Below are 57,671 nucleotides of genomic sequence, written 5' to 3'. Positions count from 1 at the left end.
TGTCGAAGGTCTCGCTCAGCAGGCGGCGCGAGCGCAGCAGCCAGGCCAGTGCGTCACGCACGCTGGCGTCGTCGTCGACGATGTAGACGGTGGCATTGTGAATCGGTTCCATGGCTGTCCTTCAGGCTTGCGGTGATTCGCCGTCCCCGGCCGGGGCCGCGGGCAGGGTGAAACTGAAAATCGTACCCTGCGGTTCGGCCGCTTCAAATCCGAGGAAACCGCCGTGCTGTTCTATCACGGTGCGGCACAGGCTGAGCCCCAGGCCCATGCCTTCCTCCTTGGTGGTGAAAAAAGGCGTGAAGAGGCGCTCCGCGACATCCCCGGCAATGCCCTCACCGCGGTCGATCACCGCGAACTCGACCCAGCGGCTGTGCGCATTGGAAGCGGCGGGGCGTATGCGCAGGGTCAGCACCTTTTCGACCAGCGCCCCGCCGCCRCCGGGCAGCGCGCCCTCCGGCTGCCCCTGCATGGCCTGCATGCCGTTGCGCGAGAGGTTGAGCAGCACCTGCTCGACCATGGTGCGGTCGCACAGCACGGGCTCGCAGGCCGGGTCGACCTCGATCACGACGCGCACGCCGAGCTTGCGGGCCTGCAGGCTCACCAGCGGCATGATGGCGTCGAGCAGCGCGCGCGGCTGCACCGCCTCGCGCACCTGGTCGCGCCGGCGCACGAAGTCGTGCACGCTCTTGATGACCTTGCCGGCGCGCTCGGCCTGCTCGGCGATGCGGCGCATCGCCAGCTGCAGGTCTTCGGACAAAGGCGCCGGCGTCGGGGCGGCCGCGCGCGCTCGCTCGGCGCCGGTTTCCTTCTGCAGCAGGTTGAGCGAGCCGGTCGCGTAGCTGGAAATCGCCGCCAGCGGCTGGTTGAGCTCGTGGCTCAGCAGCGAGGCCATTTCACCCACCATGGCCAGCCTGGCTGTGGCCTGCAGGCGGTCCTGGCTGGCGCGCGAGAGTTCCTCGACGCGGCGCTGCTCGCTCACGTCGAGGATGGCGCTCATCCAGCCGGTGTGCTTGCCCACCGCGTTGATCAGCGGCGCTTCCATGATCAGCACCGGAAAGCGCGTGCCGTCGCGCCGCATGAACACCGATTCATGGCCTTCGCGCGGCAGGTTGCTGCCTGCCAGCCGGATTTCCTGGCGCTGCTGGTAGACGCCGGCGAGCTCCGGCGGCCAGTAGGGCGAAGGAAAGCTCTGGTTCAGCAAATCCTTGGCTTCCACGCCCACCATCTTGCAAAAAGCCGGGTTCACATAGGTGATGCGACCCTGCAGGTCGCGCGCGCGCAGGCCCGTGAGCACCGAGTCTTCCATGGCCTTGCGAAAGGCCAGCGCCTCGCCCAGGTCGTGCTCGACCTTGAGGCGGCGCCGCATGTCCCTGGCCAGCAGGAAGAGCACCGCCATCAGCGCCAGCGACATGGCGGTTACCAGCGCCGTCAGCACGTTGGGGAACAGGGCCGGCGTGCCCAGCCGGCTTTCCATCCGGACCACCAGCGTGTTGCCCGGCAAATCGAGCAGTTGCTGCGCAATGTAGATGCGGTTGCCGCGCGAGGGCACACCATGCAGCGCCAGCCGCGTGCCGTCGGCCTCGGTGAAAGACAGGCCGACGCCGCGCGCCAGCTGCCGGCCCACCAGTTCACCCAGGATGTCCTGCAGCGAATAGGTGGCAACCATGTAGCCCGTGAGGCGGCCGGCCACCACGATAGGCAGGCACATGTCCAGCACCTCCAGGCCCAGGCCGTCGCGCTGCGGCATGAAATAGCTGGTGGAGTAGGCCGCGCCGCTCAGGCGCCGGGCGGTGGTGCAGGTCAAGCCCACGTCGGCCTGCATGCCGGCCCTGCCGAGCCGTTCAAACACAGAGGTACGGTAGGGCGTTTCGACAAAGGCCAGCACATCCAGCGACTCGCCGCGCCACTCGAGCCGCATGATCTCGCGGTGCTCGCGCAGCACTTCGGCGGCCGGCGCATGCCATGCGCCGGGCGAGCGTTCACCGGACTGCAGCGCCTGGAAGGTCTGGATGTTGCGCGTCAGGCCCGAACGGATGTCGGTGACGGTTTCGGCGGCGTCGTGCTCAAGCCGGCTTTGCACCATGCTGGACTCGTAACGCCCCGCCAGCCAGACCAGGATGCCCAGCAAGGCCGCGACCAGCACCAGCAACAGGGCCCACAGCGACCAGCGCCGGCTGGCCCGGCTCACGTTGACGCGCGGGAACTTCACGCCCTGCGGCTCCTCACAGCACGCGGTGGCGCAAGGCCGGCAGGCGGTCGCGCACGCCCTGCAGGTTGGCGGCCTGGACTTCGGCCATCACCACCCCCGCACCCTCCTCGCGCGCGGCCAGGATCTGGCCCCAGGGATCGACGGCCATGGTGTGGCCCCAGGTGTGGCGCCCGTTTTCGTGGATGCCGCCCTGGGCCGCCGCCAGCACATAGGCCTGGTTCTCGATGGCGCGCGCGCGCAGCAGCACTTCCCAATGCGCCTGGCCGGTGGTGTAGGTGAAGGCGCTGGGCACCAGCAGCACGTCGGCCTTCAAGGTGCGGTAAAGCTCGGGAAAGCGCAGGTCGTAGCAGACGCTCATGCCTATGGTGTAGGTATGGCCGTCGCGCGATGCCAGCTCGAAACGTATGGGCTGCGCACCGGGCTCCAGCACGCGCCTTTCGTCGTAGTCTTCCTGGCCCTGGGCGAAGCGAAACAGGTGGATTTTGTCGTAGCGGGCCGCGCATTCGCCCGACGGCGCATAGGCCAGCGAGCAGTTGCGGGCGCGGCCGGGGTCGGCCGTGGCCATGGGCAAGGTGCCGCCGACAATCCAGAGCCCGAGTTCGCGCGCCGACCGGCTCAGAAAATCCTGGAGAGGGCCCTGGCCGGGCGTCTCCTGGAACTGCAGCTTGTCGGTGTCCTTGCGGCCCATGATGCAGAAATACTCGGGCAGCACGGCCAGTTCGGCACCTTGCGCCGCGGCCTGCCCGAGCAGCTGGTGCGCCACTTCGAGGTTGTCCTCGATGCCGGTGCCCGACACCATTTGGATAGCGGCTACTTTCATGGTCAGCGTGTCTCCGTGGAAGCCTGGCTGGGCTTGTTGTCGGCCTGGGCCTTGCGGTCCAGCTTGGTGACCCGGGGGTCGGACCAGGTGCCGTCGATGTGGAACTCCTGGGTGGCCGCCTGCATCAGGGGCCGGCGCAAAAACATCTGCGCCAGGAAGCTGCCCAGGCCGATGGCGGGGTTGATGGCGGTGGCGATCAGCGAGGCCGTGCCGGCGTTGATTTCCGGCACCACCACGACCTTGATGTCCTGCGTCTCCTTGGCGATGTCAGCGGAGCCTTCCATGAGCACGGCGGCGTTGACGCCGCGCATCTGCAGGTTGTTGGTGTAGGCCACGCCCTGGTTGATGTTGACGTCGCCGCGGACGAAGTCGAAGGCGAAGCCCTCGGAAAAAACATCACGGAAATCCAGCGCCAGCCGCCGGGGCAGGGACTGCAGGCTCAGCACACCCAGCAGCTTGGCGATGCCCGGGTCGGCCTTGACGAACTGCCCCGACTCGACGTTGACGTTGAACTGCCCGCTCATGGACGGGTAGTCAAAGCTCAGGGGCGATCCCACCCAGGCCACCTGGCCTTCGAGCTTGCCCTTGCCGCGGCGGATCACCTCGCCCATGCCGAAGCGCTTGAGCAGCGCCCCCGAGTCGGAGATCTCCAGCTTGAAGTTCATCACCGTGCGGCGGCGTTCGGCGGCCGTACGCGCTGCGGCGCGGTTGGCGCCCGCCGCGGCGGCGGCCTGCGCATTCAGCGCCACCCAGTTGCCGTTGGCCGTCAGCACGGCTTCGGGAAGGATCACGTTGAGCTTGTTCAGCCGCCATTCGCGCACGCCCTCGCGCGCCGCGGCCGACGCGCCGCGGTTGACGGCCTCGATCTCGACCCGGCCCAGCTTCTTGCCGCGCAGCTCCAGGTCTTCCACCACGATGTCCAGGGCCGGGATGCTGGCGGGCTGCTCGTTCAGGATGGCCTCCACGTCGCTGGCGTTGCCGGGCTCGAGGCTCAGGCGCGAGAGCCGCGCGTAGACGCGCCCGGCGCCGATGCCGCCGGGCTGGCGGAATTCCACATAGCCGTTGAGTTCGGTCGCGTCGATGTTGGCGCGCCAGGTCAGACCTTCGCGCGAGCCGCCCACCACCACGTTGTTGAGTTTGCGGCCTTCCACCACCAGCTCTTTGGCGCGTATGGCCATGGTGGTCGGCAGGTAACTCATGGCGGCAGTCGCGGCGGCGCGGTTGAGCGCGGCGGACGCCGCCGACGGAGCCGCCTGCAGCGTGCCGCCGACCGTCGAGTCGCCCAGCAGCTTCTGCCAGGCGTCGAGGTCCACATGGGCCAGGTTGATGTTGGCCGCCACGCCGGCCTCCTGCAGCGGCACGGTCTCGCCCGGCTCCAGCCCCACGGCGATGCCGCCACGCAGCACGCGCGGTTCGGCGCCGCTGAGGTCGCGCACATAGACGATGGAGGCCGTGCGCCCTATCGAGACCGACATCTGGTCTTCCAGTTTTTGCCCGGGGGCCATGGAGGCCTGCAGCAGGAGGTTTTCAAAGCGCAGCGGCAAGGCCGCATCGGCGGTTTTGCTCAGGGGCGCGGGTAGGCTCAGCGCCATGCCCTGCAGGTTGCTGGCGACGGCCAGCTCCGGCATGCCGCGGCGAAACCCGAGCGTCGCCGTGTAGGCCGTGCTGCCGCTGGCGTTTTGCGCCATGCGCGCGAGCGGGCCCAGTTCCTTGGCCTGGCGCAAGCCTTCCGCGGTGACGCTGCCTTGCGCCTTGAAGGTCGTGACGGTTTCGGTCTCGCCGCCGCCCGTGGCGCGCGGCTGCGAGCGCAGGCCGCCGTCAAAACGCACATCGCCGCCCAGCAGTTTTGCCTGGCCGCCGGCGATGGAAAAGCCCTTTTCGCTCACATTGACCACGCCTTTGAGTTTCGACAACATGGGCGCGGCCGCCGAGAACTGCACGTCGTTGCCGGGCAGCGTGACAGTCCCTTCGACGCGGGACTTGTCGATCGAATGGATGGGCAATTCCAGGCGGAAGCGGTAGTCGCCCGTGCCGGTGGCGGTAGCCGCAGCCAGCGCGTGGCTGGTCATGCCGCCCACCGGCGACTGGTTGACGAAACCCACGGCATCGACCAGCGCGCCCTTGAGGTCGACGTTCACATTGACCGTCGAGTTGTGGGTCAGGTCCGGAATGCGTGCCTCGCCCTTGACCAGTTGCAGGCCCGGCAGGCCGGCGACCTTGCCGCTGGCGCCGTTCACTTCAAGCGCCGCGCGGTTGAAGACCAGTTCGCCGCCGAGCTCGGTCAGGGCCGGCCATGGCGCCGCGCCGGCCGGCTGAATCGTCTTGGGCACATAGGCGAAGTGGCCGTTGCGGATTTTCGCGGACACCCGGAAATCCCCTTGCGCCGGGTTGGTGAAAGGCAGGTGCTCGAGCGGGCCCTTGACCTTGAACTTCACGTCGCTGACCTGGCCCTGCACCACCGCATCGCGCACGTAGTGGCGTACGGGGTCGGGCAGCACCAGCGGCAGGTAGCGGTGCACGCGCGTGCCGTCGCCCCGGCTCAGGCTGCCTTGCAGATCGAGCACGCCGGGGAAGCGGTGGTCGGGCGTGCCCGCGGCGGGCGCCGGGCCGGCGGCGTCCTGGGTGCGCCAGCTGACCTGCGCCTCGCCCTGGGCGTCCGCATTGGCGAATTGCAGGTTGCGCAGCTGGGCCTCGATTTTCCGGCCCGAGAATTTCCATTGGGCATCGACGGCCAGCTGGTCAAAGGGCACCAGCGAGTCCTCAAAAACGCCGGGAAGGTCGAGCGCGCCATTGGCGATCCTGACCTTGGCCTGCCCGCCGTCCTGCGTGAGGTCGAAGTCGATCGCGGCGCCGCTGATGCCCGGCCGGCCGGGCTTCGGATGCGCCGGGGCACCTCCCGCGGGCGCCGAGGCCGTGGCCGCCGGCGCCGGCAGCGCGGCAACGCTCAGGCCCGCGACCCGGCCTTTCGCGGCATAACTGCTSGGCGCGGCCATGGGCCCCTGCCAGCGCGCCTCGACGGCCTCTACCAGCCCCTTGGGCGCGAAGGACGTGATGAAGCCGTGCGTGGCGGCATCCAGTGGCAGGCGGTTGGCGATCTGCGCGAGCGCGGCCAGGTCCAGTTTGTCGGCCTTGAGTTCCGTGTGCTGCGGCGCGCCGGCTTCGTCGCCGGTGTGCACCAGGGCCACATTGCCGCCCGGCCACTGCAGGCCGTCACGGGTGCGAAAACGCAGGCCCTCGGTGTTGAAGTCAAAACCGTTGGCGCGCTGGCTGCCGCCTATGCGCCCCGCAACGGATTCGAAAGCCAGCGGCTGGAGCTTGGCGCCGAAACGGGCATCCACGTCCTGCAGCGCCACGTCGGCCGTCCCGCCGGTGATCCGGCCCTTGCTCACGTCTGCCCAGGCGCGCAGCGCGCCGTTGCCGCGCGCCAGTTCCACGCCCAGCGTGTCCATGCTGACGTACTGCCGCACGCGGGAGGCGTCGACACGGCCGAACTCGGCGAACAGCTGCCCGGTCCAGGTGTCGAAGTCGCCGGCACCGCCCGACAGCAGGGATTGGCGGAACATGCCCCTGACGCTGAAGCGGTCACCCCATTCAGCCGGCGGCGTGGCGTCCAAACGCAGCAGGTGCCGGCGGTGCGCGTTGCGCATGACCCAATCGACCTGCGTGAGCGCCAGTGGCGGCGCGCCTTGCAATTCGTCGGTCCAGCGCACGGTGCCGCCGCGCATGACAAATTCGGTTTGCGAGAAAAACCAGTCGGCCGCGGCGCTCTCGCCGCCCGCCCGGTCCTGCGAGACGTCCAGGCCGCCCACATAGATTTTTCCGTTCGCGGCGCGGCGGATGTCCAGCTCGGGCTTGTCGATGGAGATCTGCTCGAAACCCAGCCCCCAGATGGAAGAAGGCGACAGGGCGCCGAGCACGCGCGGCAGCCTCAGGGCTTCGCGGCCCTGCGCGTCCAGCAGGGTGACGTCGCGCAACTCGAAGGACGGGATCATCCCCTGGGTGTGCGCGGTGATTGCACCGATGCGCACAGGCACCCCCAGGGCCTTGCTGGCCTCTATTTCGAGGCGCGGACGGAATTCGCCGATTCGCGGCACAATCCAGCCATGTAGCACGAACCAGCTCAGGCCGAAGAGCAGCCAGGCAGCGGCGACAAGCCACAACAGGACGCGCAGGATGAGGGCAAGCCAATGCAGGCGGCGCGGCGGCAGGGTGGACAGGCTGGGAATCGTTGGCTCCATTGACTTGAGAATTATGACCGCCGGGGCCGGTATGCGCCCGGCGGGGGACCATGAAGTTTTGTGAAGTAGTGTGATGACCGTTGCTCTGACCGCCAGCCCTGACTCCCCCTCCGCCGCCGGACCGGCGGCACCGGGCGCGTCGGGCTATTCCCGCTTCGTCCAGCGCGTTCGCCGTCGCTATGCAGAATTGCTGCCGCTGCTGCCTCCCGGTGCGCCGGTGCGCGCGGGCATGCAGCTCGCCCTGGACGCGCTGCTGGCGCAAGGCCTGGAAACCGGCGCCGCCTTGCGCGTGCTGCGCCAGTTGGTCATGGAGAGGCTGGTGGTGCTGGACTGCGACGGCCCCTGCGAAGATCAGGCGCCATTGAAGGTCGTGACCTGCGCCATGACCGAACTGGCGGAGCTCGCCCTCGATGTCGCGATGCGGGATTCGGCCCGCATGCTCGATGCCCAGCACGGCGCACCGCAGGGCCCCGGCCCGGAGCGTGCCCGGATGTGGGTGGTCGGCATGGGCAAGCTGGGGGCGCGCGAACTCAATGTCTCCAGCGACATCGACCTGATCTACGTCTACGACCACGACGGCGAAACCGCCGGGCGCGCCGACGGGCGCGGCCAGATATCGAACCACGAATATTTCGCGCACCAGGTCAAGGCCGTCTTCAGCCTGATCGGCGACGCCACCGAGCACGGCTTTGTGTTCCGGGTGGACCTGGCGCTCAGGCCCAACGGCAATTCCGGGCCGGCCGCCGTCTCGCTCAGCGCGCTGGAAGAATATTTCCAGGCGCAGGGCCGCGAATGGGAGCGTTTTGCCTGGCTCAAGAGCCGGGTGGTGGCGCCGCTGGAATGCATACAGAGTGGCTCCGCCCAGGCCCTGCGCGGCTCGGTACTGCCCTTTGTGTTCCGGCGTTACCTCGACTACAACGTGTTCGACGCGCTGCGCACCCTGCACCGGCAGATCCGCRAGCACGCGGCCAAGCGCTGCGCCGGCCATCCCGAGCGCGCCAACGACGTCAAAATGTCGCGCGGCGGCATACGCGAGATTGAATTCACCGTACAGCTGCTGCAGGTGGTACGCGGCGGGCAGTTTCCGGAACTGCGCACCCGCCCCACCGTCGACGCCCTGCAGCGCGTGGCCCGCGCGGGCCTGATGCCGCAGGAAACGGCCGACGCGCTGGCGCGGGCCTACGATTTCCTGCGCCGGGTGGAGCACCGCATCCAGTACCTGGACGACCAGCAAACCCATGTGCTGCCGACACGCGACGACGACCTGGCCTGGATAGCGGACACACTGGGCTACGGCAACTGCTGCCCCTTCCTCAGCGAACTCGACGCGCATCGCGAACTGGTGGCCGGCGAGTTCGACAAGCTGCTGGGCGGCAAACCCGACTGCAAAGGTTGCGGCGGCAAGGCCAAGGCGCCGCCCCAGCAACTCGACGACCTGCTGGAGCAGCTTTCCGAACAATGGCCCGAGCAGTTCCGCGCCCGCCTGGCGCTATGGCGCCAGCATCCCCGGGTGCTGGCCCTGCGCGAGGATTCGCGCGCGCGCCTGACGCGGCTGGTGCAGCGCACCGCGGCCTGGCTGGCCGAGGGCGCGGTGACTGAAGAAGCGGCGGTGCGCATCATCGACTGGATAGAGCCCCTGCTCAGGCGGGAGAGCTACCTGGCGCTTCTGCTGGAACGCCCGGCCGTGCATGAGCGCCTGCTGCGCCTGCTGGGCGCGGCCAAGTGGCCCGCGCGCTATTTGCTGCAGCACCCCGGCGTAATTGACGAGCTGGCCAGCGACGAGCTGCTCAAGGAGCGCTTTGACGGCGCGGCCTTCGCCCGCGACGTCGAACAGCGGCTGGCGGCTCTGCGCAGCACCGGCGAGGACGATGAGGAAACCTGCCTGAACCTGCTGCGCCGCGCCCACCACGCGGAGGTCTTCCGCACGCTGGCGCGCGACCTCGAAGGCGTGCTCACGGTCGAGCAGGTGGCCGACGACCTGAGTGCGCTGGCCGAAGCCGTGCTGGACATCACCACCCGCTGGTGCTGGCAGCGCCTGAAAAACCGGCACCGCGAGACGCCGCAGTTCGCCATCATTGCCTACGGCAAGCTGGGCGGCAAGGAACTGGGCTACGGCAGCGACCTGGACATCGTCTTCGTTTATGAGGACGAGGACGAACGCGCGCCCGAGGTCTATGCCGCCTTCGTGCGCAAGCTGATCAACTGGCTGACCATCAAGACCGGCGAAGGCGACCTGTTCGAGATCGACACGGCCCTGCGTCCCAACGGCAATTCGGGCCTGCTGGTCACGAGCTTCGAGGCCTATACCCGCTACCAGCAGCAGCGCGGCAGCAACACCGCCTGGACCTGGGAACACCAGGCCATGACGCGCGCGCGCTGCGTGCTCGGCGGCGATGCGCTACGGCAGCGCTTCGATCAGGTGCGCGAAACCGTCATCACAGCCCCGCGCGACACCGTGGCGCTGCGCGGTGAAATCGTCGCCATGCGCGAGAAGGTGCGCAGCGCGCGCCCGGTGCGGGGCGACAAATTCGACGTGAAGCACAGCCCCGGCGGCATGGTGGACGCCGAGTTCGCGGTGCAATTCCTGGTGCTGTCCGAGTCCGCGCGGCATCCGGAGCTGATCGCCAACGTGGGCAACATTTCCCTGCTGCAGCGCGCCGAGGCCGCCGGCCTGCTGCCGGCTGGCGTGGGCCAGCGTGCAGCCGCCGCGTACCGCGAACTGCGCCGCGTCCAGCACCACGCGCGCCTCAACGAGGAGCCGACCCAGGTCAGCCCGCCGGCGCTCCAGGCCGAGTGCGACGCCATCCGGCAGTTGTGGATTTCCACCTTCAAATCAAACGACTGATTTAATTCAATCATTTGTTTGATTCATGTGCTTTAATGCGGGCACATGAATGCCGTTCCTCGCCCCAAAACAGCCTCGCGCGCCGCCGGCCCTGAAGGCGAAACCCGCAAGCAGCGCTCGGACGGTGCCCACGCCAGGACACAGCTGCTGCACACGGCGTTGCGCCTGTTCTCCGAAAAGGGCTTTGCCAAGACCTCGATACGCGACATCGCCCAAGCCGCGGGCGCCAACGTGGCGGCCGTCAGCTATTACTTCGGCGACAAGGCCGGGCTCTACCGCGCCGTGTTCACCGAGCCGCTGGGCAGCGCGCGCGACGACATCGCGCTGTACAACCAGCCGCATTTCACGCTGCGCCAGTCGCTGGAAGGTTTTTTCTCGGGTTTTCTGGAGCCCTTGCGCCAGGGCGAACTGGTGCAGCTGTCGACGCGGCTGCACTTTCGCGAGATGCTGGAGCCCACCGGACTCTGGGCCGAAGAAATCGACAAGGGCATCAAGCCCGCGCACGCGGCCCTGGTGACGGTGCTGTGCCGCCACCTGGGGCTCACCAAAGCCGACGACGAGGTGCACCGGCTGGCGTTTTCCATCACCGGGCTGGCGATCCACATGTTCATCAGCCGCGAGGTGGTGGACGCGATCCGGCCCCAGCTGTTCGGCGCACCCGACGCGGTGGGGCAATGGGCCGAGAGCCTGGTGGCTTACGCTGAAGCCATGGTCGCCGTCGAAACAGCGCGCCGAAAACACCTTCCCGAGCATCCCGCGGCCGGCACGCCGCGCCTGAAAACCGCAAGCCATGAAAAAACCTGATTTCCGGCGCAAGCCATTCCGCCTGCCGGCGCTGGGGCTTCTGGCCGCCTGCGCGCTGCTGGCCGGGTGCGCCACTGACCTTTCCCCCTACCGCATGCCGGCCGCGCCCATTCCCACGCAGTGGCAGGCGCCCCTGCCCGCCGCGGCGCCGGGCACCACCTCGGCCTTGCCCCATGACGGCACCCTGGCCGGGCTGTCCCGGTGGTGGGGGCAGCAAAACGACCCCTTGCTGGTCGAGTTGATCATGGCTGCGGAAGCGGTCAGCCCCAGCGTGTCGACGGCGCGCTCCAATATCGAGCAGGCGCGGGCTTCACGCGTGGCCTCGGATGCGGCGATGCTGCCCACACTCGATGCCGTGGCCAGCGCGAGCCGCGGACGCTCGGCGCCGGTGAACCGTGCGGTGCCGCCGATTGCCACGACCCTGGAGGCGGGCCTGCAGGCATCCTGGGAAATCGACCTGTTCGGCCAGTACGCGGCCAGCCGGGATGCCGACCAGCACCGCTTTGAAGGCGCCCAGGCGACCTGGCACGCCGCCCGCGTGTCCATGGCCGCCGAAGTCGCGACGCAGTACTACAGCCTGCGCGCCTGCGAAAAACTGCTGGAGGTCGCGCGCGCCGACGCCGCCTCGCGGGCCGAAACCTCGCGGCTCGCGGACCTGAGCACCAAGGCCGGCTTCCAGGCGCCCGCCACCGCGGCCTTGGCCCGGGCCAGCGCCGCGGAAGGGCATGGCAACGCCATCCAGCAGCGCACGCTTTGCGACCTGGACATCAAGGCGCTGGTGGCACTCACCGCGATCGACGAGCCCGCATTGCGGCAAAAGCTGGCCGGCGCGCCCGTCGACCTGACGCAGGAGTCCATGGCGCCGGTGATCAGCGTGCCCGCCGAGGTGCTGGCCCAGCGGCCCGACATCTTCAATGCGGCGCGCGAGGTGGATGCGGCCCGCCTGGAAGTGGGCAGCGCCCGCGCGCAACGCTTTCCGCGGCTAAGCCTCAGCGGCTCGGTCTTCACCACCAAGTCCCGCACCAGCGCTTCGACACAGCGTTTCGACACCTGGACGGTCGGGCCGCTGCAGCTGACGGTTCCGCTGTTTGACGGCGGCGCCAGCGAAGCCAACGTCGAAGCCGCCAAGGCGCGCTACGAGGATGCCGCGGCCCAGTACCGCGCCAGCGTGCGCAAGGCCGTGCAGGAGGTGGAGGAAGCGCTGGTCAAGCTGCAGAGCACCGCCGAACGCAACGAGGACGCGCGGGTCGCCGCGCAGGGCTACCGCGCCTCCTTCACCGGCACCGAAGTCCGCTACAAGAGCGGGCTGGCCAGCCTGGTCGAACTCGAAGACGCACGCCGCACGCTGCTGGCCGCGCAAAGCAATGTGGTGACGCTGCAGCGCGAGCGACGCAGCGCCTGGGTCGCGCTGTACCGCGCACTGGGCGGCGGCTGGACCAGCGACCAGCCGCCGGTGCCGCCCCTGGCCTCCGAAGTCTCCGCCCCCTTCACGCCCGCCGCCATCACCGCGCCCTGAGGCACACCCCCCGACACCCCGACAGAGCCCCTGCACACCATGCCAAAACTCAAGCCCACCCCCTTTGCCATCGCCGTGATCGCCGCTGCCGTGCTGCTTGCGGGAGGCGCCGCCTTCTTCCTCTCCAGGTCGGAAGCCAAAGGCGATGTCAACCCCGAGGCCAAGCCGGCCCTGACCGTCGCCACGGCGCTGCCGCAACAAATGACCTTGCCGGTCAAGCTTAGCGCCAACGGCAACATCACGGCCTGGCAGGAAGCCGTGATCGGCTCGGAATCCAACGGCCTGCGGCTGGTACAGGTGCAGGCCAACGTCGGCGACCAGGTCAAGGCCGGCCAGGTGCTGGCCGTGTTCTCGGGCGACAGCGTCTTGGCGGACACCGCGCAGGCACGGGCCAGCCTGATCGAGGCACAGGCCACCGCGGCCGACGCGGCCGACAACGCGGCGCGCGCGCGCACCCTGGCCAGCTCCGGCGCGCTGAGCGACCAGCAGATCAACCAGTACAACACCGCCGAGCAGACCGCCAAGGCGCGTGTCGAGGCGGCCAAGGCCGTGCTCGACGCGCAGCAGCTGCGCGGCAAGAACACCCAGGTGCTGGCGCCCGACAGCGGTGTGATCTCCGCCCGCACCGCGACCGTCGGCTCGGTGGTGCCCCAGGGCACCGAACTGTTCCGCCTGATACGCGGCGGCCGCCTCGAGTGGCGCGCGGAAGTCACCTCGGCCGAGCTGGGCCGCATCAAGGCCGGCACGACGGCCAGGGTGCTGGCCGCCAGCGGGGCCGAGCTCAAGGGCCGGGTGCGCATGATCGCCCCCAGCGTGGACCCGCAGACCCGTGCGGCGCTGGTCTACGTGGACCTGCCGGTTTCCGCCGGCATGGCCTCGCCGGCCAAGGCCGGCATGTTTGCCCGCGGGGAGTTCGAGCTGGGCGAGACGCCCGCGCTGACCGTGCCGCAGCCGGCGCTGGTGGTGCGCGACGGTTTCAACTACCTGTTCCGGCTCAACGCCGACAACCGCATCAGCCAGCTCAAGGTGCAGACCGGCCGGCTGGCCGGGGACCGGATCGAGATCACGTCCGGCCTGGCCGCGGACGCGCGCATCATCGTCAGTGGCGCGGGTTTCCTGAACGACGGCGACCTGGTCAGGGTGAGCGATGCCGTTCCGGCCTCGGTCCCAGCCAAGCCGGYGCCGGCCGCCAGCAAGTAAGGAGCAGGCCATGAATGTCTCTTCCTGGTCGATCAAGAACCCGATTCCGGCGGTCATGCTGTTTGTACTGCTGACCTTTGCCGGCATGCTGTCCTTCAAGGCGATGAAGGTGCAGAACTTTCCCGACATCGACCTGCCGACGGTGTCCGTGACGGCCTCGCTGCCGGGCGCGGCGCCCGCGCAGCTTGAAACCGAAGTGGCGCGCAAGCTGGAAAACTCCATCGCTACGGTGCAAGGCCTCAAGCACATCTATACCAAGGTACAGGACGGCGGGGCGACCATCACCGCCGAATTTCGGCTCGAGAAACCCGTGCAGGAAGCCGTGGATGACGTGCGCGCCGCGGTGTCCAAGGTACGCGGCGACCTGCCCGCCGACGTGCGCGAGCCCGTCGTCTCCAAGATCGACATTGCCGGACAGCCGGTGCTGGCCTTCACCATCCGCTCGCCGCGCATGGACGACGAAGCGCTGTCCTGGTTTGTCGACAACGACATCTCGCGCAAGCTGCTGGCGGTGCGCGGCGTGGGCGCGGTCAACCGCGTGGGCGGCGTCTCGCGCGAAGTGCGCGTCGCGCTGGACCCGTCGCGGCTGCAGGCGCTGGGCGCCACGGCATCCGACATCTCGCGCCAGTTGCGCCAGGTGCAGACGGAAAGCGCCGGCGGGCGCGCCGACCTGGGCGGCAGCGAACAACCCATGCGCACCCTGGCGACGGTGAAATCGGCTGCGGAACTGGCCAGCATCGAGCTGGCACTGAGCGACGGCCGGCGCATACGCCTGGACCAGGTCGCCACCGTGACCGACACCACCGCCGAACCGCGCGCGGCAGCGCTGCTGGACGGCAAGCCCGTGGTCGGCTTTGAGGTCGCGCGCAGCCGCGGCGAAAGTGAAGTAGCGGTGGGCGCGGCCGTGCAGGCGGCGCTGGCTGAGCTGAAGCAGCAGCATCCCGACGTGGAACTGGTCGAGGCCTTCAATTTCGTCAAGCCGGTGCAGGAGGAATACGACGGCTCCATGCACCTGCTCTACGAGGGCGGCATCCTGGCCGTGCTGGTGGTGTGGCTGTTCCTGCGCGACTGGCGCGCCACCTTCGTCTCCGCGGTGGCGCTGCCGCTGTCGGTGATCCCGGCCTTCATCGGCATGCATATGCTGGGTTTTTCCATCAACGTGATCACGCTGCTGGCGTTGTCGCTGGTGATAGGCATCCTGGTGGACGATGCGATCGTCGAGGTGGAAAACATCGTGCGCCACCTGCGCATGGGGAAAACGCCCTACGAAGCCGCCATGGAAGCCGCCGACGAGATCGGCCTGGCCGTGGTGGCCACCACCTTCACGCTGATAGCGGTGTTCCTGCCGACCGCCTTCATGAGCGGCGTGGCCGGCAAGTTCTTCAAGCAGTTCGGCTGGACGGCCTCGCTGGCCGTATTCGCCTCGCTGGTGGTGGCGCGGGTGCTGACGCCCATGATGGCGGCCTACATCCTCAAGCCCGTGGTGGGCACGCACACCGACCCGGGATGGATGAAGTGGTACATGCGCGCCGCCTCCTGGTGCCTGCATCACCGCCTGAAGACCATGATCCTGGCCACGCTGTTCTTCTTCGGCTCGGTGGCCTTGATCCCGCTGCTGTCCAAGGGTTTCATCCCGCCCGACGACAACTCGCAGACCCAGGTTTACCTGGAACTGCCGCCCGGCGCCACCCTGGCCCAGACCAAGGCCTCGGCCGAGCATGCGCGCCAGCTCATCGGCAAGGTCGAGCATGTCAAGAACGTCTACACCACCATAGGTGGCGGTACCGCCGGCGGCGACCCCTTCGCCATGCAGGGCGCGGCCGAAACCCGCAAGGCCACGCTGACCGTGCTGCTCGACGAGCGCAATGAGCGCCCGCGCAAGCAGGGCATCGAAAGCAAGATGCGCACGGCGCTGGAGTCCCTGCCCGGCGTGCGCAGCAAGGTCGGCCTGGGCGGCTCTGGTGAGGCCTATATGCTGGTGTTGACGGCTGAGGACGCCAATGCCCTGCAGACCGCCGCGATGGCGGTGGAGAAAGACTTGCGCACCATCCCCGGCCTGGGCAATATTTCGTCGAGCGCCAGCCTGGTGCGGCCCGAGATCGCCATCAAGCCGGACTTCGCCCGCGCCGCCGACCTGGGCGTGACCAGCGCCGCCATGGGCGAGACGCTGCGCATCGCCACGGTGGGCGACTACGAAGAATCGCTGCCCAAGCTCAACCTCTCGCAGCGCCAGGTGCCCATCGTCGTGAAGCTCGACGACGCGGCGCGCAAGGACCTCAGCGTGCTGGAGCGCCTGGCTGTGCCCAGCGTCAAGCCCGGCGTCGGCCCGGTCATGCTGGGGCAGGTGGCCACGCTGGAAGTCACCGGCGGGCCGGCCGTCATAGACCGCTACGACCGCTCGCGCAACGTCAAATTCGAGATTGAACTGTCGGGCCGGGCCCTGGGTGACATCACCGAAGCCGTGAAGCTGCTGCCGGCCATCAAGAACCTGCCGGCGGGCGTCAAGGTGGTGGAAATCGGCGATGCCGAAGTGATGGGCGAATTGTTTGGCAGCTTTATCCTGGCCATGGCGACCGGCGTTCTGTGCATCTACATCGTGCTGGTGCTGCTGTTCAAGGACTTCCTGCATCCGGTGACCATCCTGGCGGCCCTGCCGTTGTCCCTGGGCGGCGCCTTCGTCGGGCTGCTGATCGCGCAAAAGAGTTTTTCCATGCCCTCGCTGATCGGTCTTGTCATGCTCATGGGCATCGCCACCAAGAACTCCATCCTGCTGGTGGAATACGCCATCGTGGCGCGGCGGGACCACAACATGTCGCGCTGGGACGCGCTGCTGGACGCCTGCCACAAGCGTGCGCGGCCCATCATCATGACCACGCTGGCCATGGGCGCCGGCATGATGCCGATCGCCCTGGGCTTCGGCGCGGCCGACCCGAGCTTTCGCTCGCCGATGTCGATTGCCGTGATCGGCGGCCTGATCACCTCCACCGTGCTCAGCCTGCTGGTGGTTCCGGCGGTGTTCACCTATATCGACGACCTGGAGCACTTCATCCGGCGCACCACCAGGCGGCTGCGCGGCGAGCATGGCGATGCGCCCAAGCCGGACACCCCCACGCCGGCCGGCGAATAAAAACAACAGCCGGGCCCGAGGGCACCGCAAAAGCCCGGCTAGCGTGCGATTTTGCGGATTTAGACGGTTTTACCCAATGGGGTTTTACAGCCCTGTCATTTGGGCTGGCTTATACTTACGGGCTTAGCTTTACATTTCTTCACATGTCTAAACGCGTACTGCTTTCGGGCGCAACTGGCCTGATTGGCGGCGAGTTAATGCTTCTTCTGGCCGCGCGCGGCGTCTACAGCACCGCAGTGGTGCGCGCCGCCGATTCGAACCAAGCCCGTGACCGCCTCCTGGAGCGCCTGAAAAAGAGCGTTCTGTGGAAACCCGAGTTCGCCGACATGGTATCCGCCGAGGCAGGCGATGTCATCGAGCCCAATTTTGGCCTGAGCACCGCCGTGCTTCAGTCCGCCGACGTGATCCTGCACTCGGCAGCCAGCACCTCCTTCAAGCCCGGCGCAGGGGTTTACCCTATCAATATCAAGGCAGCCGAGCATTTTTCCGCCATCCTTAAAAACCTGAGCCCCTCGCAGCGCGGCTTTTTCGTCGGCACGGCCGCGGTCACCACCGAACCGCGCGGCGTGATCACCGAAGACATGCCTTTCGCCGGCTATGCCAACGACTACATCCGGTCCAAGCGCGATGCCGAAACTTTGTTGCGCGCCAGCGGCAACCCCTTTGTCAGCCTGCGCCCCGGCATCGTGCTGTCGCGCGGCATTGACGACGCCAAGCTCTCGCGCAACATGCTGTGGTCGATTCCCGTGATGGCCGAACTCGGGGACGTTCCCCTCGACCCGCTGGCCAGGCTCGATTTTGCGCCCGTGGACTACATTGCCGGCGCTTTCGCCGAGATGCTGCTCAAGGACGAACTGGCGCATGACTGCTATCACGTGTCAACCGGCGAAGACTCCATGACGTTCAAGGCACTGGCCGATGAACTGACGGCCACCATGCCGGGCATAGGCAAGCTGGTGATGCGGGGGCGCGATTATGTGCCGACACCCAAATTCGCCCGCCAACGCTGGATGTTCGATGCACTGCAACCCTACCTGCCTTTTTTGACAGCCGATGCGGTGTTCAGCAACGCCCGTTTGCGCGCCGAAATCGGCGCGGCGGCCATTGCGCCGGCGCCCGTCAGTTATTTAGGGGAGCTCCTGGGAACGTTCAGCCTGTCGGATGCAGTCCGGCAGATGTACACCCCCTGAAGCACAAAAACAACGCCACCGCTTTTGTAAAATAACCGTGAGGCATTGAACAATGTTCAGCTGTCACGGCGATGGTGGGACAATGACGCTTTGCATACATACGTACTGGTTGGGTGATGAATTCTGATTTGATCAATCTTTTTGCCGAGACATTTGGCATCAGCGAAGAAAAACTGCTGCCCGATGCCACGCTGGAAAGCCTCGGACTGGACTCCCTGGCGGTCATCGAATTCCTCTTCCAGATCGAAGACCAGTTCGGCATCCAGATTCCCGACCAGGCCAACCCGCCACGGACCCTGGCCGAAATGGTCCAACTGATCGAGCCTTTGCTGCCATCGGGCAAGCCCGCAGCTTAAGCCCCTGGCGGGCGCCCCCAGGACCACCATGCGTCGCGTTGCCATCACGGGTCTGGGCGTCATCTCCGCCGTGGGAACCGGCACCCCGGCGTTTTTTGATTCATTGCTGTCTGCCCGCTCGGGCATCCGGACTGTCGACATTCCCTTTCCCACCGGCACCGAAAGCGTGCTGGCCGGCGCGATCGATTTTGATCCCGACCCGCACTTTCCCCGCGCCCGGCTACTGACCATGGACCGCGTCAGCCAGTTTGCGCTGGTGGCTGGCCGCGAAGCCATGGCCCAGGCCGGCCTGAGTGATTCCGCCTCCGTGCACAACAGCTTTGCCGCGGAGCGCTTTGGCGTGTCCCTGGGCACGGGTAGCGGCGGCGCCAGTTCCACCGATGTGGCCTACACGGCACTGCTGGAACAAAAGGTCGCGCGCCTGCGCCCCATGACCGTCGTGCTGGCGATGAACAACGCCATCGCGGCCCACGTCTCGATGGAGTTCGGTTTAAAAGGGCCGAGCAGCACCATCTCCAATGCCTGCGCCTCGTCGGCCACCTCCATCGGCGAGGCTTTTCGGCAGATACGCCACGGCTATGCCGACGCCATGCTGGCGGGCGGCTCGGAAGCGCTGCTCAATCGCGGCACCATCAAGGCCTGGCAAGCCATGCACACGCTGGCCAGGCCTCATGCCGACGGCCCTGAAACATCCTGCCGCCCGTTTTCCGCCGATCGCAGCGGCCTGGTGCTGGCCGAAGGCGCCGCCATGCTGGTGCTGGAAGAGTGGGAAAGCGCCAAACGCCGCGGCGCCACCATTCTGGCCGAGCTCTGCGGCTACGCTTCCACCACCGACGCCCACCACCTGACGCAACCCGACGCCCAGGGCCAAGCACGCGCCATGACGCTGGCGCTGGCGGATGCGCAGTTGCAGGCCTCTGACATCGGTTACCTCAATGCCCACGGCACCGCCACCGAGGTGGGTGACGTGGTGGAAACCAGCGCCATCAAGCTGGCCTTCCAGGACTTGGCCACTCGCCTTCCCATCAGCTCCAGCAAAGGCGTGCATGGCCATGCCATGGGCGCAGCGGGCGCCATGGAATTCATTGCAAGCGTGATGGCCCTGCGCACAGGGCAACTACCGCCAACGGCCTTCCTGCACCATCCCGACCCGCGCTGCGACCTGGACTATGTCCCGCTCACGCCGCGCGGCGCCAAGGGCCTGCGCGCGGTGATGTCCAACTCCTTTGCCTTCGGCGGGTCCAACGCCGTGCTGATCGCCAAATCGGCCTGATCAGAGGCCGCTCGGCGCGGCCCTGATTTTCCTCACCAGCGCGGTGGTCGAATAGCCGTCCACAAACGGGATCGCCCGGGCATCGCCGCCATAAGCCCTGACCACCGCCGTTTCAGCGAGTTTGTCCATGTCATAGTCGCCGCCCTTGACCAGCAGGTCGGGCCGCAGCTCGGTGATCAATTCCAGCGGCGTGTCCTCGCCGAACCAGGTSACCAGGCTCACGGATTCCAGCGCCGCCATCATGATGGCGCGGTCCTGCTCGTTGTTGAGCGGCCGGTCCTCCCCTTTGCCGAGCCGGCGGGCCGAAGCATCGGTATTCAAGGCCACCACCAGGCTGCCGCCCAGCGCACGCGCATGGGCCAGGTAAGTGGCATGCCCACGGTGCAGTACGTCAAACACGCCGTTGGTGAAGACGACGGGGCGGGGCAGCGCGGCCAGACGCCGCGGCGCCTCCTCGCGGGAGACGATTTTCTGTAGAAAGAGGGGGGGCTGGGGATCGCTGGGCATCCCGCGACTTTAACGGAAGGCTTGGGCCACGATCTCAACCAGCAGGCCGCCGTCCAGCTGCGCGCCCACTACGGCGCGTTGCGGCCAGACGGTGCTGTCGTCGCCTATCCACTCGTGCCAGATAGGGTCCAACTGCTTTTTATGCTGCATGTCGACCAGAAATATCTGCACGCTGAGCAACGCCGTGCGCGAAGCGCCCACGTGCGCCAGGTGGGCGTCAAGCATCTCCAGGGTTTGCGAAAGCTGCCCGGCGAAATCCAGCGAGGCGTCGCTGGCGTTGGCCACCGCGAACACCTGGGCGCCATGGGCAACCACCCGGCTTCTGCCGCCCGCTGAACTTGGCCAACGCAGATCCTGCATCAGGCGCCGGCGGGCGCCGGCTTGGCGGCGATGGAATCGACGATTTCCTTGCCGATCTCTTTGCGGTAGCGGTTCAGTTCCTGTACGGTCTTGAAGCTCTGGTTCATCAGCAGGCTCAGGTTGTGCAGGATGCGCTCGACCACCTTGCCCTCCCAGACCGCGTCGAACTTGATCTGCGTGTCCAGCCAGTGCTCCAGCCATTCCGGGTTGGGCAGGCGGCTCTGGATGGTGTCGCGCGGGAACAGGCTTTTGTTCACGTGCAGGTTGGTCGGGTGCAGCGCCTGCGCCGTGCGGCGGGCGCTGGCCATCAGCACGCCGACCTTGGTAAAGGCAGTCCTCGCCTCATTGCCGAAGTTGTTGATGGCGCGCTTCATATAGCGCAGGTAAGCGCCGCCGTGGCGCGCTTCGTCCTGGCTCAGCTGGGTGTAGATTTGCTTGATGACGGGCTCGGTGTGCCATTCGCTGGCACGGCGGTACCAGTGGTTCAGGCGGATCTCGCCGCARAARTGCARCATCAGCGTTTCCAGCRCGGGCGCRGGSTCGAACTCGAAGCGSACYKCGTGCAGCTCTTYTTCCGTGGGGGCCAGGTCGGGGCGGAAACGCTTGAGGTATTCCATCAGCACCAGCGAGTGCTTTTGCTCTTCGAAGAACCATATCGACATGAAGGCCGAGAAGTCGCTGTCGTCCTTGTTGTCGCGCAGGAACATTTCCGTGGCAGGCAACGCGGACCATTCGGTGATGGCGTTCATCTTGATGGTCTGGGCCTGCTCGTCGGTCAGCTTGGCGGGATCGAAGCTGGCCCATGGAATGTCTTTGTCCATGTCCCAACGGACAGACTCAAGCTGTTTGAACAGTTCGGGGTAAAGCATTGAGAACTCCTTCGCAATCGAATTCGCAGATAAATCTGCCTTGGATGCCTGCTGTCGCATCCTGGGTACTAGACTGATTTTAGGCGGCTAATGTGACAACTTGCGATTTGTCGGCAATTTACCGGCAAATCAGGCAATTTCGCGGTCCATTCCGGCATGTTGGCCTACTCAAGCGCTGTTTCACTGCACGTTTTCAAGCCCCCAAGCAAGACAAAATCCGGCAGGCGCCGCAGCGCGTACCTTCAGAAGGCATGCCCCATGCCGGTACTTGTGCCGCAAACCGAACACCGCCAGAATGAAACGCGCCGTCCACCCAAAGCCCGAGAGTTTAACCATGCCAGCCTCCAAGCCCCGAATCCTCCTGCTGGGCATGTTCTATTGCGGCGCCTTGCTTGCAGCTTCGCCGGCCACGCAGGCCGCCCCGGCCAGCCCGGCACCTGTCACCTGCACCGGTCTTTTGCAACAAACCTTTTTGCGCCTGCAGGACGAAAAACCCCAGTCCCTGTGCCAATACAGCGGAAAAGTGGTGGTCGTGGTCAACACCGCCAGCTTCTGCGGCTTCACGCCGCAGTACCAGGGGCTGGAGGCACTCCACGCCAAATACAAGGATCGAGGCTTGGTGGTGCTGGGCTTTCCTTCCAACGATTTTTCGCAGGAAACCGGCAGCAACAAGGAGATCGCGGACTTCTGCGAGAACACCTTCGGGGTGAAATTCCCCATGTTCACCAAAACCAGCGTGACCGGCAAAGACGCCAACCCGCTTTTCAAGCAGCTGTCGGCCAAAACCGGCACCACGCCGCGCTGGAACTTCTACAAATACGTGATCGCCCGGGACGGTATCAGCGTCACCAGCTTCAACTCCAGGGACGACCCATCCGGCCAGCCTTTTCTCAAAGAGATCGAAAAGCAGCTTGCCGCTCCCTGACGAAGCGGCGGAACCGTCAGTCATTCGGCAGAGCCGCCTGGCCCTGCCTCGTTAACAAAAATTTACCTGGCAAACCATGTGCCTGGGGAACTACCGGGCCCTCGTGCGCTCATACTTACGTATACGCAATTTGCTCTCGCAAGAGACAAGCGGCGCAGACCAAAACAGTTTCATTGTTGCGAAGCCTTCTGAGCCGTCCAGGTTCAGCTGCAATCCCGGGGCGCTCCTCCTCCTCCCTCCCTCCCTCGTTCGCGCCGGGGCGCTTCGCAGCATTTTTATATTCCAGCCAGCAAGGCGCCTCCCACGGACGGGGCGCCTCTGCCTGCCGCGTTATCGGATTCCGGTATTACCGGTTTGCTGCGATACAGAACCTGCCCGGAGCCGGCTATTCGCCTCGGCTCGGGTCTTCAGCATTGATCAACCGCCACGCCAGCTCAGCCCGGCGGGATCGTTTCCGCGAAGCTGGTGCGCTGCATGAGCTTGTCCTGCAGCCGGGTCAGGTTGGGGTAGAGCTCACGCCAGTTGACCTGCGTGAACCGCAGGTCAAGGTAGCCCAGTGCACAGCCAACCGCCACGTCCGAGAGGCTGAAGTGGATGCCGCTGCAGAAGGCCTTGTCGCCCAGGCCGGTGCTCATGGCCTTGAGGGTGGCCTCTATCTTGCCCATTTGCCGGTCAATCCAGGCGTCGCTGCGCTGCTTGGCACCGCGGCCGCTCCAGGTGGCCTCCAGGCGGGCCAGGATGGCGGCGTCGATCAGTCCATCGGCCAGGGCTTCCCAGGTCTTGACTTCGGCGCGCTCGCGGCCCTGGGAGGGRATCAGCTTGCCGACRGGCGASARGGTGTCCAGGTATTCGACGATCACGCGAGAGTCGAACACGGCTTCGCCGCCTTCCATGACCAGGCAAGGCACCTTGCCCAGGGGATTGGACGCGGTGATGGTGGTGTTCGCCGCCCAGACATCTTCCAGGATGAACTGGAAGTCGAGTTTTTTCTCGGCCATCACTATGCGCACTTTGCGCACATAGGGGCTGGTGGCGGAGCCAATGAGTTTCATGATGGTGTGAGATCGTGGTCCGAGGGAAGTGCATTCTATCGAGTAAGCCCAGCCCCGGGCTGACAGGTTCCCCCAAACGTCGCAAATCTGGACAGTCCCGCGAGCCGGCCCGGGGCGCGCCCTACAATTGAAGGATGAGCTCTTCCACCCCGTTTTCCACCATCAACGCCCTGTCCCCGCTGGACGGCCGCTACGCCGGCAAACTCGCCCAATTACGCCCCCTGATGTCCGAGCAGGGCTATATGCACCGCCGCGTCCAGGTGGAAGTGGCGTGGTTCATCGCGCTGTCCGACGCCAAATTCGCCGAATTCAAGCCGCTGAGCCCCGGCGCCCGCACCTACCTGCTGGGCCTGGTCAAGAATTTCTCGGAAACCGACGCCGCGGCCATCAAAGAGATTGAAAAAACCACCAACCACGACGTGAAAGCCGTCGAATACTGGATCAAATCCAAATTCGAGGCCAGGCCTGAGCTCAAGGGCGCCAGCGAATTTGTGCAYTTYGCCTGCACCAGCGAAGACATCAACAACACCAGCCACGCGCTGCAGCTCAAAAGCGGCCGCGACCTGGTCGTGCTGCCGGCGCTCGACAAGGTAATTACCCAGTTGCGCGACATGGCCCACCTGTTTGCCGGTGAGCCCATGCTCAGCCGCACGCACGGCCAGACCGCCAGCCCGACCACGGTCGGCAAGGARATCGCCAACGTCGTGGTGCGCCTGGCCAATGCGCGCGAGAAAATCGCCGCCGTCAAGCTGATGGGCAAGATGAACGGCGCCGTGGGCAACTACAACGCCCACCTCTCGGCCTGGCCCGATTTCGACTGGGAAGCCTTCAGCCGCAGCGTGATCGAAACGCCCGAGCCGCTGGGCCTGGGCCTGACTTTCCAGCCCTACAGCATCCAGATCGAGCCGCACGACTACATGGCTGAACTGTTTGATGCCGTGGCCCGCGCCAATACCATCCTGATCGACCTGGCCCGCGATATCTGGGGCTATGTCAGCGTGGGCTACTTCAAGCAGCGCTTGAAGGATGGCGAGATCGGCTCGTCCACCATGCCGCACAAAGTCAACCCCATCGACTTTGAAAACGCCGAAGGCAACCTGGGACTGGCCAATGCGCTGCTGCGCCACATGAGCGAAAAGCTGCCGATCTCCCGCTGGCAGCGCGACCTGACCGACTCCACCGTGCTGCGCAACATGGGCGTGGCCCTGGGCTATGCCGTGCTGGCCTACAACTCGCTAAGCGTGGGCCTGAACAAGCTCGAACTGAACCGCGAAGCGCTCAGCGATGACCTCAACAGCTCCTGGGAAGTGCTGGCCGAACCGATACAGACCGTGATGCGCCGTTACGGCGTACAAGGCGCCTATGAAAAGCTCAAGGAAGTCACGCGCGGCAAAACCGTGAAAGCCGAAGACCTGCATGCGCTGATCCGCTCGCTGGAAATTCCCGAGGCGGAGAAAACCCGCTTGCTGGCCATGACGCCGGGCAGCTACGTCGGCCTGGCGGCCGAGCTGGCCAAACGGGTCTAGCCAGGTGCTGCAGGTGGCGTCGGCATGTCGGCGCCGCACTGCCAGCACTGCTCAAAACCACCTTCCACTGTCTCGCCGCAGGCGCACAGCCAGCGCCGCTGCGGCATGTTCTGCAAGCTGTGCAGCAGTTCCTTCGCCTGCGCCTCTTCGTGGTCGTGTGTGAGCCAGACTTCAGGCAAGCACTGATCGGGTGGCAGTTCGCCGGCCACGCTGCCCAGGAAGTAACGCTGCACGCTGGCGGCAAAGCCGGCCTGCCGCAAGGCATCCACCCATAGTGCGGCAATAGCGATATTGGGAGCGCGGGCCAATCTGAGCATGCGGCCAGTGTAGCCCGCCCTGCCGTTGATTGCTACCAAATTGATAGCTTAAGGTTCAGGACGGCTCGTCGGAGGAGGCCGGCGTCTTGCTTTCCAGCGCCCGGTCCGCGTAGCGGCCAAAGCGCCAGGCCGTCGCTTCCTGCGTGATGCGCCGCCAGGTGGTGCGCTTTTCACCGGGCGTCATTTCGGGCCAGCGCTGCACCTCGTCGAAAGTGCGGCCGCAGCCCTTGCACAGGGCGTCGCCCTGGCTGGTCGAACAGATCGCGATGCAGGGCGTGTCGGCTGTCGTGTCGTACCAGGCGCGCCAGGCGGCGAGCGCCTTGGGCGGGAAAGTTTTTTCGTCTGCTTCGTCCTCATGATAAAAGACCATGAGGGCATAGACCTCGGCCAGCGCGCGCAGTTCAGGCGCCAGCGTCACGCCGTCCGGCGAGGGCTTTTTGTCGCGCCAGTAATTGATGGCGGCTTCGATGTCGGTGATGTGGATGCCGGGCATGGGGAATAAAGTACCAAATTAGGTGGCTGGCCGCGCCAAATGAGAAGGATGCGCGAGCCGCAGAGCCGGGCCGTTCATTATCGGGCAGACGGGAAATAGCTTCCCCCGACGCGGATTTAGCCGCGATCAGGGAAGATGCCGGCGACTTGCAAAAAATCCATTTTTATTGTCAAATATCCAGACGAAGGGGAGTAACTCCCTCGTTTTGCTGCAATATTCGATAACAGACACCACAGCAAAATCGCTAACAACAAGTCGTCATTACGAAGTTCACACTTCCGGCTTGTTGGGCATGCAGCGACACTGCATGTCGAGCCAGACCTTCGATTGAAACCTGAACAGGTTTGATCGAGGCGTTCGCGGCACCAGTTTCCCTGACCCGAACCACCCACAGGCCTTTTCCGGTTTCACGAATCCGGAAATCCGTTCATTCGGATTTCCAAGTCGAAACTTGACATGGAGTGTGAGCTTGGAACTATTTACCGCCCCCTGGTGGTCCGCCCTTTTGGCGATCATCCTCATTGACCTGGTGCTCGCCGGCGACAACGCCATCGTGATCGCCCTGGCCGCGCGCAACCTGCCGTCCCACTTGCAGAAAAAAGCCATCGTGTGGGGCACCGTGGGCGCCATCGTGGTCCGCTCCGCCATGACCGTCGGCGTGGTGTGGCTGCTGAAAATCCCCGGCCTGATGCTGGTAGGCGGCCTGGGGCTGCTGTGGATCGCCTACAAGCTATTGGCCGACCAGGGCGACAAGGAACACGACGGGCCCGTCGCCAGCACTTTCTGGGGCGCCATGAAAACCATTGTGGTGGCCGACGCCCTGATGGGCATCGACAACGTGCTGGGCGTCGCCGGCGCCGCGCACGGCTCCTTCGACCTGGTCGTCATCGGCCTGCTGGTAAGCATCCCCATCGTTGTCTTCGGTAGCACCATGGTCCTCAAGCTGGTGGAGCGCTTCCCCATCATCATCAACCTGGGCGCCGCCGTGCTGGCCTTCACCGCCGCCAAGATGGTCGTAAGCGAGCAGTTGCTGGACCCGATCTACGGCGGCCCGAATACGCTGCCTTCGGCCGAAAACCTGCACACGGCCGCCCAATGGATCACCTACGCGGTGGCGGTGGCCGGCGTGCTGGGCGCGGGCTGGTGGGCCACCCGGCGCAACCGCTCGACCCGCGACGCGGACCTGATCCCCCACTGAAACCGGCAACCCGTCACCCGCAAGCTTTCTAAAACGACGACAACTCAAGGAGAACTTCATGGACAACATCATCGTGTACGTTGACGACGCCGCATATGCCCAGCAGATGCTGCAACCCATGCTTCCCGCCGGCGGCCCCCGCAACCCGACCCGATGGATCGTGGTCGGTTGCGCACCCCGCGTGACGCACCGCGTCAGCAAATGGGTGACGCACAGCGCGCGCGAAAGCTGGCGCGGCAAGTGGGCGGAAAAAGTCTTCTCCCAGCTGATGCCCGTGCTGGAAAAAGAGGGTGATACGGTACTGACCCAGCTGGCGCAAACCACCTTGATCACTCAGACCGAATCCCTGATCAAGCAGCACGGCGCCGCGCGCGTACTGGATGCGCGCCGGCCGAAGTTCGGCCAGGACATGCAGCCCGTGACAGCCTCCCAGGCCCAGGAAAGCCACGGCGTGCTGGGCTATGCCACGGCGCTGGCCAGCGCCGGATTGCTGGTGGCGACCGACTGATCGGGGGCCATCACCCCATTGCCAATGCGCTCCCAGGGGCGCATTTTCTTTGAGCGACTCGATGGTATTCTTCGGCCATGAAACTCATCCTCAAATGGCTTTTCAGTGCGGCCGCCCTGCTGGCGGTCGCGTATTTGTATTCGGGTGTGGTGGTGAGCAGCTTTACCGGTGCGCTGATTGCGGCCGCCGTGCTGGGCGCGCTCAACATGGTGGTACGCCCCATCCTCGTACTGCTGACGCTGCCCGTGACGCTGGTGACGCTGGGGCTTTTCCTTTTCGTCGTCAACGCGCTCATGTTCTGGGCTGCTGCCAGCCTCACCAGCAGCCTGAACGTCGCCGGTTTTGGCGCCGCGCTGATAGGCTCGCTGATTTATTCGGTGCTGCAGCTAGTGATCGACTTTGTCCTGGAGCGCCTGTTCCTTGATAAGTGATTCCGTCTGGCGCGTTCGCGTGTCGAGGATGGAGCCTTCCACGTAATCCGAGCTGCCGGGATTGCTGCGCATCAGGCCCTGTGCTGCCTTGAAGCGGTCCAGCGCCGCCGGATAGTCCAGTTGCGCCGCGCGGCTTTCCGCTTCGGCGCGAATCGCGCGCACATTCTGGTTCTGGTTGCCATAAGCCACGGCAAGCAACTGCCAGGCGGTCGCATCCTTGGGGTGGGCCGCCACCCAGGTCTGCAGCCGGCCGGACACATCCTGGGCCCGCTGCGCCGCCAGCAGCGAACGAGCCTGGGTCAGGACCTCCGCGCGCGACGTGGCTTTTGAAATATCGACGCTTGCGGCCGTCGCCGGGACGACACCGGCCAGCAGGTCGATGTCGACGGCCAGCAAATCCGCGGCACTCGCCGCTTGGGGCGCCTCCGCGACGAACGGCCGGAGTTTTGCCAGCAAGGTTCGGGCGCCGGCGAAATCGCGCAGCTGCGACGCCGCATAAGCGCCGGCGTACACAGCACCGACATCGCGCACGTTTTCCGCCGAAGCCGGTGCCTGCATGACCAGTGGCGAAGTGCGGCGCTGGGCCTCCGTCACCATGGACCGCAGCGCATCCACGCCCGGCGCCGCCAGGATGCGCGCGCGCGAGGCCATCATGGCGTGCAGCACACGGGCCTTTCCGGCCTCGACCAGTTTTTCACGCGAAGGCTTTTCGGCCTCCATGGAGGCCAGTTGCACGCGCGCCTGCGCCGCGGCGATCCGTTCGGTCGTCAGCGGGTGGGAGCGCAAATAGGGGAAGGAGCCGTTATCGTTCAGGCGTGAGGCCTGCTGCAGCTTTTCGAACATGGCGGTCACGCCGCGGCTTTCAAAACCGGCGTCGGTCATGACGCCGAAACCGATACGGTCCGCCTCCCTTTCCATGTCCCTGGAAAAATTGAGCTGGTTTTGCACCGCGACCGCCTGGCCGCCCACGATAGCGGCGCTGGCCGCATCGCCGTTCTTCCCGGCCGCCAGGGCGCCCAGGACCATGGCGGCGATCATCCACGGCGTCTGGCGCGACTGCTGCGTCAGCATGCGCGAAATATGCCGCTGTGTGACGTGGCTGATTTCATGGCCGAGCACGGCGGCCATTTCGTCCGCGCTGCCGACCGCGGCAATCAGGCCCAGGTGCACACCAAAATAACCGCCGGGCAGGGCGAAGGCATTGATGCTGCGGTCCCGGATCAGGAACACCTGCCAGGCAAAGCGCTCATCAAGCTCCACATGCAATTCCCCGCGCGTGCGTGCCGCGGCTATCAGCGGCAGCCAGAGGCTTTGCACATAGTCGACCAGCACCGGGTCGTCGATGTAGTCCGGGTCCCGGTAAATGCTGGCGGCGATGCGGTCGCCGATACGGCGCTCCGCGGCGGCGGCCAGTTCGGACGTTTCGCCCAGCGAAGGAAGGGAGCCCGTCGTGACGCCGGGAGGGCTGGCGGGCGCCTGGGCTAGAGAGAAGTTGGCCAAGGCCACCCATGCGAGAACACCCAGCGCCAATCGGCCCAGCATCCGGCCTTGCCTTGGCGGCCGCCCGTGTTCAGAACGAATCGATGGGTACAAAAGCAATGACCTTTGCGGTGTTGGTGTCCAGCAGGACCGTCCAGAATGTTTTCCGCCCCACCATGGGGATATAGCCTATGGGCCCGGCCTTACCGCTACCGCCGGATGCAAATTTCAGTGCCGCGTCAATTTCACTGGCCTTATCCGGAAAGCGCTTTTTAAGCTCCTCCAGCGGCCGGACGCGGGCCAGAACCTGGGACTTGCCTTGATCGTAGCGCTGCCAGAACCCGGGACGCGCGCCTAGCGGCAATCCCGCTAAAGCATCAAGGGTGGTGTCAGAGCGCTCCTTGTCGTCCTTGAATTCGCGTACCGACAGAAGCGTCGGCCCCGTCAACGGCAGCGTGCCCAACCCCGCCGGCGCCCGCGCCAACTCGTCCGCGGGCACCTCGATGGCGTGAACTGCCCTGAAACGGTCTATTTCAAACACCAGGTGCACGGGACGCACCACGGCAACCGTCCACAAACCATAGGCTAGCGCAGCCAGCTGGAACAGGCCGATCACCGTCAGGTCGCGACGCAGTACCGCAGAGCCCTTTTTAACGTTGAACACCGCCAATGTCAGCAGGGGGCCCATGACCACGTCAACGGCCACCACGATCATGAACAATTCGCGGCCGCCCGAGATTTCCCGGTAAGGATAGGGGTACCAAACCCAAAAAACCAGCGTGGCCGCGAGCGCCGCAATCGCTAGGCTGATACCAAAATGCACGCCCGCCGCCAGCAGACGGCTCTGGAGAGGACTCTGATTCACAAACATGGTCTTATGATGAGGGCCCGTTGTAAAGGTTTCGTAAAAGCATGGCGTCCCCTCCCGTACTCACCCACTTTGACGGCCAAGGCCAGGCCCATATGGTTGACGTGGCGGGCAAGGCAGCCACACACCGTGTCGCCATCGCGCAGGGCCGTATCGTAATGAATTCGGCGACGCTGTCCATCATTCTGCAGGGTAACGCCAAAAAGGGGGACGTGCTGGGCATCGCGCGCGTCGCCGGCATCATGGCCGCCAAGAAGACCAGCGAACTGATCCCCTTGTGCCACCCGCTGGCACTGACCCGCGTTGCCATCGACTTCCTGCCGCAAGAGAGCGATTCCAGCATCACCTGCCGCGCCACCGTGGAAACCGTCGGCCCGACAGGGGTGGAAATGGAGGCACTCACGGCGGTGCAGGTGGCGCTGTTGACAATTTACGACATGTGCAAGGCAGCCGACCGCGCCATGACCATCACCGACGTAAAGCTGCTCGAAAAGCACGGCGGTAAATCCGGCAGTTTCACCAACCCCTGAGCCGGCCTAGGGCAGGCGTTCGATGCCCGGGGGCAAGCCGGCCTTGGCCGCGGCCCAGCGCGCATGCTCCTTCGGGAATGCCTCCCGGTAGCGCGCCAAGTGCGCCAATGCCTCATCGTCCAGGCCCAGCATGACGGCGCTTTCAATCACTTTTTCGATCACCACCGGCTCGGGCGAGTAGTGCAACAAAGCCGTCGCCGTATCGAAGGTCCAGCGGGCGTTATCCCGTGTCAGGGGAGTCAGCGCCAGCTCGGCAAAACGGACCTGCTTGCGAAACAGCCAGGAGTCCCCGATCTTGGCGAGGGTGCCCTCGCGGTAGGCCGCGCTGCGGTCTTGCGGTGCCATGTAGATCTGGCTGACGCGGTGGTAATCCCATGCGGCGTAGGCGCAACACCCCATCACTATTGCAGCCAGCAGCCTCCTGGACACGGGAGCCCTGGTCGCGCCAATCCCCGGCGTTTTATCGCCGGTGCGCCACAGCAAGCCCACGCACAGGCCGAAAGCGATCTGAAATGGTCCGTACCACAGCGGATACTCCAGCAGGCTGTGCAGCAGAATCACCGCCAGCACGCCCCAGGCCAGCTGGCGCACGGGATCCGTCTCGCCCCAGGGCCGCTGCCGCGCCGCCCACCACGTCCCAAGGCCGCAAACCAGCAGCGCCATCGGGATGCCCAGCTCAACCGCCAGATGCAGGGGCAAGTTATGGGCGTTGTCCAGAATGTCACAAAACCGCGGCCCGGCATACAGGGTGGCGTAGTGTGCATAGTCCAGTTGCCCCCAGCCCCAGCCGAACCATGGTTTCTCCGCGATCAGGTGCAACACGTTGGACCACAGCACGACGCGGCTCGCGCATGCCAGCTCGCCACCGCGCAGCCGTGCCAGCATCCCGTGCGCCGCCGGGTCGAATCCCAACAACCATGGCAGCGCCAGAGTCGCCAAGGCATAGGCCAGCACCGCCGTGATCAGAAGGCGTAGAACGCGAGGCTGGCGCCACGCCCCCCACACCCCAAACAGCACACAGAGCGCAAGCAGCTGCAACAGGCCCGTGCGGGAGGAAGACGCGGCGTTGCCGACGGCGAGCAGGGCGGCCCCCGTGAGCACCATCCACTGCCGCGGCCCCGAAGCACCGCGCTGTGCAACCAGCCAGACCAAAGCCGCCAGGGCGATATTGGTGAGGCTGGCGAACTGGTTGCGCTGGCGAAGGTTGGCAAATGCCTCTCCCGGCATGGTTTGGCTCACCCAGCCCCCCAGCGCGGCCGCGGCGCCGAAGTATTGGACCAAGCCTATCAGGCTGCTGACCAGGCCGGCCGCCAACCAGGCCCACGCCGCCGGCCCCGCCCACCGCTGGGCAAAAGAGGCATGCAAAGGCAGTTCGCCCGGCATGGGGTGCAGCGAGGCATAAAAAACCAGGGCCGCCGTTGCGGCGAACGTTACCAGCCAGGGCACGACGCCGGGGGAAGGTCCAAGCGCCAGCGGATTGAGCCAGGGCAGGGCTATGAAAAAGGAAAAAACCATTGATTGCATAAGCGGGAGGGTCGAGGTGCTCGGTATGCGGGTGCCGCGTCAGGTTGGCAGCGCCGCAAAAGCTCATGGCTGCGAGATTACCTGATCCGGCGAGGATCCAGGACGCATTGGCAGCAAACACACGCCCCCCCCCCGGACCTGGTCGAGCGGCGCAACCAGCTCCAGGCGCAACACAATCCGCCCTCCTCTTCCTACATGCGTTAGCATCGTCCCGTTCCGCCCCGAAACCGCCGGCGGACGGGACCCAGTGTATGAACGGGAAACAAGAATCATGGAAGTAGTCGCAGTAATCGGACTCGGATACGTCGGTCTTCCGTTGGCCGTTGCGTTCGGCCGGTTGATGCCGACCATCGGCTACGATCTTTCTGCGCAAAAAATCGAAAGCTATCACAAGCACCTGGACCCCAGCGGCACGGTCGCCGAGCCGGACATGCGTGCCGCCACCCAGCTGACCTTCACTATCGACTCCGCCAAGCTGGCGGGCGCCGACGTCTTCATCATCGCGGTTCCAACACCGATCGATGCCGCCCGCAAGCCCGATTTCACGCCCCTTATCCGCGCCAGTGAAACCGTCGGCGCGCAACTCAAACCGGGCGCAACGGTCATCTACGAATCCACCGTCTACCCAGGCGCCACCGAAGAAATCTGCATTCCTGTGCTCGAGCGGATATCGGGCCTCAAATGGCGGCAAGACTTCCACGTCGGTTACTCCCCGGAACGTATCAACCCCGGCGACAGGCAGCACACGCTCGCGAACACGGTCAAGGTGGTGGCCGGAGACGGCCCCGATACCCTGGAGCGTGTTGCGGCGCTGTATGAAAAAGTCGTCAGCGCCGGCGTGCATAAAGTCTCGYCACTCAAGGTGGCGGAGGCCGCAAAGGTCATCGAGAACACGCAGCGGGATCTGAATATCGCCCTGATGAACGAACTCGCCGTCATCTTCAACATGCTGGGCCTGGACACGCTGGAGGTGCTGGAAGCGGCAGGGACAAAGTGGAACTTTCTGCCTTTCCGCCCGGGCCTGGTCGGCGGGCACTGCATCGGCGTCGACCCCTACTACCTGACGTACAAAGCCGAGATGCTGGGCTACCACCCCGAAGTGATCCTCGCGGGGCGTCGCATCAACGACAACATGGGCAAGTTCATTGCGGAGCAGACCGTCAAGCAGCTGATCCAGGCGGACAGGCACATCAAAGGCGCCAAGGTCAATGTGCTGGGGATCACCTTCAAGGAAGACGTGCCGGACCTGCGCAATTCCAAGGTATGGGACCTGATCACCGAACTGCGCGCATACGGCGTAGAGGTGTTCGTACATGACCCGGTCGCCGATGCGGCCGAGGCGCGGCTGGAGTATGGCGTCGAGTTGATTGCCTGGGATTCATTGCCGCAAGCGGACGCGGTGGTGGTTGCGGTGGCTCACGAAGCATTGCTGTCCAAACCGCACGCGTCCTATGTCGACAAGCTGAAACATGGCGGGTGTTTTATCGATGTCAAGGCGCGGTTTGATGGTGGCAGGCTCAATGCGGCGGGGTTCGCGGTCTGGCGCCTCTGAGCCACTGCCCACCAAAACAATGAAAATTCCGCTTCAGCACCCGCCAACAGGCACCGGCCCTGCCGGCCTTTTCCTACGGGCATGCGGACCCGCTTTCCCGTCATGAGCACGGTCATCGTGAACCCGGTGCGGATCTTTGCCGATGTCTGGCGCCACCGCTACCTGCTCGGCCAGCTCATCAAGAGGGACGTGCTGCTGCGCTACAGGGGCGCGATGTTCGGCGTGTTGTGGATTTTCCTCAGCCCGCTGCTGATGCTGGCGATTTTCGCCTTCATCTTCGGCCAGGTCTTCCAGACGCGCTGGCCCCAGCAGGACAGCGGCCTGCCATTCTGGCTGTTGCTCTATAGCGGCTTGATCACCTTCAATGTCTTCGCCGAGACGGTTTCCCGCGCGCCGGCATCGGTACGCGGTTATCCCAGCTTTGTGAAGAAGATTATCTTTCCCGTGCATATCCTGCCCGTGGTTCCCTTAGGGGCCGCCTTGGTCCATGGCGCGTTCAACTTCCTGATCCTGGTGGCCGCGCTGGCATGGGTGGGCGGCTTGCATGGTCAGGTTGTGCTGTTCCCGATTTTGTTGCTTCCCGTCCTCCTGCTAGCCTTGGGCCTCTCGTGGTTTGTGGCGGCGTGGGGCGTGTTCATCAAGGACATGACCCAGATCCTGCCGGTGTTTGTGCAAATGCTGATGTTTCTGTCGCCCGTGTTTTATCCGATGAGTGCAGTGCCGGCCGCTCTGCGCCCCGTGTATCACTACAACCCCTTGGGAATAGTGATCGAAGCCTCTCGCGCCGTCGTCACCGCACAATCGATTGACTGGGGCACCTGGGGTATGGCGTTCGGCTTTTGCCTGGTCGTATCGGTACTCGGCTACGCCTTCTTCCAGCACAGCCGGGAGGAGTTTGCCGATGCGCTCTGACATTGCCATCTCCGTCAAAAATCTGACCAAGACTTACCGCATCTTCGGCCACCCCGGCGACCGGATCAAGCAGGCATTCACGCTCGGGCGCATGCGCTTTCATCGCGAATTCACCGCGCTGAAGAATGTCTCTTTTGAAATCAAAAAAGGGGAAACGGTTGGCATCATTGGCCGCAATGGGTCGGGCAAAAGCACGCTGCTGCAGTTGATTTGCGGGATTCTGAAAGCGACTTCGGGTTCAGCACAGGTCAATGGGCGAGTTTCAGCATTGCTGGAACTGGGCGCAGGCTTCAATCCGGAGTTCACGGGCCGGGAGAACGTCTATTTCCAGGGCGCGGTGATGGGACTCAAGCGATCCGAAATAGACGAGCGTTTTGACGAGATTGTCGGGTTCGCAGATATCGGCGAGTTTATCGACCAGCCCGTAAGGATTTACTCCAGCGGCATGTTTGTACGGCTTGCATTTGCCGTAGCCGTCAACGTTGACCCGGATATCTTGATTGTGGATGAGGCTTTGGCCGTGGGAGATATGGAGTTTCAGGAGCGCTCCATCTCGCGGATGAAGAACCTACAAAGCAAAGGAACGACCATTCTCCTGGTGACCCATGCCATTCCCGCTGTCAGAAACTTCTGCCAACGTGCAGTCTGGCTTGACGGAGGAGACGTACTCATGAGCGGCGACGCCGCCGAGGTTTGTTTTGCCTACCAGCAACGCGTTGATCAAGAACTCCACAAGCAAAGGCAAATAAATCCGGATGCCCCAAATTCCGCGCCGAGCACCCGCGGCAAACATCCATCGGGAAGTGACAAGATCATTACGGTTACCGGTGCCACTGTGGACGCCCAGCAGTTGAACGTTGGTGAAAATCTGACTGTTTGTTTTTCGTTGCATTTCTCCGATTTAGCGCAATCGGTCAGCGAGTTTGGATTGGGCGTTCAAATTCACAACGACCATGGCCGACTGGTTGCGATCTTCAATACCATCCGAGACAACATTTTTCTTATGGGAAGCGTGCGAGAAGTTCGCTTAACACTTCCTCGCACCTCTTTTATTCCCGGCCGCTACTGGATTTCAGCCAATGTTTGCGACCGCCATGTCATGTTCGCCTATGACGAATTCCAACGATGCGCCTCGTTCGAGGTGTTACCTGAATTCAGTCAGTCCGGAATTCCTCGATGGGAAGGGGAGGTAGCGTGTGAACATGCTTGGCTTTGGTGATTGGTGGCGGCGCAAAATCGGACGCATCCGCTTACGGGACTCCGAACGCATTCTCGTTTGCAACAAGGCATTGCTGAAGAAGAAGTCCCTTCTTGTTGGCATTACCCGTGTCCGCAACGAGTCGCTGATCCTGCGCGATACGCTTGATCATGTCTGCGAACACGTTGATGCAATTGTTGCTTACGACGATGCGAGCACCGACAGCACGCTTGACATTCTCCGCAATCATCCCAAGGTCGCCTTGATCATTCAAAACACCTCTTGGGACCGTGAAATTGCTGAACGGCTCTCCGCTGAAACCCGCCACAGGGGGCTACTGCTTCAGCTCGCGCGTTCGCGACTGAACTTTGAGTGGACTCTGTGTTTTGATGCCGACGAACGGGTGATTGGCGATGTCCGCAGTTTTGTTGGGGGGGGCGCGAGCAAAGCTTGCAATGGCGTCCGTATTCAGCTGTTTGATGCTTATATGACGCCGGACGACCAAGCACCTTTTGCGCCAGGCAACAACCTGCTCGGCTTTCGCCGTTTTTTTGGCCCAGAAAGAAGGGATATCCTGATGCTATGGCGAAACCAATCCCACGTCCGATATATGGGTTTGGACGCAAGGGAGCCAGCCGGAGTGGATCAGGTCATCACGAAGTTCTATTGCCAGCACTACGGAAAAGCAATCTCGCTTCAGCAATGGGAAGAAACCTGCGATTATTACGTCAAGCATTTTCCATTCGATACATATGGAAAAAAATGGCTAGCCCGAAAAGGCACCGCAATCCACCAGCAATCCGATTTTTCAAGACCTCTGTTCGAATGGGGCGAGACCCTTTTCCACAATGCGGTTGTGATCCATTGATGCCCCCTGATTCAGCCATCGATAGAAAACACACGCCATTTCACAAGTGGACGCCATGCAAGCCCGCCGCGCACTGATCGCTACACACCACCTAGCCTCCTACGCAGGCTCCGAGGTGCTCACCCTCGAGCTCGCTACGGAGTTACGCGAAATGGGTTGGGATGTTTGTGTTGCAACTCTGCTACCGGGCGCCCCCATGGTCTCCGAGTTTAAAAAACGGGACTTTCAAGTTATCGATATGCTGGCCGAGCCGCTGGCCATCGGCAACGCCAAGTTTGACTTGGTATGGATACACCATGCGCCCGTACTTTATGAAATATTGACCCACGGCGTAGAAGCAGCCACAGTTATTTTTTGCAGCCTTTCCCATTTCGAGCCTCTTGAAGCCGTTCCCGAGCACAGAGAATCAGTCGATCTGTTGCTGGCCCACTCTATTGAAAACAAGAACCACATCATCAATACCTCTGGACTAAGAGAAGATCAGGTACTCCTCTTCCCCAACGCCGTGCCTGGCAACTATTGGGTTCAAAGCAAAAAATTTCACAGCCCGGTATTAAGGCGCGTAGCTGTCATTAGCAATCATCCCCCGCCGGAAGTTCTACAAGCCGCAGAAATCCTCAAGAAGAGCGGTGTCGAGATTGTCCGCGTTGGAATTGGCGGCATTGAGACTTTGATCAACGCCCAACTCTTGCGGAACTGTGACACCGTGCTCACAATCGGGAAAACCGTCCCCTATTGCCTGGCGTCGAAGGTTCCCGTCTATTGTTACGATCACTTTGGAGGGCCAGGTTGGCTCGATGAGGGCAACTTTGACCTCGCCGGCCAGAATAATTTCTCCGGTCGCGGTTTTTCAAAGAAGATGCCGGAAACCATCGTCTTAGAGATCACGAGCGGATATAGCGGCGCGCTCAGTTACTTGGATGCGCACGCGAGCCGGGCGGCCGCGTCCCTCCACCTGCGCCACAATCTCGAACGCCTCTTTGCCCATCGCGTCGATTTGCCCATCAGGAAATTGGGCCTCCCCCGCACCACGCCGGCTTCAACACAGCACGCCCAGTACATCCGCCTAGTAAAAATATTGCGCGGCCGCGAGGCGGAGTTAATCGGTTTCCGCAAGGAAATTTCCCGCGTTAAATCGACCTTGGAGTGGCGACTGGGTTCACCACTTCGCGTTGCCCGCAATTTTTTGCGCCGCACAATCGACGTCCTCAAGAACCATCAGGGCAGGTAGCCGGATAGCGATCCGGAAATAGCCAAGTGATCCACATAGACATAGCGACCACAAAAAAACATGCTCAAAAAAATTTGGCGATTGATCTTCACGGCTTCGTCGTATGCTGCCGTGTCTGGAGGGTGGAGGGCCTTACTTCGAACCGTAATATTGGTTATCAGACATGAAGGATTTGGGAGCTTTTTTTTCAAGCTCAATCGGCTGCTTGGTTTTCCCTCGCAGGTCGGCCGCAGCACCGAGCGTTCCAGGAGCGTGGACGTCCAGAGATTTAGTGCTGCGGAGGCAGCAAGCGTAGCGTCGGCACTGGCTTTTCAAAACCACATCAACCCTCGCGTCTCCATCATCGTCCCGGTCTTCAACCAATTCATACTGACGATCGAATGCCTGGCGGCAATCAACCGCCACCCTCAGGTGACATCATTTGAGTTGTTGCTGGTCGATGATGCGTCCACGGATGAAACACAGACCGTGCTCCCCTCCATTTCCGGATTGCGGTATTTGCGAAATGCCTCGAACCTCGGCTATCTGCATTCCTGCAACGCCGCGCTTCAGCTCGCTCGCGGGGATTATGTTTATTTTTTAAACAACGATACACAGGTTCAGAAGGAGTGGCTTGACCCCCTGGTGGCAAGGCTGGATGTAATGCCCAATATCGGCGTTGTCGGCTCCATGTTGCTTTTCCCCGATGGTCGACTGCAGGAGGCTGGTGCCAGACTCATCAAACCAGTTGATAAAGACCAGGGCGAATTGATTGGGGAGCTAATTGGCCTGGGATGCGCCGCCTCCGATCCTAGCTACCAGTTCGCACGCGAAGTTGAATACAGTTCTGGTGCCAGCTTGATGGCCAGGCGAGACCTGCTGACTGCGGTGGGTGGATTGGATACCAGATACGCACCGGCATATTTTGAAGATGCAGACTTGGCCTATACGGCCAGGCGGGCGGGATACCGTGTTTATTACGAACCACAATCGGAGGTGGTACATCATTTGAGTGCCTCAGTGAACAGAAATTCGGATCTCAAGAAAACCCTTGTCGCACGAAATGCAAAGGTGTTTTTGGAAAAGTGGGATAGCGAAATTACCTTGAACCGACGTATTCGCTCGATCGCCTTCTATCTACCCCAATACCATCCCACACCGGAGAATGATGAATGGTGGGGCAAAGGATTCACTGAATGGACGAACGTGACAAAAGCAACGCCCAACTTCACTGGTCACTATCAACCCCATGTACCGAGTGAACTTGGGTTCTATGATTTGCGCATCCCGGAGGTAAGAGGGCAGCAGGCCAGCCTTGCCAGGGAATATGGCGTCTCCGGATTTTGTTATTACTACTATTGGTTCAATGGAAAACGTTTATTAAGTCGTCCATTGGACGAAATTCTGGCTACAGGTCAGCCGGATTTTCCGTTCTGTCTTTGCTGGGCCAACGAAAACTGGACACGCACGTGGGATGGACAAGACAGTCATGTCTTGATCGCCCAGAATCACAGTTTGGAAGATGACATTGCCTTTATTCAGGGTTTATTCCCGGCCCTTAGGGATAGTCGTTATATCCGGATCGATGGGAAACCACTGATATTGGTATACAAAGTTGGTTTACTTCCCGATGCCGCCCAGACCGTGCGTGCATGGCGGGATCAAAGCCGGGTAGCGGGTATAGGTGAAATCTACTTGGCATATGTACACAACAATACGAACCCGCGCCTTAACGACGATCCAAAAACAATAGGTTTCGATGCCGCAGTTGAGTTTCCACCTTCTGGCAAGGGAGTGAGGAGCCCGGTCCCTCGTCGACTTCTGAACGTGAAGTTCCGTGGACTGTGTTACGACTACGTTGCCACAATGAAAAATTTCATGCTCGCGAGATGCCCTCCATACCTATTTTTCAGAGGGGTGATGCCATCCTGGGACAACACCGCCAGACGGCAGGACTCCGGACATATTTTTCTGGATAGCAGCCCAGAAGCATATGCTCACTGGCTTGAATCCGCCGCCGAGTGGACTGCACGCATGCATGTAGGCGATGAACGTCTCCTATTCATCAATGCGTGGAATGAGTGGGCCGAAGGAAATCACCTTGAGCCGGATAAAAAAAATGGACGTGCCTATTTGGAAGCCACGCGTACGGTCATGCAGAGATATAACCGATGAGGAAGATGAAAACTTCCACATTATGGCTGCGATCACTGTCGATACGGCTGTCTTACGAATGGCAGCGGCTTGGCGGTTCACGCGCTCTTGTCTTCAGGTTGGCTGCAATACGGCGCGCGGAGGGCTGGGCTGGAATTCAAAAAAGGCTGCTCCATTTGACGGCACGGGGCCCCAGATCTGCAACCGACGAAAATACGCATCCAGGAAAGACTGAAGAAAAACGAGCGGACACTGCACCTGAGGAAATTACAGCCCCGGGCGTGCTACTGATCGGGCATCCCCATGCGATTCTGGGCGTTGGCGAGAATCTTCGCGCCATATCGCTGGCTCTGGATTCGTCGGATATTCCATTCAAGATATGCAGCGCTTTCGGGCCCCACTCAAAAGCCAATGCCTTGCTACAAGATTTTTCATATCACGAGCAAGCTGCCACCCTAAATAGAAAACACAGCACGAATCTGTTTTGCCTCAATGCCAATGAGATGGACATGGCGCTCAGCTATCTCGGTTCTGAGATCTTCGACAAGTCCCACAACATAGCATGTTGGATGTGGGAACTCTCAGAATTTCCCGATAAGTGGATCGGTAATTTTCGTTATGTACAAGAAATCTGGGCTCAATCCCGCTTCGTACAGGAGGCAATTGCAAGAAAATCCTCGGTACCCGTCATCTGGATGCCGCAGGTGGTGGAGCCGGGAGCCGCCGACCCCGCGGTTGCACAAGCACTGGGGGTTCCGAAGGATGCATTTACTTTTCTATTTTTTTTCGACTTCACATCGCATGTAGCACGAAAGAACCCGAGGGCGGTCATTGATGCTTTCAACCTCGCCTTCAAAAACAGCGCCGATCATTCTGTTGCCTTGGTTGTGAAAATGAACGGCATGGACAAATGCCCCCATGAATACCGAACCTTCATAGACAGCGTACGCAACCAGGATAAGCGCATCATTTTTATTGATGAAGTTCTTAGCGACCGTGAAATCAAGGGACTGATTTGTGGCTGTGATGTCTTTGTTTCACTACATCGATCTGAGGGCTTTGGTCGAGGAATTGCAGAGGCAATGTATTACGGCAAGCCGACGATAGCAACGGGATATTCAGGCAACATGGATTTCACGAACTACTTTAATAGTTGTTTGGTTGATTACCACTTTGTGCCAGTCCGGAAAGGTGAGTACCCTTTTTGGAAGGGTCAATTTTGGGCCGAACCGGATATTCAACATGCAGCCCAATGGATGCACCGTCTCCATCAGGATCGGCAACTATGCCAATCTATTGGGGGACGCGCGGCGGAAAGCATTCGCGCGACGCACAGTGCGCATGCGGCAGGTATGCGCATGCGGGACAGACTTAATAAAATCAGCGCGGAAAAAATCTGAGCCGAATTCAAGAGAGTGTGATCTGAGAAATTTTCTCACTCTTGCCGGGAAGCTTTGAACGGCGATTTAAAAGTCAAAGGCTATTGCTCTTATCTGATAGCAGGCAATCCATGTTTGAACAGCATTTTTAACTTCCAGGGCAGCCAGTGGAATGGACGGAGAAAAGACGCAGTGCTACTGTTCCTCTTTTCCTGAATTTCATACCTTAAAGTCAGCAGCTTTTTTCGCACTCGCCACAACGCAGCTGGTATCGGGGCATATATTTCCCGCCACGGTCTGGGACTGCGTTTCAGCGCGGTCAGCACAACGCCTTCAATGCAAAGACTGCTTAGGTGCAAAGGCAATACGACAACTAACAGCCAAAAAGGGTAGCAAAGAATCATCACGAACGTCTTATTCCGTTCTGATAACGCCCGCCGTCTGTAGTTGGTGACCAAGCGTCCCGCCATCGCCTTGCCCCCACCAAAACTCCCTCCGACCCGGTGTCTATAGCCCGACTGTCCGAGCGCGCGGACAGGATAGCCCGCCAGTCGCGCCCGGCAACAAAGATATAGGTCTTCACCAATGCTGCCGAACCATTCCGGGAATCCACCGAGCTCCTGCCATAGGGCCCTCGGAATCCACAGGCAGGCGCCCATCACCATTCCAACCTCACTTTGGTCCCGATTTTGGTTTGGAATCGGATTGAGAAAAGGATCTAACAAACTACCGATATCTAATAATGCTCCGCTGTCGAAATCGTATTGGGCTAGGCTGAGAACCGCGGGCTGGTCAAGGCGAGTCGCCTCCGCGAGCAAGGTCAGCAAGGCATCCGGATAAAGCATCGCGTCGTTGTTGAGCAGCAGCAGGTACTCACCCTTGGCCTCGGCCGCCAAACGATTGTTGGCAACGCAAAAGCCCACATTGCTCTCGCTGACAATCAGCCTCGCCTCCGGGTAATGGTCTCTGATATAGGCTACAGAGTCGTCTGTGGATGCATCGTCATGGATCAGAATTTCGACTGTGATCTGGCCGTCCTGTACCAGCACTGACTGCAGGCAGTCGTCGATCATCCCCAAGCCGTTGTAGTTGGCAACACATACGGAAATCCGGGGGCGATTGTCATTCATGTCCGCTCAGCCAGTCCCAGGTCCGCGCTATGCCCTCCGTCAGACCCACTGCGGGTTGCCAAGCCAGCCGGGCATTGAGGCGTGAGCTGTCCAGCACCACGCTACGTACGTCAATACCCCTTCCTGGCCTGAAAACTGTCTGCATTTCCCTGCCACATTGCGCTTCGACAATGCCCCGAACCTGCTTGACACTGAAACCTACGCCGCTGCCAAGGTTGTACGTGCCTGAATCTTGCGGCAGGTTGACGAATCCCATGGTGGCATCAACGACGTCGTCGATGTAAATGAAGTCGCGAGTATTCTCGCCATCGCCCCAGATTTCCAGCGGCGTGCCGACATGGGCATGTTCAAGCACTGTACGCACAAGACCGAATCCGCTTTTCATCTTCTGACCTGGTCCATAGGCATTCGAGGGGCGGAGGATCGTAATGGAATGTCCTTCTATCCTGAGCGCGTTGCAAAAGGCCTCTTGCGAAGCTTTGCTGGCACCGTGATTGGAAAGCGGCGCGAGCGGGCTGTCTTCCGTTACAGGCAGGGCCTGGGGATTGCCATACACCGTCCCCCCGGAGGAAAAGAAGATCAGGTGCGTCTGCGGCTGGGCTTTCAACAGGTCCAGCAAACGCAAGGTCAAGGTGAGATTGCCGAGCTCCAGGCTGGGGCTGGCGGCGGACGCACCGGGTGTGGTGGAGCAGGCGAGATGCACAACCGTGCCGCACTGGGGCAGCACCTGTTCAAGCTGCGCTTCCTGCCCGCGACCGAGGATATGCACGGGCCTTTTCTCCCGCTGCAAGCGTCTGGCCAGGGCACCGCCGATAAAACCGGCACCGCCCAGAAGCAACACGCCATCGCGCCTCACGCGCCGCGCTCCAGAAGATCCCGGTAGGCCGCCGCATAGCGGCCTGCGCAATCGTCCCAGGTGCCTATCGACTCCCTGACCCAGCCGCGAGCCGCCTGTCCCGTCGCCTGGTTAAGCGCGGGATCCTCCAGCCAGTCCAGGCCCTGGCAAAACTCGTCGCGGCTGCCCGCGAGCCAACCGGTAATGCGATGTCGCACCATGTCGCGATGGGCCGGCAAGTCGGAGGCCAGAACCGGCAGGCCTGCGGCCATGGCCTCCAGCATCACCTGCGGCCGTCCCTCATCGTGGCGGCTCAGGGTGATCAGTCCGCAGGCCTGGGAGAACCAGTTTTCCAGCAGGTCCGCCGGATGCGTGGGGCCGTGGTAATGCACCCAGGAGGGAAGCTCAACTGTCTCCTGCATCGGTCCGAACAGGTGCAATTGCCGCGCATCTCCAAAAAGCCCTTCACCCCAGGCAAACAGGTCGCCGATCTTGTCGCGGGTCAACCGGGTCACTGCCAGCCAGTGCCGCGCATTGCCCGCCGGAGGCTGGCGCGCCACGTCAAACCAGGGGTCGTCAACCCCAAAGGCAATCGGGCGGATTTCGGCCAGGTCGCCAAAAGCCTGTTCCAGGGCCGGTCGCATCCACTCGGCATTGGGAGCCAGGATCACGCGGCGTTGCCGCAGCACGGCGCGCAACATGGCCTTCATGCCGGGCAGGCGTAACAGGCCAAAATCGCTTCCCAGCACGGTGATCAATGCCGGCGTCTTGGTGCCCCATAGGGGCAAGGCATTCTGGAGCCAGTTGACGTGAAAGACGTCGACCGGACGGCGGCGATAAGCGCAACCCAGCCGCACCAGCAAGCTCAGAATGGTCCCGACAGCCAGCGCCCGCCGGGTACGCAGCAGGTGCGCGATACCGCCTTGTTGCGACAAGCGTCCCAGCCACAACGCATCGGCCGGTGTCGTTGCGGCGCCCACATCGGCAGGCAGCACGCCCGGCGGCGCCCAAAGCGAAAGATGGACGTCATCGCGCCGCGCCAGCGCGCCCGCCTGGTTGGCAATGAAACGGCCGCGCCAGTCCAGAGGGCTTTCCGGATAGGAGGTGCTGCTCATCAAGATGTTCAAGCTCTTACTTTCTGGATGGCCAGGTATCAGTCAACATACATGGAGCGCGCGGCCTTGCCGGCAGGTTGCACCCGTCGCCATTGGGACTTTTCTTTGAGGCAATCGGCAGCCCATGCCGGGAGCTCCTTACTGCCTATGAACAGGATGCCTGCGTTCGGCATGTTGGCCCATTGTGCACAGTCCCCGCCCTCCGGGGAATAGGCCTTCGCGCCCGTCAAGTATCGGATATAGAGCGCGCGATAGTCGGTCAGTATGATTGTCGAGGCTTCGACGGGGCCTATGCTTTGCTTGATCGCGCGGCTGCTCGGCGAGGTATCGCGCAGTTCCCGGAAGCCCAGGCCGAACTCGGAGCGCCAGCGCGGAATGCCATCGGACGCATAGTTTGCGTGGACTCTGCCGGCTTGATCAAGACCGGCGTAGGCCAGCAAACCCAGCAGCAAGGCCATCAGTATTTTTTGGGTGTTCAGCGCACGATCCGAGAACGCGGAGCTCACCGCGGGCGCCATTGCAAGAAGGAGAAAAGGGAACACGACTCCCACCATGCGCAGGTCGAGATCGACCGTGGTCTGGATTCTCCTTGCATACAGGAGGAAGAGCAAGTAGCCCATCAGCCATACCATTGGAAGCCAGACTTCGGGGGGGCGCAGCCATCGCCCGCCGCCGCGGCGAAATGCCTTGTAAGCCACAAAAGCGGCCGCAATAAGAATCGGGATTTCCAGGTTCGCCCGCAGCACCATGCTGAACGCAAAGAAGGAATGCTCAAACAGGTCACCCATGGTCGCCAGGTCTTCCAGCCACCTGCCGGTTTTCGGCATCCCTCCGCGGGCTGATCCGGAGATATTTCCGGCGAGCTGCCAGTTGCGAAACCACAATGGCAGAGCCACCGCCGCGCCCAATAGCATCGCGCCGGACGAATGCAGCATACGCTTGCCCAAGGCTGAATTCGATGCCACGAGAGCCGAGAATCCCAGTACTGGAAGGAAGACCACACCGGCGTACCGGACCCAGTTGGTACTGCCCGCGAGGATGGCGGCGACCGCGAGCCAGATGAATTTTTCTCCGGACGTCCGATATTTCCACAAGGCAGCATAGGCCAGCAGCACCAGGGGCATGAACAGCGTCTCGCTCCACGCATGGCCGTAAACAATCATGTTGGTCGGCGTGAATGCGTTCACGGCCGCTATGACACCGGCCACCACGGGGTTGCCTGTGGTTCTCCAGCAAATCCAGAAGATGACCAGCGTGGTGAGCGCCAGCAACGTGGGGTTCACCAGCGAGGGCACATCGTCGACATTGCCATCTGCCAGGCCTAGGGCCGATGCCCACAACGCCGGATAGGCTGGGGGCCAGTTCAGCAAAGGTTGCAGTTCCGGCGCCTGTGCCGAGACGTTGCTCGACTGCATGGGGTGGCCAGCCGCGAATTGGAGCGCAGCATCCCGATACGTCAGGGAATCCATCGTGTAGGCAACCCGGCCACCGGTTGCGTAGTGCATCAACCCCAACGCAGCAACTAGTGCGATCACGGCCCATATCAGGGGCATCATCTTGCGTAAGATGGCGGGACTGCCAGTATCCGTGATCGAACTCAAGGGGATTTCCAAACGGGTGAGCGACGGGCGCTCCTTGGCCGTGCGTGCATGTTAATTGCCTTCCTGGTCGGTGGTATCGATATTCTTGTAATGCAGCGCGGAAATCTGCTCGGAAACGATACCGATCAGAAACGTGAAAATTGCAGAGATAAACAACAGCGCGCTCATATTCGTGAAACGGCCGGCAGTCAGATAGGTGTACAGGTAGTAGCCCAGGCCAGTCAGGAAGAAGCCCGCGCTGATCGGGAGGAAAAGTTTCTGCGGCGAAAAAAGCGTTCCTATCTTGATGATGATCAACAGGAACCGCAAGCCGTCGCGCAAGGGGTGAATATGACTGGCGCCATTCGCCCTGCGGGGTGAGTGGATGGGAACATAGGCCACACCGTAGCCGGCGCGGAAAAAGCTCATGGTGATGGTTGTTGGATACGAAAACCCGTTTGGCAACAGGTACAGGAACTGGCGGAAACGGGCTGCGTGAACCACCCTGAATCCCGAAGTCAGGTCGGCAATCGGCTGCATCACCATCCAGCTGGCAAACCGGCTGAAGATGTCATTGGCGGCGGCGCGATGAAGACCGGCTTGCGAGCCCGTCTGCCGTGCGCCTACCACCATGTCGTAACCCTGCCTGTATTTTTCGAGCAGAGCGGGAACATCTTCGGGCTTGTGCTGGCCGTCGCCGTCCATGAAGACAATCACCTCGCCCTGCGCCGCGCGTGCACCGGTTTTGATGGCCGCGCCGTTGCCTTTGGGGTAGGGATGCCTCAGGTGCGTGACACGGCACTCAAGGCATACGGCAGCCGTGTCGTCAGTCGACCCATCGTCGACAACAAGTATCTCGGCATCCGGCAGGAGCGCAACAAGCTGGGGCAAGATGGCGCGCAAATTTGCCGCTTCATTTCTGGCGGGGATGACAACAGAGATTTTGATTGTGTGGGTCATTGAAAGCCTGGGCGGTTCGCGTAACTGTCGTGTCACCTTATTTTGCTGCCAGCAGTTCGTTGATTGTTTGCCGTTCTTCTGCCGAAAAGCTTTCGTTTTGCAACTCAAGCAGCAGGCGCCGCGCCTGCTCCCGCTCCCCCGAAATGAACAGCAGCTGTGCCCATTTGAGGCGGTTGCTCGGATTGCCCGGGTTCAGCGCCAATGATCTTCCAAGGGCCGTGCGGGCTGCCGGACCATCGCGCTCGCGCAACCACAAGTAGTCTGCATGCCAGGAATGCAGGATGGACTGTACCCCAGGCGAGACATCGGGATTGGCAAGAGCGGCCGCGAACAAGCCGTCAACTTCGGCCCTGCCCAGGCATGCCGTACCCGCAATGGCCATTGCCTTGAGACTGTAGAGCACGCCGCTGTCGCCCGGTGCAAAGCGTGTTTCACGCAAGCGCCGAGACAGTTCGTCGATCTCGGCTCGTTCCACTACATTTTTGGCCTTGCAGTCCAGCTGGATCAAACCCAGCAAGCTCATCTTGAAATTGGGATCGACTTCAGCGGCTGCCGTATAGTGCCCATGGGCGAGAGCGTAGATTCGCGAGTCCGGCAAGGTCGCGTCCGGCAGGTCGGACAGGGCGAGCCCCGCTTCATGCCGGGAGCGGGCCGAGGCCGGGTGGTGCAGGGCTTCGATCTGGGTACGCCGCAGCGCATCGCCGAACTGGTTCGCGCGAAGCCCCGTGACAAAGGAAGAGTACCCCAGAGCGATCGCCGCAAGCAGGAGGCCCGCCGTTCTGTGCTGCCTCGGGCCCTCCAGTGCGCGAACCAGTGCCCATGCGGCGACCAGCAAGACACCCAACAGAGGAAGGTAGTTGCGATGCTCATGGGCAAGTTCCAGCGGCAGCACGGTGGATTCCAGGCTGTGCCCAACCAGGAACCATGCAATCCCGAAGGCCGCGAGTGGCGCGCTTTTACGGACCCTCCAAGCCAGCCAGGCCAGGCTGACCAGTCCGAGCAGCGCCGGCAAAGTCGTCCATGGCGAGAACAGGCCCGTGGAAACGGCGATATCGTCGTGGTACAGGCCAAACGACCCTATCCGCGGTGCAACCATCAGGCCGAGATAGAACCACAGTATCCGCCCCTCCGACAGCAGTCGCTCAAGAAGCGAGAACGGGCGAAGATCGTAGCCGGCCCACAACCATTGCGCGCGCGCCAGCAGCACATATAYGGCCACCCCCGCCAGCAGAAGCCCGGTCAAGGCAATAAAGCCAAGGGCAAAACGATCCAGCCTGCCAAAGGAGGCTTTGCGCAGAGTCACCTCCCAGGCGAGCACAAACAGAGGCAAAAGTACGCCTGTTTCCTTGCTGAGAAAAGACAGCGGCCAGAAAATCGCCCACGCCAACAGGATCCAGGCGGCACCGGTCTGGCCACCTCGTTCCCGTCCGCATATATGAAGCAGCAGGGCGGCGAGAAGAAAAAAAGCGGACAAACTCGTCATGCGCTGCACCACGAGCAGAACAGGAAGAAGCTGGATAGGCTGCAGCAGCCACAAGGCAGCCACCGCGCCGGATGCGATCAGCGTGTTACTTTGTTTCGCCACGGACGTGGCGGTGGTCAGGATGCGGTGCGCCAGGCAAAACACCAGGAAACCACAAGCCAGGTGGATCGCAAGATTGGTCGCCTTGAACACAAGCGGATTGAAGCCGCTGAAATAATAATTGAGCGCAAAACTCAGTTGGGCTACCGGACGCCCGGAAGGGCCCGCGCCGCCGCTCAGGAGCGCTTGATGAATCGACTCCAGCGAAAGGTTTTCCAGGCGCACGCCTTGCGCAAAGAGGATGCTGGGTCCGTCATCGAAAAAGAAGCCTCCTTGCAAACCTGGCCAATAAACGGCCACAAGAACTGAACTGACGACGAGTGCAGCCAGCGCAATGATGTGCGAAGTTCGCATGAAAATGGAGAGCGTAGAGGCAAAGAAAAAAGCCCCTTGGCGAAAGGCCAAGGGGCTTTTTTGACAATTCAATCGATCAGAAGTCTTTGCAAGAACTTGGCAGGTACTTGGCTTCAACAGGGCTGGTGCCACCACCGCAGCTCCACTTCACCTGGCCGGTACTCGTGTCTGTAACCGTGCCACGCAGCACCACCGTTTTGCCGGAAGCACCGGTAGGCAGGCCAGAGGTGCTGGTGGTCGTCACGATGATGTCACCCTGGGTGGCACTTGCACCGCTATAGGTCACGGAAGCCACATACTTCGAACTTTGATTCTGCACACCCATCGAAAGCGCCGTCAGCGTCATGGTGTTCTTCTGTGCGTAGGTTTCCGCGACAGCCGTACGGCCAGAGGAACCAGCCAGGATCACTTCAGACATTTTGGCGCGAACCATGTAGTCCTGGTAAGCAGGCAAAGCCACGGCGGCCAGAATACCGATGATCGCGACAACGATCATCAATTCGATCAGGGTAAAACCCTGCTGGAGGGAACGTTTCATGAAAAACTCCTTAGATGAAAAGCAATAAAAACCAAAAAGGCCCTAAAACTCAGCAGTTTTCATGCCAGTACCGGGCCCCCTCTTGAACACCTGTTCCTGCCGTGGAGATCGCTGGGAAAACAGGGTTTTTGACGCAGATTTTGTCACCTTGAATTTTCGACGTGACACTTTTGTCATGCCAAAATGGGCAGCTCCGAGCCTCTATCCAACCCGCTGAATCACCCAACGCGTCATCTCGTCCGCGTAGTCTGCTGAAATGCCGGCATCGAGAAGCGCCCACTTGAAAACGTTTCCAAGCTGGGCTTTCTTGTAGGTGTTCAATTTATGCTGTGCTTTGAATTGAACAATCTGCACCGCCATTTTTTCCAGGGTGTAATCGACCTTCTGGGCAAATTCCTTGTCCTTCTTTTCCGCTACCTTGGGAATTTTTTCCAGGAAAAACTGCGCAAGAGACGCGCCGAATTTTTTTGCCTCGCCGGCGTCAAACCAAGCCAATGCCATATCGATCCCTGATAGTGTTGCTCGTGCGCTGATTATAGAATCAGCAACGTTTCGCACCAAAGACCAAGCGCTGACGCTCTAGCCGACGCTTGATTCACGCAATCCCGGCCAACGCCAGTGGCCTACAGAGTCAGCGAACCATGGGCCTTTTTGATCGATTCGCGCAACGCGCAAGCACCTCCTCGAGATCCATCGGCGACGCGGCTTCAGATTCCGCCCTGGATGCCGGGCAATGGCTGGACAAAGGCATGCTGCTTGAACAACAAGGCCAAGTGGACGAAGCTTTAAGCTGTTATGAATCAGCTATTGGCTTGGCGCCGACGCTCGCGCGGGCCCATTTCAACCGCGGCAACATCCTGCTGGATCGTGGCGACACTCAGAGTGCACTGGGCGCCTATCTGGAGGCCATCAAGCACAAACCGGATTCAGCCGCTGCGCATTTCAACATAGGCAACGCCCATCTACGCCTTGGGGCCGCCGATGCCGCCGTCGCGGCCTACCGGCAGGCCGTGTCACTCAAGCCTGATTTTGCGGATGCCCACGCCGCGCTTGAGTTGGCGCTTGAGCTTGAGTCCGATCAAGCCGGGGCCTATTTCCGTCAAGGCCTCGCCGAGCAGGATCTTGAGCAGTTTGATCGTGCAAAAGCGCTCTATCGCCAGGCCTTGGCCATCAAAACCGATCACATAGCAGCCTGCAACAACCTCGGCGGCATCCTGCTGCGCGAGGGAAAAGCCGAGATGGCCGCACCATATTTCCAGCGAGCTGCCGAGGCGGATCCCACCAACGCGGCAACGCAGATGAACCTCGGTGATGCCCTGAAGGCCCTTGGCCAGATTGAGGAAGCGATTGCCAGTTACCGCCGGTCGGTGGAAGCCGAGCCCGACAATGCGGCGGCACTGGTTCGACTCGGCAATACGCAGGGAGACCATGGCCTGCACAGGGAGGCTATCGCCAGCTACCGCCGCGCCTTGGAAATCGAGCCCGACAATCCCGAGGCCAACCTGAACCAGGGTAGCGCCTTGCTGGAACTCGGGCAACTTGATCCTGCGGAAAAGTGCTTCCGTCGCACCCTTGAGATCGAACCTGGTTCGGCGGAGGCACACAATAACCTGGGCCTCGTCATGAAGAGGCGGCAGAACATGGACGCCGCCTTGGTTTGTTTTGAAAAAGCCCTGTCCCTTCGCCCCGAGTTCGCGGAAGTGTATGTGAACATGGGCAGCGTGCTGCAGGCCCTCGAGCAAACTGAAGCCGCGGCACAAAGTTATCGGCGGGCGTTGGACATCGCCCCCGGCTCCGCCATCGCGCACTCCAACTACGGTAGCGTATTGGAGCAACTCGACAAACTCGACCTAGCCGAGGCAAGTTTTTTTCGGGCACTGGAAATCGACCCGGAGTATGTTCAAGCCCACAACAATCTCGGCCTTCTTTTCAGTCACACCAACAGGCTCGCCGAATCCATCGCGATCTTTGAGCGTGCCATCAAGATCAAGCCCGATTACGCTGACGCCTACGCGAATCTCGGCAGCGTCCTCAAAGATGCCGGACGCATTGCGGAGGCATCGGAAGCCCTGCGCCGGGCGCTTGAAATTGACCCGAAAAGCTTCCTGGCGCACCACAACCTGCTGTTCATCCATAACTACGTGGCCGACCTGCCGGGGAAAGAGCTGTTAGCGGACGCGGAGCGATTTGGGGAGGTCGCCGCGCGTTTGGCGAATCCCTCCATGCATTGGAACAATTCACCAGCCCCTGACCGGGCGTTGCGAGTGGGATTTGTATCCGGCGACCTCAGCGCCCATCCGGTGGGATTTTTTTTGGAGAGCGTACTGTCGGCACTTTCCTCCAAGCCCACCCCCAACCTGGAGTTGTTTGCCTACCCGACCCGCACCTGTGATGACGAGACCAGTGCAAGGCTGCGCGCATGCTGCAAGGGCTGGCACTCGGCGATTGGGCTTTCCGATGAAGCGTTGGCCCAACGCATCAGAGCTGATGGCATCGATATCCTGATTGATCTCTCCGGACACACCGGGAGCAACCGGCTCCCCATGTTCGCCTGGAAGCCAGCCCCTGTCCAGGTGAGCTGGCTCGGCTATTTCGCGACGACCGGCCTGGCTGCCATTGACTACTTCATCGCCGACCCGTGGACGCTTCCGCCGGACCAGGAGGCCCATTTCAGCGAGCAGATCTGGCGCCTGCCGGAAACCCGCCTGTGCTTTACGCCGCCGGGCGCCAATGTGGCCGTCGGTCCTTTGCCCGCGCTGGCAAATGGCTACATTACCTTTGGATGTTTCAACAACCTGAGCAAGATGAACGATGCCGTGGTGGCATTGTGGGCTGAGGTCTTGAACGCGGTCCCGGACAGTCGCCTGTTTCTCAAGTACCAGCAACTTGGGGAGGCATCCGTGCGGCAACACACGCATGAACGCTTTGCCGCTCACGGCATCCAATCGGAAAGACTGATTTTTGAAAATTACGGCCCCAGGTCAAACTACCTGGCGGCCTACCAAAGGGTTGACATCGGTCTTGATCCTTTCCCTTTCCCCGGTGGAACCACCACGGCCGAAGCCTTGTGGATGGGTGTGCCCGTGCTAACGCTGGCCGGTGAGCGCTTTCTGTCGCGGCAAGGCGTGGGCCTGCTGATGAACGCCGGCCTGCCCGACTGGATCGCAAGCGACCCCGATGACTACCTTGCGCGCGCGGTAGCACATGCCGGCGACCTGCAGCGGCTGGCCGCGGTACGGGGCGGCTTGCGGCAAAAGGTCCTTGATTCGCCCATCTTTGACGCACCCCGCTTTGCGAGCCATTTCGAGGCGGCATTGCGCGGCATGTGGAGCATCTGGTGTAAACGGGATCTCCGCCCGCCATTGCCCGAGTAGGCCGGCAAATGGGAATGTTTGACCGCTTCCTTAAAGTGAAGCCCGACCCCGCCGGCGGCAAGGGCACCCCGGCGCCGGCCATGCTGGACGATGCCGGCCATATTCTTGAGGAAGGCATTGCGCTTGAGGAGCGCGGGCAACCAGAAGAGGCCTTAAAGCGCTACGAAGCGGCGATTCAACTCAGGCCCGAACTGGCGCGTGCCCATTTCAACCGCGGCAACCTGTTGCTCGACAAGGGCGAGGCGGCAGGTGCGCTGGAAGCTTATCGGCAAGCCGTGAGGTACAAACCCGACTCGGCCGCGGCCCACTACAACATGGGCAATGCACACCTGCGTTTGGGAAACACCCGCGAAGCGATCACAGCCTGCCGCGAAGCCATACGCCTGAAACCCGACTTTGCGGATGCGCACATCAGCCTGGGGATGGCGCTCGCAAAGCTGGGTGAACATCGCGACGCGATCGGCAGCTACAGGCGCGCCGCAGAGCTCAGGCCGGACTCAGCGGAGCTGCACCACACGCTGGGCCGGGTCCTGATGGAAAGCGAACGGGCCCCAGAAGCAATCGCCTGCTTTGACACCGCCTTGGTCCTCAAACCCGACCTCGCACAAGCGCATCAGAGCCGGGGCATCGCCCTTCAGGACCTTGGGCGGCCCGATGAGGCCGTTTCCAGCTATCGGCGCGCCCTGGCACTCGATCCCGGGCTGGTCGAAGCGCATAGCAATCTCGGAAGTGCCTTGAAGGAACTCGGCGACCTGGACGAAGCCATCGCGTGCTATGGCCGGGCCCTTGGTATCAACCCCGGGTTGGCCGAGGTTCATCACAACCGTGGCTTGGCCCTCCAGGAGCAGGGAAAGCTTGACCAGGCGGTGGAAAGCTACCGGAAGGCACTGGAGGTTCAGCCCGACTATGCATCGGCCCGCAACAGTATGGGTGCCGCGCTGGGCCAGCTCGGACACTATGAGAAAGCGCTGGAACATTTCCACCGCGCTATAACGAGCGAGCCAGACAACGCCGATGGGCATCTTAATCTGGGCATCACATTGGCAACGATCAGCCAGCCTGATGAGGCTATCGCGAGTTTTCAGCGTTCCCTGGCCATACGCCCCGACAACGTGGACGCTTACGTTGGGCTAAGCAACGCCTTGAAAGACCTTGGCCGGTTCGAAGCAGCGTTGGACAACGTACGCCGGGCGCTTGAATTGGACCCCGACTGCGCCCTGGCGCACAACAACCTGCTCTTCATTCACAACTACGTGACGGATCAACCCGCCGCGCTGTTGCTCGCAGATGCCCAGCGCTTCGGCGCTATGGCGGCGCGGTTGGCGCATTCCTATACGGAATGGCCAAACTCGACCGACCCCGGGCGATGCCTGCGCGTAGGCTTTGTGTCCGGTGACCTGCGTAACCACCCGGTGGGCTATTTTCTGGAAAGCGTGCTGGCGGCCCTTTCCTCACAGGCTTCGGGACGATTGGCGCTGTTCGCCTATTCCAACCACAACGGCCGCGACGACGAGACCAGCAGACGCCTGCACGCCCACTGCGAAGGCTGGCATTGCACCGCGCACATGTCAGATAAGGCCTTGGCTCAGCGCATACGGGATGACGGCATCGATATCCTGATAGATCTTTCGGGGCACACGGCACAAAACCGGCTACCCATGTTTGCCTGGAAACCGGCGCCCATCCAGGCAAGCTGGCTCGGCTACTTCGCCACGACGGGGGTGGCCGCCATTGACTATTTCATCGCCGATCCCTGGACGCTTCCAGCGGACCAGGAAGCTCATTTCAGCGAGCACATCTGGCGCCTGCCGGAAACCCGCCTTTGTTTTACACCACCGGACACCGACGTGGCCGCCGGTCCGCTGCCGGCGCTGGCAAACGGCTTTGTCACCTTTGGATGTTTCAACAATCTGAGCAAGATGAACGACGCCGTGGTGGCGCTTTGGGCTCAGGTGCTCAATGCGGTGCCGGATAGCCGCCTGTTTCTCAAATACAAGCAGCTTGGAGAAGCATCGACCAGGCAAAACACTTGTGATCGCTTCGCCGTTCACGGCATCAACCCCGAACGGCTGATCTTTGAGGCTTACGTTCACCGGGCCAACTACCTGGCGTCCTACCAGCGGGTGGACATCGGCCTGGATCCCTTCCCTTTTCCGGGCGGCACGACCACCGTGGAAGCCTTGTGGATGGGGGTGCCGGTGCTGACGCTGGCGGGAGAGCGGTTTTTGTCGCGCCAGGGCGTCGGCCTGCTGATGAACGCCGGACTGCCCGAGTGGGTYGCGAAAGATCCCGGCGACTATGTCGCCCGTGCGGTCTCGCATGCCGGTGACTTGCAGGGCCTGGCCAGGCTGCGCGCTGATTTGCGGCAGCAGRTGCTGGCCTCGCCCATTTTCGACGCACCACGCTTTGCCGGYCATTTCGAGGCTGCCCTGCGCGGCATGTGGCAATTGTGGTGTGAGCAAAACCCCATGCCCGCCACGGCAGGCTAAAGAGGCCGGCAATGGGAATATTTGACAGACTTGTGCGAGTGGCGCGCCCTGCCGCAAAAGCAGATGGGCATGCCGTGCCGGATCCGGGTTTGAGCGCCGATGATCTGCTTGCACAGGGCCTGGAACTTGAACAGCAGGGGCGGCCGGAAGAGGCSTTGCAGCGCTATGACCAAGCGATTGCCCTGGCGCCCGACTTTGCCCGGGCGCACTTCAACCGCGGCACCATGCTGCTTGACCGTGGCGATGCACAGGATGCACTGGAGGCGTTTGCCAAGGCCTTGCAGTACAAACCGGACTCGGCCGGCGCTCACTTCAACATCGGATCCGCTCACGCACGGCTGGCTCAGCATGAGGCGGCCGCGCAAGCCTACCGCCAGGCGCTGGCATTCAAGCCGGATTTCGTGGAGGCGGAAATCGCCTTGGGGGCGGCCCTGGAAGAACTGGGACAGGCTGAAGCAGCCCTGGAGAGCTATCGCCGCGCCTTGACKATCAGGACGGACCATGCCCAGGCCCATGAAAAGCGGGTTGACCTCCTGAAACGGCTTGAGCGCACCGATGAACTGGCTATCGCTTACCGCCAGATGCTGGAACTCGATCCCGACAATGTGGACTGGCTCAACAATCTCGGAGCCGTTCAGAGAAAACAAGGACGGTTCAAGGATGCGGCCGCCAGTTTTCGTCGGGCGCTGTTGGCCGCCCCGGATGATGCCTTGGCACACAACAACCTGGGCGCCACCTTGCGTTCGCTCGGGCAAATGACGGATGCGGCGGAAAGTTATCGGCGGGCACTGGAGATCCAGCCGAACTTCATCGAGGTTCACCACAACCTGGGAAACCTTCTCACAGACATGGGGCAGGGCGAACTCGCTGTGTCGAGCTACCGTCAAGCGCTTGCGATCAATCCTGATTTCGCCGAGTCGATCACCGCCATGGGGGTTATTTTTCAACTGCAGGGGCGATTTGACGAAGCAATCGCCTGTCATCAACGGGCTCTGGCGATCAAGCCCGACAACGCGGACATCCACCGCAATCTGGGAAATACCCTGCAGAATCTCGGGCAGCTTGAAAGCTCTCTTGAGAGCACACGCCGCGCACTGGAACTCAAGCCTGATTTCAGCGATGCCTACAACAATCTGCTTTTCGCGCACAACTACCTGGCCAATCAGCCCGTGTCGGATTTGCTGGCCGAGGCCAGGCGTTTTGGCGACATGGTTGCCCGCTCCGCCCATCGGCAACTTGTCTGGGCCAATACCCCCGACCCCAAGCGCACGCTGCGCGTAGGCTTGGTATCGGGGGATCTCTGCGGTCATCCTGTCGGCCGCTTTCTGGATGGTGTTGTCGCGGCCCTGGCATCTACTGCCTTGGGCCTGGAACTGTTCGCATACCCCACACGCATCTGCGATGACGCGCTCAGCCAAAGGATCAAGGCCGGCTGCAGGGCGTGGCATCCAGTCGTGGGACTGTCCGACGAGCATGCGGCTGAGCAGATACGCAACGATGAGATTGATATCCTGATCGATCTTTCGGGGCATACCGCCTACAACCGCTTGCCCTTGTTTGCCTGGAAACCCGCGCCCGTGCAATTGTCCTGGTTGGGCTATTTCGCGACCACTGGCGTGTCTGCAATGGACTACCTTCTCGCCGACCCCTGGACGCTGCCGGCAAGCGAGGAGATTAATTTTACGGAGAAGATCTGGCGCCTGCCGGAAACCCGCCTTTGCTTCACACCGCTGGACACCGACCTAGCCGCCGGCCCGCTGCCGGCGCTGGCAAACGGCTTTGTCACCTTCGGCTGCTTCAATAACCTGACCAAGATGAACGATGCGGTAGTGGCGCTGTGGGCGCGAGCGCTGAACGCCGTACCGGCGAGCCGCCTGTTTCTCAAAGGCCGGCAGATCCGGGAGCTTCCAGGGCAGCGCAAGGTCATTGATCGCTTCGCCGTACACGGAATCGCGGCCGATCGGCTGATTCTGGAAGACTATGGTTCACGCGAGAGCTATCTGGCGGCTTATCAACGGGTAGACATTGCCCTTGACCCCTTTCCCTACCCGGGTGGTGCGACCACCGTGGAAGCCTTGTGGATGGGTGTGCCGGTGCTGACGCTGGCGGGCGAGCGGTTTTTGTCGCGGCAGGGCGTCGGCCTGCTGATGAACGCCGGACTGCCCGAGTGGGTTGCGAAAGATCCCGGCGACTATGTCGCCCGTGCGGTCTCGCATGCCGGTGACTTGCAGGGCCTGGCCAGGCTGCGCGCTGATTTGCGGCAGCAGGTGCTGGCC

The 57,671-nt window shown here is 62.4% G+C and carries 45 protein-coding genes (1 of these 45 running past the window's edge); 24 read left to right on the top strand and 21 right to left on the bottom strand.

Annotated features, from left to right (window positions below):
* The 4 genes in view from AC1D1Y_RS16055 to AC1D1Y_RS16040 are tightly spaced (at most 13 nt apart) and all read right to left on the bottom strand, a layout consistent with a single transcriptional unit that may run on beyond the window.
* A protein-coding gene (locus AC1D1Y_RS16055) for a response regulator transcription factor (RefSeq protein ID WP_477655857.1) crosses the window boundary here: on the bottom strand, positions 1 to 112 show its start. Its footprint begins 515 nt before the window's first position; the window shows 112 of its 627 coding nt (coding positions 1-112); its start codon is at positions 110 to 112; its stop codon lies beyond the left edge, outside the window.
* A 9-nt stretch (positions 113 to 121) separates the two neighbouring features.
* Positions 122 to 2,209 (bottom strand): two-component system sensor histidine kinase NtrB, encoded by a 2,088-nt coding sequence (locus AC1D1Y_RS16050; RefSeq protein ID WP_477683194.1) that lies wholly within the window; start codon positions 2,207 to 2,209, stop codon positions 122 to 124.
* 13 nt (positions 2,210 to 2,222) lie between these two features.
* Complete coding sequence (locus AC1D1Y_RS16045) at positions 2,223 to 3,029, bottom strand: carbon-nitrogen hydrolase family protein (protein ID WP_477683193.1); 807 nt, start codon at positions 3,027 to 3,029, stop codon at positions 2,223 to 2,225.
* 2 nt (positions 3,030 to 3,031) lie between these two features.
* Complete coding sequence (locus AC1D1Y_RS16040) at positions 3,032 to 7,267, bottom strand: YhdP family protein (protein ID WP_477683192.1); 4,236 nt, start codon at positions 7,265 to 7,267, stop codon at positions 3,032 to 3,034.
* 73 nt (positions 7,268 to 7,340) lie between these two features.
* Here AC1D1Y_RS16040 and glnE point away from each other — a divergent pair, with 73 nt between their 5' ends.
* The 8 genes from glnE (at position 7,341) to AC1D1Y_RS16000 (ending at position 19,578) form a co-directional block, all read left to right on the top strand.
* Entirely contained in the window at positions 7,341 to 10,112 is a 2,772-nt protein-coding gene (glnE, locus tag AC1D1Y_RS16035; protein ID WP_477683191.1) for a bifunctional [glutamate--ammonia ligase]-adenylyl-L-tyrosine phosphorylase/[glutamate--ammonia-ligase] adenylyltransferase, read from the top strand.
* 45 nt (positions 10,113 to 10,157) lie between these two features.
* The gene (locus AC1D1Y_RS16030; RefSeq protein WP_477683190.1) at positions 10,158 to 10,916 is read left to right on the top strand and encodes a CerR family C-terminal domain-containing protein; all 759 of its coding nucleotides are present in this window, start codon (positions 10,158 to 10,160) and stop codon (positions 10,914 to 10,916) included.
* Positions 10,903 to 12,432, top strand: coding sequence for an efflux transporter outer membrane subunit (locus tag AC1D1Y_RS16025; RefSeq protein WP_477683189.1), 1,530 nt, complete (start codon positions 10,903 to 10,905; stop codon positions 12,430 to 12,432). The genes AC1D1Y_RS16030 and AC1D1Y_RS16025 overlap by 14 nt, the downstream gene beginning before the upstream one ends.
* 39 nt (positions 12,433 to 12,471) lie before the next feature.
* Positions 12,472 to 13,632, top strand: coding sequence for an efflux RND transporter periplasmic adaptor subunit (locus AC1D1Y_RS16020; RefSeq protein ID WP_477683188.1), 1,161 nt, complete (start codon positions 12,472 to 12,474; stop codon positions 13,630 to 13,632).
* 10 nt (positions 13,633 to 13,642) lie between these two features.
* Positions 13,643 to 16,759 carry an efflux RND transporter permease subunit gene (locus AC1D1Y_RS16015; RefSeq protein WP_477683187.1) on the top strand — a complete coding sequence of 1,039 codons (3,117 nt, stop codon included), beginning with the start codon at positions 13,643 to 13,645 and terminating at the stop codon, positions 16,757 to 16,759.
* A gap of 143 nt (positions 16,760 to 16,902) precedes the next feature.
* A complete protein-coding gene (locus AC1D1Y_RS16010; RefSeq protein ID WP_477683186.1) occupies positions 16,903 to 17,949 on the top strand; it encodes an SDR family oxidoreductase in 1,047 nt (348 codons plus the stop codon).
* 116 nt (positions 17,950 to 18,065) lie between these two features.
* The gene (locus AC1D1Y_RS16005; protein WP_411885120.1) at positions 18,066 to 18,305 is read left to right on the top strand and encodes an acyl carrier protein; all 240 of its coding nucleotides are present in this window, start codon (positions 18,066 to 18,068) and stop codon (positions 18,303 to 18,305) included.
* A 28-nt stretch (positions 18,306 to 18,333) separates the two neighbouring features.
* Positions 18,334 to 19,578 carry a beta-ketoacyl-[acyl-carrier-protein] synthase family protein gene (locus tag AC1D1Y_RS16000; RefSeq protein WP_477683185.1) on the top strand — a complete coding sequence of 415 codons (1,245 nt, stop codon included), beginning with the start codon at positions 18,334 to 18,336 and terminating at the stop codon, positions 19,576 to 19,578.
* Here AC1D1Y_RS16000 and rfaE2 read toward each other — a convergent pair whose 3' ends face one another.
* From rfaE2 to AC1D1Y_RS15985, 3 genes are read right to left on the bottom strand one after another with little or no spacing between them, the layout of a single operon-like run.
* Entirely contained in the window at positions 19,579 to 20,085 is a 507-nt protein-coding gene (gene rfaE2, locus AC1D1Y_RS15995; protein WP_477683184.1) for a D-glycero-beta-D-manno-heptose 1-phosphate adenylyltransferase, read from the bottom strand.
* Positions 20,086 to 20,094: 9 nt separating this feature from the next.
* Positions 20,095 to 20,400, bottom strand: a complete 306-nt coding sequence (locus AC1D1Y_RS15990) for a Rid family hydrolase (protein WP_477683183.1) — start codon at positions 20,398 to 20,400, stop codon at positions 20,095 to 20,097.
* A 44-nt stretch (positions 20,401 to 20,444) separates the two neighbouring features.
* Positions 20,445 to 21,314, bottom strand: a complete 870-nt coding sequence (locus tag AC1D1Y_RS15985) for a ferritin family protein (protein ID WP_477683182.1) — start codon at positions 21,312 to 21,314, stop codon at positions 20,445 to 20,447.
* Between the two features lie 334 nt (positions 21,315 to 21,648).
* Here AC1D1Y_RS15985 and AC1D1Y_RS15980 point away from each other — a divergent pair, with 334 nt between their 5' ends.
* Positions 21,649 to 22,239, top strand: a complete 591-nt coding sequence (locus AC1D1Y_RS15980; RefSeq protein WP_477683181.1) for a glutathione peroxidase — start codon at positions 21,649 to 21,651, stop codon at positions 22,237 to 22,239.
* Between the two features lie 434 nt (positions 22,240 to 22,673).
* Here the strand turns inward: AC1D1Y_RS15980 and AC1D1Y_RS15975 are convergent, their stop codons facing one another.
* Complete coding sequence (locus AC1D1Y_RS15975; RefSeq protein ID WP_477683180.1) at positions 22,674 to 23,291, bottom strand: glutathione S-transferase N-terminal domain-containing protein; 618 nt, start codon at positions 23,289 to 23,291, stop codon at positions 22,674 to 22,676.
* A gap of 134 nt (positions 23,292 to 23,425) precedes the next feature.
* Here AC1D1Y_RS15975 and purB point away from each other — a divergent pair, with 134 nt between their 5' ends.
* The gene (gene purB / locus AC1D1Y_RS15970; RefSeq protein ID WP_477683179.1) at positions 23,426 to 24,817 is read left to right on the top strand and encodes an adenylosuccinate lyase; all 1,392 of its coding nucleotides are present in this window, start codon (positions 23,426 to 23,428) and stop codon (positions 24,815 to 24,817) included.
* Here purB and AC1D1Y_RS15965 read toward each other — a convergent pair.
* Entirely contained in the window at positions 24,814 to 25,134 is a 321-nt protein-coding gene (locus AC1D1Y_RS15965; protein WP_477683178.1) for a DUF2007 domain-containing protein, read from the bottom strand. The genes purB and AC1D1Y_RS15965 overlap by 4 nt on opposite strands.
* 55 nt (positions 25,135 to 25,189) lie before the next feature.
* A complete protein-coding gene (locus tag AC1D1Y_RS15960; RefSeq protein ID WP_477683177.1) occupies positions 25,190 to 25,627 on the bottom strand; it encodes a DUF3717 domain-containing protein in 438 nt (145 codons plus the stop codon).
* A 469-nt stretch (positions 25,628 to 26,096) separates the two neighbouring features.
* Here AC1D1Y_RS15960 and AC1D1Y_RS15955 point away from each other — a divergent pair, with 469 nt between their 5' ends.
* The 3 genes from AC1D1Y_RS15955 to AC1D1Y_RS15945 all read left to right on the top strand — a co-directional run bounded on the left by AC1D1Y_RS15955 (position 26,097) and on the right by AC1D1Y_RS15945 (position 27,764).
* Positions 26,097 to 26,825, top strand: coding sequence for a TerC family protein (locus AC1D1Y_RS15955; RefSeq protein ID WP_477655838.1), 729 nt, complete (start codon positions 26,097 to 26,099; stop codon positions 26,823 to 26,825).
* A gap of 58 nt (positions 26,826 to 26,883) precedes the next feature.
* Entirely contained in the window at positions 26,884 to 27,333 is a 450-nt protein-coding gene (locus tag AC1D1Y_RS15950) for a hypothetical protein (RefSeq protein ID WP_477683176.1), read from the top strand.
* Between the two features lie 77 nt (positions 27,334 to 27,410).
* Positions 27,411 to 27,764 (top strand): phage holin family protein, encoded by a 354-nt coding sequence (locus AC1D1Y_RS15945; protein WP_477655836.1) that lies wholly within the window; start codon positions 27,411 to 27,413, stop codon positions 27,762 to 27,764.
* On the opposite strand, the gene AC1D1Y_RS15940 is transcribed toward AC1D1Y_RS15945, so the two are convergent.
* A complete protein-coding gene (locus AC1D1Y_RS15940; RefSeq protein WP_477683175.1) occupies positions 27,720 to 29,306 on the bottom strand; it encodes a M48 family metalloprotease in 1,587 nt (528 codons plus the stop codon). The genes AC1D1Y_RS15945 and AC1D1Y_RS15940 overlap by 45 nt on opposite strands.
* 28 nt (positions 29,307 to 29,334) lie before the next feature.
* On the bottom strand, positions 29,335 to 30,114 hold the full coding sequence (gene tfpZ / locus AC1D1Y_RS15935) for a TfpX/TfpZ family type IV pilin accessory protein (protein ID WP_477683174.1): 780 nt from the start codon (positions 30,112 to 30,114) through the stop codon (positions 29,335 to 29,337).
* Positions 30,115 to 30,155: 41 nt separating this feature from the next.
* Between tfpZ and moaC the strand changes: the two genes are divergently transcribed.
* Positions 30,156 to 30,641 (top strand): cyclic pyranopterin monophosphate synthase MoaC, encoded by a 486-nt coding sequence (gene moaC, locus AC1D1Y_RS15930; RefSeq protein ID WP_477683173.1) that lies wholly within the window; start codon positions 30,156 to 30,158, stop codon positions 30,639 to 30,641.
* A gap of 6 nt (positions 30,642 to 30,647) precedes the next feature.
* Here moaC and AC1D1Y_RS15925 read toward each other — a convergent pair whose 3' ends face one another.
* Complete coding sequence (locus tag AC1D1Y_RS15925; RefSeq protein WP_477683172.1) at positions 30,648 to 32,156, bottom strand: PglL family O-oligosaccharyltransferase; 1,509 nt, start codon at positions 32,154 to 32,156, stop codon at positions 30,648 to 30,650.
* A gap of 280 nt (positions 32,157 to 32,436) precedes the next feature.
* Here AC1D1Y_RS15925 and AC1D1Y_RS15920 point away from each other — a divergent pair, with 280 nt between their 5' ends.
* From AC1D1Y_RS15920 to AC1D1Y_RS15890, 7 genes are all read left to right on the top strand, one after another.
* Complete coding sequence (locus AC1D1Y_RS15920) at positions 32,437 to 33,717, top strand: nucleotide sugar dehydrogenase (RefSeq protein WP_477683171.1); 1,281 nt, start codon at positions 32,437 to 32,439, stop codon at positions 33,715 to 33,717.
* A gap of 102 nt (positions 33,718 to 33,819) precedes the next feature.
* The gene (locus AC1D1Y_RS15915) at positions 33,820 to 34,629 is read left to right on the top strand and encodes an ABC transporter permease (protein ID WP_477683170.1); all 810 of its coding nucleotides are present in this window, start codon (positions 33,820 to 33,822) and stop codon (positions 34,627 to 34,629) included.
* The gene (locus AC1D1Y_RS15910; RefSeq protein WP_477683169.1) at positions 34,619 to 35,848 is read left to right on the top strand and encodes an ABC transporter ATP-binding protein; all 1,230 of its coding nucleotides are present in this window, start codon (positions 34,619 to 34,621) and stop codon (positions 35,846 to 35,848) included. Before AC1D1Y_RS15915 ends, AC1D1Y_RS15910 begins: the two co-directional genes overlap by 11 nt.
* Positions 35,832 to 36,695 carry a glycosyltransferase family 2 protein gene (locus AC1D1Y_RS15905; protein WP_477683220.1) on the top strand — a complete coding sequence of 288 codons (864 nt, stop codon included), beginning with the start codon at positions 35,832 to 35,834 and terminating at the stop codon, positions 36,693 to 36,695. Before AC1D1Y_RS15910 ends, AC1D1Y_RS15905 begins: the two co-directional genes overlap by 17 nt.
* A gap of 55 nt (positions 36,696 to 36,750) precedes the next feature.
* Entirely contained in the window at positions 36,751 to 37,926 is a 1,176-nt protein-coding gene (locus AC1D1Y_RS15900; protein WP_477683168.1) for a glycosyltransferase family protein, read from the top strand.
* Positions 37,927 to 37,986: 60 nt separating this feature from the next.
* On the top strand, positions 37,987 to 40,080 hold the full coding sequence (locus AC1D1Y_RS15895) for a glycoside hydrolase family 99-like domain-containing protein (protein ID WP_477683167.1): 2,094 nt from the start codon (positions 37,987 to 37,989) through the stop codon (positions 40,078 to 40,080).
* A gap of 5 nt (positions 40,081 to 40,085) precedes the next feature.
* Positions 40,086 to 41,459: a glycosyltransferase gene (locus AC1D1Y_RS15890; protein ID WP_477683166.1), complete on the top strand. Its 1,374-nt coding sequence runs from the start codon at positions 40,086 to 40,088 to the stop codon at positions 41,457 to 41,459.
* An 89-nt stretch (positions 41,460 to 41,548) separates the two neighbouring features.
* On the opposite strand, the gene AC1D1Y_RS15885 is transcribed toward AC1D1Y_RS15890, so the two are convergent.
* The 8 genes from AC1D1Y_RS15885 to AC1D1Y_RS15850 all read right to left on the bottom strand — a co-directional run bounded on the left by AC1D1Y_RS15885 (position 41,549) and on the right by AC1D1Y_RS15850 (position 50,033).
* On the bottom strand, positions 41,549 to 42,568 hold the full coding sequence (locus AC1D1Y_RS15885; RefSeq protein ID WP_477683165.1) for a glycosyltransferase family 2 protein: 1,020 nt from the start codon (positions 42,566 to 42,568) through the stop codon (positions 41,549 to 41,551).
* The gene (locus AC1D1Y_RS15880) at positions 42,561 to 43,424 is read right to left on the bottom strand and encodes an NAD-dependent epimerase/dehydratase family protein (protein WP_477683164.1); all 864 of its coding nucleotides are present in this window, start codon (positions 43,422 to 43,424) and stop codon (positions 42,561 to 42,563) included. Before AC1D1Y_RS15880 ends, AC1D1Y_RS15885 begins: the two co-directional genes overlap by 8 nt.
* Positions 43,421 to 44,518: a glycosyltransferase family 4 protein gene (locus AC1D1Y_RS15875; RefSeq protein ID WP_477683163.1), complete on the bottom strand. Its 1,098-nt coding sequence runs from the start codon at positions 44,516 to 44,518 to the stop codon at positions 43,421 to 43,423. Before AC1D1Y_RS15875 ends, AC1D1Y_RS15880 begins: the two co-directional genes overlap by 4 nt.
* 38 nt (positions 44,519 to 44,556) lie before the next feature.
* Positions 44,557 to 46,119, bottom strand: a complete 1,563-nt coding sequence (locus AC1D1Y_RS15870) for a hypothetical protein (protein WP_477683162.1) — start codon at positions 46,117 to 46,119, stop codon at positions 44,557 to 44,559.
* Between the two features lie 51 nt (positions 46,120 to 46,170).
* Positions 46,171 to 47,058: a glycosyltransferase family 2 protein gene (locus AC1D1Y_RS15865; protein WP_477683161.1), complete on the bottom strand. Its 888-nt coding sequence runs from the start codon at positions 47,056 to 47,058 to the stop codon at positions 46,171 to 46,173.
* Positions 47,059 to 47,095: 37 nt separating this feature from the next.
* Positions 47,096 to 49,045 (bottom strand): tetratricopeptide repeat protein, encoded by a 1,950-nt coding sequence (locus AC1D1Y_RS15860; RefSeq protein WP_477683160.1) that lies wholly within the window; start codon positions 49,043 to 49,045, stop codon positions 47,096 to 47,098.
* 25 nt (positions 49,046 to 49,070) lie between these two features.
* Positions 49,071 to 49,532: a pilin gene (locus AC1D1Y_RS15855; protein WP_477683159.1), complete on the bottom strand. Its 462-nt coding sequence runs from the start codon at positions 49,530 to 49,532 to the stop codon at positions 49,071 to 49,073.
* A gap of 201 nt (positions 49,533 to 49,733) precedes the next feature.
* Positions 49,734 to 50,033, bottom strand: a complete 300-nt coding sequence (locus AC1D1Y_RS15850; RefSeq protein ID WP_477683158.1) for a hypothetical protein — start codon at positions 50,031 to 50,033, stop codon at positions 49,734 to 49,736.
* A 140-nt stretch (positions 50,034 to 50,173) separates the two neighbouring features.
* Between AC1D1Y_RS15850 and AC1D1Y_RS15845 the strand changes: the two genes are divergently transcribed.
* The 3 genes from AC1D1Y_RS15845 to AC1D1Y_RS15835 form a co-directional block, all read left to right on the top strand.
* Positions 50,174 to 52,906 carry a tetratricopeptide repeat protein gene (locus AC1D1Y_RS15845; protein WP_477683157.1) on the top strand — a complete coding sequence of 911 codons (2,733 nt, stop codon included), beginning with the start codon at positions 50,174 to 50,176 and terminating at the stop codon, positions 52,904 to 52,906.
* Between the two features lie 14 nt (positions 52,907 to 52,920).
* Complete coding sequence (locus AC1D1Y_RS15840; RefSeq protein WP_477683156.1) at positions 52,921 to 55,395, top strand: tetratricopeptide repeat protein; 2,475 nt, start codon at positions 52,921 to 52,923, stop codon at positions 55,393 to 55,395.
* An 11-nt stretch (positions 55,396 to 55,406) separates the two neighbouring features.
* Positions 55,407 to 57,671 (top strand): tetratricopeptide repeat protein (locus AC1D1Y_RS15835; RefSeq protein ID WP_477683155.1); only part of this gene is annotated, 2,265 nt, incomplete at its 3' end.

The sequence above is a fragment of the Polaromonas sp. P1_G1 genome (genome assembly GCF_056405595.1).
The sequence above is the reverse complement of the archived record's forward strand: the minus strand, read 5'-3'. Positions and strand labels throughout refer to the sequence as shown.

Excerpts from the sequence above, each read along its gene's own strand:
- AC1D1Y_RS15980 (WP_477683181.1), top strand. The coding sequence starts at position 21,649 with ATGCCAGCCTCCAAGCCCCGAATCCTCCTGCTGGGCATGTTCTATTGC.
- AC1D1Y_RS16030 (WP_477683190.1), top strand. The coding sequence starts at position 10,158 with ATGAATGCCGTTCCTCGCCCCAAAACAGCCTCGCGCGCCGCCGGCCCT.
- AC1D1Y_RS16015 (WP_477683187.1), top strand. The coding sequence starts at position 13,643 with ATGAATGTCTCTTCCTGGTCGATCAAGAACCCGATTCCGGCGGTCATG.
- AC1D1Y_RS15945 (WP_477655836.1), top strand. The coding sequence starts at position 27,411 with ATGAAACTCATCCTCAAATGGCTTTTCAGTGCGGCCGCCCTGCTGGCG.
- AC1D1Y_RS15875 (WP_477683163.1), bottom strand. The coding sequence starts at position 44,518 with ATGAGCAGCACCTCCTATCCGGAAAGCCCTCTGGACTGGCGCGGCCGT.
- AC1D1Y_RS15905 (WP_477683220.1), top strand. The coding sequence starts at position 35,832 with ATGCTTGGCTTTGGTGATTGGTGGCGGCGCAAAATCGGACGCATCCGC.
- tfpZ (WP_477683174.1), bottom strand. The coding sequence starts at position 30,114 with ATGTTTGTGAATCAGAGTCCTCTCCAGAGCCGTCTGCTGGCGGCGGGC.
- AC1D1Y_RS15960 (WP_477683177.1), bottom strand. The coding sequence starts at position 25,627 with ATGCCCGGCATCCACATCACCGACATCGAAGCCGCCATCAATTACTGG.
- moaC (WP_477683173.1), top strand. The coding sequence starts at position 30,156 with ATGGCGTCCCCTCCCGTACTCACCCACTTTGACGGCCAAGGCCAGGCC.
- AC1D1Y_RS15950 (WP_477683176.1), top strand. The coding sequence starts at position 26,884 with ATGGACAACATCATCGTGTACGTTGACGACGCCGCATATGCCCAGCAG.
- AC1D1Y_RS15895 (WP_477683167.1), top strand. The coding sequence starts at position 37,987 with ATGCTCAAAAAAATTTGGCGATTGATCTTCACGGCTTCGTCGTATGCT.
- AC1D1Y_RS15915 (WP_477683170.1), top strand. The coding sequence starts at position 33,820 with ATGAGCACGGTCATCGTGAACCCGGTGCGGATCTTTGCCGATGTCTGG.
- AC1D1Y_RS15900 (WP_477683168.1), top strand. The coding sequence starts at position 36,751 with ATGCAAGCCCGCCGCGCACTGATCGCTACACACCACCTAGCCTCCTAC.
- AC1D1Y_RS15910 (WP_477683169.1), top strand. The coding sequence starts at position 34,619 with ATGCGCTCTGACATTGCCATCTCCGTCAAAAATCTGACCAAGACTTAC.
- AC1D1Y_RS15855 (WP_477683159.1), bottom strand. The coding sequence starts at position 49,532 with ATGAAACGTTCCCTCCAGCAGGGTTTTACCCTGATCGAATTGATGATC.
- AC1D1Y_RS15885 (WP_477683165.1), bottom strand. The coding sequence starts at position 42,568 with ATGAATGACAATCGCCCCCGGATTTCCGTATGTGTTGCCAACTACAAC.
- AC1D1Y_RS15940 (WP_477683175.1), bottom strand. The coding sequence starts at position 29,306 with ATGCTGGGCCGATTGGCGCTGGGTGTTCTCGCATGGGTGGCCTTGGCC.
- AC1D1Y_RS15890 (WP_477683166.1), top strand. The coding sequence starts at position 40,086 with ATGAAAACTTCCACATTATGGCTGCGATCACTGTCGATACGGCTGTCT.
- AC1D1Y_RS15925 (WP_477683172.1), bottom strand. The coding sequence starts at position 32,156 with ATGGTTTTTTCCTTTTTCATAGCCCTGCCCTGGCTCAATCCGCTGGCG.
- AC1D1Y_RS16045 (WP_477683193.1), bottom strand. The coding sequence starts at position 3,029 with ATGAAAGTAGCCGCTATCCAAATGGTGTCGGGCACCGGCATCGAGGAC.
- AC1D1Y_RS16025 (WP_477683189.1), top strand. The coding sequence starts at position 10,903 with ATGAAAAAACCTGATTTCCGGCGCAAGCCATTCCGCCTGCCGGCGCTG.
- AC1D1Y_RS15965 (WP_477683178.1), bottom strand. The coding sequence starts at position 25,134 with ATGCTCAGATTGGCCCGCGCTCCCAATATCGCTATTGCCGCACTATGG.
- AC1D1Y_RS15865 (WP_477683161.1), bottom strand. The coding sequence starts at position 47,058 with ATGACCCACACAATCAAAATCTCTGTTGTCATCCCCGCCAGAAATGAA.
- AC1D1Y_RS15845 (WP_477683157.1), top strand. The coding sequence starts at position 50,174 with ATGGGCCTTTTTGATCGATTCGCGCAACGCGCAAGCACCTCCTCGAGA.
- AC1D1Y_RS16010 (WP_477683186.1), top strand. The coding sequence starts at position 16,903 with ATGTCTAAACGCGTACTGCTTTCGGGCGCAACTGGCCTGATTGGCGGC.
- AC1D1Y_RS16005 (WP_411885120.1), top strand. The coding sequence starts at position 18,066 with ATGAATTCTGATTTGATCAATCTTTTTGCCGAGACATTTGGCATCAGC.
- AC1D1Y_RS16000 (WP_477683185.1), top strand. The coding sequence starts at position 18,334 with ATGCGTCGCGTTGCCATCACGGGTCTGGGCGTCATCTCCGCCGTGGGA.
- AC1D1Y_RS15850 (WP_477683158.1), bottom strand. The coding sequence starts at position 50,033 with ATGGCATTGGCTTGGTTTGACGCCGGCGAGGCAAAAAAATTCGGCGCG.